The 57,671-nt window shown below is 43.3% G+C and carries 41 protein-coding genes, 1 rRNA gene and 1 pseudogene (2 of these 43 only partly in view); 27 read left to right on the top strand and 16 right to left on the bottom strand.

The features are described 5' to 3' along the window. Nucleotides 1-528 carry the 3' end of a WD40 domain-containing protein gene (locus NLZ44_RS09320; RefSeq protein WP_493752593.1) on the top strand. It extends 3,075 nt beyond the left edge of the window, so only the last 528 of its 3,603 coding nucleotides appear in the window; its start codon lies beyond the left edge, outside the window; the stop codon is at nucleotides 526-528. A gap of 46 nt (nucleotides 529-574) precedes the next feature. On the opposite strand, the gene NLZ44_RS09315 is transcribed toward NLZ44_RS09320, so the two are convergent. Continuing rightward, complete coding sequence (locus NLZ44_RS09315) at nucleotides 575-1,243, bottom strand: L-threonylcarbamoyladenylate synthase (RefSeq protein WP_493752592.1); 669 nt, start codon at nucleotides 1,241-1,243, stop codon at nucleotides 575-577. A gap of 136 nt (nucleotides 1,244-1,379) precedes the next feature. Between NLZ44_RS09315 and larC the strand changes: the two genes are divergently transcribed. Continuing rightward, nucleotides 1,380-2,621: a nickel pincer cofactor biosynthesis protein LarC gene (gene larC, locus NLZ44_RS09310; RefSeq protein WP_006621567.1), complete on the top strand. Its 1,242-nt coding sequence runs from the start codon at nucleotides 1,380-1,382 to the stop codon at nucleotides 2,619-2,621. 139 nt (nucleotides 2,622-2,760) lie between these two features. Here the strand turns inward: larC and uvrA are convergent, their stop codons facing one another. Further along, entirely contained in the window at nucleotides 2,761-5,664 is a 2,904-nt protein-coding gene (gene uvrA, locus NLZ44_RS09305) for an excinuclease ABC subunit UvrA (RefSeq protein WP_493752591.1), read from the bottom strand. Nucleotides 5,665-5,726: 62 nt separating this feature from the next. On the opposite strand from uvrA, the gene NLZ44_RS09300 reads away from it, so the two are divergent. Both NLZ44_RS09300 and mtnB read left to right on the top strand, forming a co-directional pair. Further along, on the top strand, nucleotides 5,727-6,821 hold the full coding sequence (locus NLZ44_RS09300) for a RuBisCO large subunit C-terminal-like domain-containing protein (RefSeq protein ID WP_493752590.1): 1,095 nt from the start codon (nucleotides 5,727-5,729) through the stop codon (nucleotides 6,819-6,821). A gap of 16 nt (nucleotides 6,822-6,837) precedes the next feature. Next, nucleotides 6,838-7,461: a methylthioribulose 1-phosphate dehydratase gene (gene mtnB / locus NLZ44_RS09295; protein ID WP_008057024.1), complete on the top strand. Its 624-nt coding sequence runs from the start codon at nucleotides 6,838-6,840 to the stop codon at nucleotides 7,459-7,461. On the opposite strand, the gene NLZ44_RS09290 is transcribed toward mtnB, so the two are convergent. From NLZ44_RS09290 to NLZ44_RS09280, 3 genes are all read right to left on the bottom strand, one after another. Further along, a complete protein-coding gene (locus tag NLZ44_RS09290; protein ID WP_493752589.1) occupies nucleotides 7,458-8,789 on the bottom strand; it encodes a permease in 1,332 nt (443 codons plus the stop codon). The two genes, mtnB and NLZ44_RS09290, sit on opposite strands and share 4 nt — an antisense overlap. 160 nt (nucleotides 8,790-8,949) lie before the next feature. Next, nucleotides 8,950-9,192: a thioredoxin family protein gene (locus NLZ44_RS09285; protein WP_008057027.1), complete on the bottom strand. Its 243-nt coding sequence runs from the start codon at nucleotides 9,190-9,192 to the stop codon at nucleotides 8,950-8,952. Nucleotides 9,193-9,256: 64 nt separating this feature from the next. Continuing rightward, nucleotides 9,257-9,679 (bottom strand): heavy metal-responsive transcriptional regulator, encoded by a 423-nt coding sequence (locus NLZ44_RS09280; RefSeq protein WP_008057029.1) that lies wholly within the window; start codon nucleotides 9,677-9,679, stop codon nucleotides 9,257-9,259. Between the two features lie 212 nt (nucleotides 9,680-9,891). Between NLZ44_RS09280 and NLZ44_RS09275 the strand changes: the two genes are divergently transcribed. Then, nucleotides 9,892-10,521, top strand: a complete 630-nt coding sequence (locus tag NLZ44_RS09275; RefSeq protein WP_006667872.1) for a precorrin-8X methylmutase — start codon at nucleotides 9,892-9,894, stop codon at nucleotides 10,519-10,521. Here the strand turns inward: NLZ44_RS09275 and NLZ44_RS09270 are convergent. Continuing rightward, nucleotides 10,518-11,225, bottom strand: a complete 708-nt coding sequence (locus NLZ44_RS09270) for a DUF8619 family protein (RefSeq protein ID WP_493752588.1) — start codon at nucleotides 11,223-11,225, stop codon at nucleotides 10,518-10,520. The genes NLZ44_RS09275 and NLZ44_RS09270 overlap by 4 nt on opposite strands. 102 nt (nucleotides 11,226-11,327) lie before the next feature. Beyond that, nucleotides 11,328-12,155: a 4-hydroxy-tetrahydrodipicolinate reductase gene (gene dapB / locus NLZ44_RS09265; RefSeq protein WP_006621574.1), complete on the bottom strand. Its 828-nt coding sequence runs from the start codon at nucleotides 12,153-12,155 to the stop codon at nucleotides 11,328-11,330. Between the two features lie 119 nt (nucleotides 12,156-12,274). Between dapB and NLZ44_RS09260 the strand changes: the two genes are divergently transcribed. The 5 genes from NLZ44_RS09260 to NLZ44_RS09240 all read left to right on the top strand — a co-directional run bounded on the left by NLZ44_RS09260 (nucleotide 12,275) and on the right by NLZ44_RS09240 (nucleotide 19,020). Continuing rightward, nucleotides 12,275-14,812, top strand: coding sequence for an EAL domain-containing protein (locus tag NLZ44_RS09260; protein WP_493752587.1), 2,538 nt, complete (start codon nucleotides 12,275-12,277; stop codon nucleotides 14,810-14,812). A 111-nt stretch (nucleotides 14,813-14,923) separates the two neighbouring features. Next, nucleotides 14,924-16,057: a redoxin domain-containing protein gene (locus NLZ44_RS09255; RefSeq protein ID WP_493752586.1), complete on the top strand. Its 1,134-nt coding sequence runs from the start codon at nucleotides 14,924-14,926 to the stop codon at nucleotides 16,055-16,057. Between the two features lie 66 nt (nucleotides 16,058-16,123). After that, nucleotides 16,124-16,936 carry a nuclease-related domain-containing protein gene (locus NLZ44_RS09250; RefSeq protein WP_111891671.1) on the top strand — a complete coding sequence of 271 codons (813 nt, stop codon included), beginning with the start codon at nucleotides 16,124-16,126 and terminating at the stop codon, nucleotides 16,934-16,936. Nucleotides 16,937-16,948: 12 nt separating this feature from the next. Beyond that, entirely contained in the window at nucleotides 16,949-17,923 is a 975-nt protein-coding gene (locus tag NLZ44_RS09245) for an ABC transporter ATP-binding protein (RefSeq protein WP_493752585.1), read from the top strand. Between the two features lie 65 nt (nucleotides 17,924-17,988). Continuing rightward, a complete protein-coding gene (locus NLZ44_RS09240; RefSeq protein ID WP_006621580.1) occupies nucleotides 17,989-19,020 on the top strand; it encodes an ABC transporter ATP-binding protein in 1,032 nt (343 codons plus the stop codon). Between the two features lie 2 nt (nucleotides 19,021-19,022). On the opposite strand, the gene NLZ44_RS09235 is transcribed toward NLZ44_RS09240, so the two are convergent. Next, nucleotides 19,023-19,220 (bottom strand): heavy-metal-associated domain-containing protein, encoded by a 198-nt coding sequence (locus NLZ44_RS09235; RefSeq protein WP_006667876.1) that lies wholly within the window; start codon nucleotides 19,218-19,220, stop codon nucleotides 19,023-19,025. A gap of 193 nt (nucleotides 19,221-19,413) precedes the next feature. Between NLZ44_RS09235 and NLZ44_RS09230 the strand changes: the two genes are divergently transcribed. The 3 genes and pseudogenes from NLZ44_RS09230 (at nucleotide 19,414) to NLZ44_RS09220 (ending at nucleotide 22,816) form a co-directional block, all read left to right on the top strand. Continuing rightward, nucleotides 19,414-20,091 (top strand): class I SAM-dependent methyltransferase, encoded by a 678-nt coding sequence (locus NLZ44_RS09230; protein WP_493752584.1) that lies wholly within the window; start codon nucleotides 19,414-19,416, stop codon nucleotides 20,089-20,091. Between the two features lie 7 nt (nucleotides 20,092-20,098). Further along, nucleotides 20,099-20,959 (top strand): annotated as a pseudogene (locus tag NLZ44_RS09225) (alpha/beta hydrolase fold domain-containing protein); the annotation flags it as partial. A 144-nt stretch (nucleotides 20,960-21,103) separates the two neighbouring features. Continuing rightward, entirely contained in the window at nucleotides 21,104-22,816 is a 1,713-nt protein-coding gene (locus tag NLZ44_RS09220; RefSeq protein WP_493752583.1) for a DUF262 domain-containing protein, read from the top strand. 26 nt (nucleotides 22,817-22,842) lie between these two features. On the opposite strand, the gene NLZ44_RS09215 is transcribed toward NLZ44_RS09220, so the two are convergent. The 4 genes from NLZ44_RS09215 to NLZ44_RS09200 all read right to left on the bottom strand — a co-directional run bounded on the left by NLZ44_RS09215 (nucleotide 22,843) and on the right by NLZ44_RS09200 (nucleotide 27,168). Continuing rightward, on the bottom strand, nucleotides 22,843-23,727 hold the full coding sequence (locus NLZ44_RS09215; protein ID WP_493752582.1) for a fructosamine kinase family protein: 885 nt from the start codon (nucleotides 23,725-23,727) through the stop codon (nucleotides 22,843-22,845). 110 nt (nucleotides 23,728-23,837) lie between these two features. Continuing rightward, nucleotides 23,838-24,734, bottom strand: coding sequence for an AEC family transporter (locus NLZ44_RS09210; protein ID WP_493752581.1), 897 nt, complete (start codon nucleotides 24,732-24,734; stop codon nucleotides 23,838-23,840). Nucleotides 24,735-24,927: 193 nt separating this feature from the next. Continuing rightward, nucleotides 24,928-26,199 (bottom strand): RNA-guided endonuclease IscB, encoded by a 1,272-nt coding sequence (gene iscB / locus NLZ44_RS09205; protein WP_493752580.1) that lies wholly within the window; start codon nucleotides 26,197-26,199, stop codon nucleotides 24,928-24,930. Between the two features lie 279 nt (nucleotides 26,200-26,478). After that, entirely contained in the window at nucleotides 26,479-27,168 is a 690-nt protein-coding gene (locus NLZ44_RS09200; RefSeq protein WP_493752579.1) for a SanA/YdcF family protein, read from the bottom strand. 263 nt (nucleotides 27,169-27,431) lie between these two features. Between NLZ44_RS09200 and rrf the strand changes: the two genes are divergently transcribed. Further along, a 5S ribosomal RNA gene (rrf, locus tag NLZ44_RS09195) occupies nucleotides 27,432-27,548 on the top strand. Nucleotides 27,549-27,616: 68 nt separating this feature from the next. Then, complete coding sequence (gene nadC / locus NLZ44_RS09190; protein ID WP_493752578.1) at nucleotides 27,617-28,531, top strand: carboxylating nicotinate-nucleotide diphosphorylase; 915 nt, start codon at nucleotides 27,617-27,619, stop codon at nucleotides 28,529-28,531. 2 nt (nucleotides 28,532-28,533) lie between these two features. Here the strand turns inward: nadC and NLZ44_RS09185 are convergent, their stop codons facing one another. After that, nucleotides 28,534-29,724, bottom strand: a complete 1,191-nt coding sequence (locus NLZ44_RS09185) for a class I SAM-dependent methyltransferase (protein ID WP_493752577.1) — start codon at nucleotides 29,722-29,724, stop codon at nucleotides 28,534-28,536. A gap of 198 nt (nucleotides 29,725-29,922) precedes the next feature. Between NLZ44_RS09185 and NLZ44_RS09180 the strand changes: the two genes are divergently transcribed. Next, nucleotides 29,923-31,122, top strand: coding sequence for a WecB/TagA/CpsF family glycosyltransferase (locus tag NLZ44_RS09180; protein WP_493752576.1), 1,200 nt, complete (start codon nucleotides 29,923-29,925; stop codon nucleotides 31,120-31,122). 55 nt (nucleotides 31,123-31,177) lie between these two features. On the opposite strand, the gene NLZ44_RS09175 is transcribed toward NLZ44_RS09180, so the two are convergent. Both NLZ44_RS09175 and NLZ44_RS09170 read right to left on the bottom strand, forming a co-directional pair. Further along, nucleotides 31,178-32,122 carry a glycosyltransferase family 2 protein gene (locus tag NLZ44_RS09175; protein WP_493752575.1) on the bottom strand — a complete coding sequence of 315 codons (945 nt, stop codon included), beginning with the start codon at nucleotides 32,120-32,122 and terminating at the stop codon, nucleotides 31,178-31,180. A gap of 99 nt (nucleotides 32,123-32,221) precedes the next feature. Further along, nucleotides 32,222-43,225 (bottom strand): cadherin-like domain-containing protein, encoded by an 11,004-nt coding sequence (locus tag NLZ44_RS09170; protein WP_493752574.1) that lies wholly within the window; start codon nucleotides 43,223-43,225, stop codon nucleotides 32,222-32,224. A 455-nt stretch (nucleotides 43,226-43,680) separates the two neighbouring features. Here NLZ44_RS09170 and NLZ44_RS09165 point away from each other — a divergent pair, with 455 nt between their 5' ends. Next, nucleotides 43,681-45,483, top strand: coding sequence for an ABC transporter ATP-binding protein (locus NLZ44_RS09165; protein ID WP_493752573.1), 1,803 nt, complete (start codon nucleotides 43,681-43,683; stop codon nucleotides 45,481-45,483). A gap of 17 nt (nucleotides 45,484-45,500) precedes the next feature. Further along, entirely contained in the window at nucleotides 45,501-46,733 is a 1,233-nt protein-coding gene (locus tag NLZ44_RS09160; RefSeq protein WP_006621595.1) for a glycosyltransferase family 4 protein, read from the top strand. Nucleotides 46,734-46,763: 30 nt separating this feature from the next. Here NLZ44_RS09160 and NLZ44_RS09155 read toward each other — a convergent pair whose 3' ends face one another. Beyond that, on the bottom strand, nucleotides 46,764-47,885 hold the full coding sequence (locus NLZ44_RS09155; RefSeq protein ID WP_493752572.1) for a glycosyltransferase: 1,122 nt from the start codon (nucleotides 47,883-47,885) through the stop codon (nucleotides 46,764-46,766). Nucleotides 47,886-48,203: 318 nt separating this feature from the next. On the opposite strand from NLZ44_RS09155, the gene NLZ44_RS09150 reads away from it, so the two are divergent. The 9 genes from NLZ44_RS09150 to NLZ44_RS09110 all read left to right on the top strand — a co-directional run. Beyond that, nucleotides 48,204-49,097: a class I SAM-dependent methyltransferase gene (locus NLZ44_RS09150; protein WP_008056873.1), complete on the top strand. Its 894-nt coding sequence runs from the start codon at nucleotides 48,204-48,206 to the stop codon at nucleotides 49,095-49,097. Nucleotides 49,098-49,118: 21 nt separating this feature from the next. Beyond that, entirely contained in the window at nucleotides 49,119-50,354 is a 1,236-nt protein-coding gene (locus NLZ44_RS09145; protein WP_228116467.1) for a glycosyltransferase family 4 protein, read from the top strand. A gap of 109 nt (nucleotides 50,355-50,463) precedes the next feature. Further along, nucleotides 50,464-51,420 (top strand): glycosyltransferase family 2 protein, encoded by a 957-nt coding sequence (locus NLZ44_RS09140; RefSeq protein WP_008056875.1) that lies wholly within the window; start codon nucleotides 50,464-50,466, stop codon nucleotides 51,418-51,420. A 24-nt stretch (nucleotides 51,421-51,444) separates the two neighbouring features. Next, complete coding sequence (locus tag NLZ44_RS09135; protein ID WP_111892546.1) at nucleotides 51,445-52,398, top strand: lysylphosphatidylglycerol synthase transmembrane domain-containing protein; 954 nt, start codon at nucleotides 51,445-51,447, stop codon at nucleotides 52,396-52,398. 14 nt (nucleotides 52,399-52,412) lie between these two features. Continuing rightward, on the top strand, nucleotides 52,413-53,549 hold the full coding sequence (locus tag NLZ44_RS09130) for a glycosyltransferase family 4 protein (protein WP_493752571.1): 1,137 nt from the start codon (nucleotides 52,413-52,415) through the stop codon (nucleotides 53,547-53,549). Nucleotides 53,550-53,564: 15 nt separating this feature from the next. Then, nucleotides 53,565-54,809 carry a glycosyltransferase family 4 protein gene (locus NLZ44_RS09125; protein WP_493752570.1) on the top strand — a complete coding sequence of 415 codons (1,245 nt, stop codon included), beginning with the start codon at nucleotides 53,565-53,567 and terminating at the stop codon, nucleotides 54,807-54,809. A gap of 5 nt (nucleotides 54,810-54,814) precedes the next feature. Further along, entirely contained in the window at nucleotides 54,815-55,960 is a 1,146-nt protein-coding gene (locus NLZ44_RS09120; protein WP_493752569.1) for a glycosyltransferase, read from the top strand. Nucleotides 55,961-56,027: 67 nt separating this feature from the next. Next, complete coding sequence (locus tag NLZ44_RS09115) at nucleotides 56,028-57,194, top strand: glycosyltransferase family protein (RefSeq protein ID WP_493752568.1); 1,167 nt, start codon at nucleotides 56,028-56,030, stop codon at nucleotides 57,192-57,194. A gap of 15 nt (nucleotides 57,195-57,209) precedes the next feature. Next, nucleotides 57,210-57,671, top strand: partial view of a hypothetical protein gene (locus NLZ44_RS09110; RefSeq protein ID WP_315669546.1) — the start only. 960 nt of this gene lie beyond the right edge of the window; only the first 462 of its 1,422 coding nucleotides appear in the window; its start codon is at nucleotides 57,210-57,212; its stop codon lies beyond the right edge, outside the window.

Below are 57,671 nucleotides of genomic sequence, written 5' to 3'. Positions count from 1 at the left end.
GTGGTTACAGGTAGCGAGGATACGGAAGTCAGAGTTGTATATATAGACGGGTCTGGGACGCGGTTAATTGGTAATCATCAGGGTAGTGTTTGGGGGGTGGCTTTTAGTCCCCAGGGTGATATGATTGCTTCTGCTAGTACAGATAACACGCTCAGATTATGGTTTTTAGATGGTAGAGAACCGATAGTTTTGCATCATCAGGGGACTGTTGATCAGGTGGCTTTTTCACCAGATGGTCAGATGATTGCTTCGGCTAGTTGGGATGGCACTATTCAACTTTGGACTAATGAAGGGGTGAAAATAAGAACTTTGATCCGACATCAAGGGTCGGTGCGGACTGTGGGTTTTAGTGATGATGGAAAATGGATGATTTCTGGGGGAGATGATAATCAAGTCATTATCTGGAATTTGGCTGAGATTATGAATTTAGATGAGTTGAGTTATGCTTGTTATGTCATCCAAGATTACCTGGATTATTACCCGGAATTAAAGGATGAGGAAAGAAATTTGTGCGATCGCATTAATTAAAGTTTGATGAAAGTTTAACCTAGCCCCTAAAATTGGGGCTATTTAGCTATTCTTCTGGCAGATCCCAATCAGCGATCGCCTCCCATCCTTTTCCGCGCCGCACCAAGACAGGATCATCAGCACTTAAATCAATAATTGTGGAAACTTGATAATCCAAATCAGCGCCATCATCAACAATAATATCAACCAAATTCTCCAAAGCATCAAAAAGCTGGAATTTATCATACTCTTGGGGAATTTTCCTAATTAAGGCGGAGGGTTCATCTTCTTCTTTAATATGTGCGGAAGTGGAAATGACGGGGTTTCCCAGAGATTCCAAAATGGCTAAACATACGGGATGATCAGGAACCCTAATTCCGGTAGTTTTGCGCTTAGGTGACATCACCAATTTCGGCACCAGTTTAGTGGCGGGAAGTACAAAAGTATAACTCCCCGGAATCAATCTTTTGATGGTGCGATAGGCGGCATCAGTAACTATGGCATAATCGGCAATATTAGATAAGGATGAACAGAGAAAGGTGAGAGGTTTATCATTGGAAATCTGCTTAATTTGTCGCACCTTTTGCACTGCAGATTTAACGGTGAGGTCGCAACCGATCGCATAAACGGTATCGGTAGGGTAAAGCATGACCGCCCCACGCTTGAGGGCATCCCTAATTTGTTCAATGGTGCGTTTTTGGGGATTTTGGGGATGAATTTCGTACAGAGTAGCCATATAATAAAGTCCATGAACTAGAATAATGATCGAACCATTAAAAGTTTAAAGTCAGAATGACGATCTGATCATGCCCAATTTTTGAGTAAAATAACTTTAAACTAAAATCGATATCACTCAAACCAGACGGCGGAAAATGATCAATATAGCCTACCTTCAATGTCCCACTGGAATAGCTGGGGATATGTGCCTCGCAGCGTTAGTTCATGCCGGGGTTCCCCTGGAGTATCTCACGACACAGCTAGAAAGGCTGGGAATGGCTGAAGAATATCGGCTATGGGCTGAAAAGGTAACTCGCCAGGGTCAACAAGCCACGAAGGTTCATGTAGACCTAACTAGCCACGATCATCACACTCGCCACCTACCAGACATTGAAGCCATTATCAAGGCGGCAAAACTTCCCCCAAGGGCAGAAAACATGAGTTTAGCGGTATTCCGCAAGCTGGCGGAGGCGGAAGGGGCGGTTCATGGTATTGACCCGGAAAAAGTACATTTTCACGAAGTGGGGGCGACAGATGCGATCGTGGATATTGTCGGAACCTGTTTGGGGTTGGACTGGCTAAAAATCGATCGCCTCTATTGTTCTGCTTTTCCGGTAGGTGGTGGCACATTCCGGGCAGCCCATGGAATTTTACCAGTACCTGCCCCTGCTGTTCTGAAACTCTGGGAAATGCGTAGTGTTCCAGTTTATAGCAATGGCATTGAACGAGAATTAGTTACCCCAACGGGGGCGGCGATCGCTGTAACTTTGGCTACAGAATTCGGACCGCCACCGCCGATGATTCTGAAACGGGTGGGACTGGGGGCGGGTTCGTCAAATTTTCCCATCCCTAATATTCTCCGCCTCTGGTTAGGGGAAACTGAGGATACAGATAAACCCAAGGCGGAAAGTCATGGTTTGGCGGGGACTTTCCATGATCATGATGAGGAAATGGTGGCAGTATTAGAAACTCAAATTGATGACCTTAGCCCCCAAGCGATCGCCTATGCTTCTCAGGCTTTATTATCGGCGGGGGCGGTGGATGTTTTTGTGCAACCTGTGACCATGAAAAAGTCTCGCCTCGGAATATTATTAACTGTGATTTGTCACCCGGAAGCTGTGGATACTTGCCGGAATATTCTCTTTGCCGAAACTACTACTTTAGGGATTCGTCAAAGTTGGCAATGTCGCACTATTCTTGACCGCGAATTACAGACGGTTGACACTGAATATGGTTTAGTCAGAATTAAGGTGGCTTTTTCAGGCGATCGCGTTATTAATGTACATCCTGAATATGAGGACTGCGCTACCCTCGCCCAACAGCATCAAATCCCCTGGCTAGATATTCATCAAAACGCCTTACAACATTGGCAGTTAATACAACAAAAATTATCATAAAAGAAACCCCAGAATAAAAGAAACCCGGTTTCTCTGTGTATATAAAAGAAACCGGGTCTCTATGTATATAGGAAAGAAACCCCAGAATAAAAGAAACCCGGTTTCTCTGAAGAAACCGGGTTTCTGGAACTAGGTTTTTTTAGGAAGTTGTTAACAGTTGTTTTAAATAAAATCCGGTGTAGGAATGGGGGTTATTAGCAATATCTTCGGGTGTTCCGGTGGCGACAATTTGACCACCGCGATCGCCTCCTTCTGGTCCCAAGTCCACCACCCAATCAGCACAACGAATCACATCTAAATTATGTTCAATGACCATAATAGAATTACCCTTATCAACCAACCTTTGTAAAACATTCAATAACTGATGAACATCATAAAAAGATAAACCGGTAGTTGGTTCATCAATTAAATACAGAGTTTTACCAGTAGCGCGTTTTGACAATTCGGAAGCCAATTTAACCCGTTGTGCTTCTCCCCCGGAAAGGGTAGGCGCAGGTTGTCCTAACTGAATATAACCCAAACCGACATCAACCAAAGTTTGCAGCCGAGTGGTAGCGCGGGGGATATTTTCAAAAACCTTTAAAGCCTCGTCAGCGGTCATATTCAAGACATCAGCGATAGAATAGCCCTTATATTTAACCTGGAGAGTTTCCCGGTTATATCGTGCGCCTTTACATACCTCACATTGCACATAAACATCAGGAAGAAAATTCATTTCAATCACATTTACCCCCTGTCCGCCGCAGGCTTCACAGCGTCCGCCTTTAACATTAAAAGAAAACTGTCCTGGCTTATATCCCCTAGCTTTCGCCTCAATGGTTTCTGCAAACAGTCCTCGGATAATATCAAATACTCCCGTATAGGTAGCGGGGTTAGATCGCGGAGTGCGTCCAATGGGAGATTGATCAATGACAATGACCTTATCCAAAGCATCTAATCCCTGAATTTTATCTAATTTTTTAGGAAAGGCAATTTTCCCGTAAAAATGATGTTGGAGGGCGGGATATAATAACTCATTAATTAAGGTAGATTTACCGGAACCTGAGACCCCAGTAATACAGACTAATTTACCGAGGGGTAATTCGACATCGATATTTTGCAGATTATTACAATGGGCGTTTTTGAGAAATAGCGATCGCCCATTTCCGGGACGGCGGCTGGGGGGAGTTTCAATTTTTTTGCGTCCAGAAAGATAAGCACCCGTGAGGGATTTTTGAGTAGTTAATAAAGTTTTTAAATCCCCTTGGGCGACAATTTCTCCGCCATTAACTCCCGCCCCAGGACCGATATCAACCAACCAATCAGCGGCGCGGATAGTTTCCTCGTCATGTTCGACTACAATCAAGGTATTGCCTAAATCTCGCAACTTTATCAAGGTCTTTAATAGTCTGCCATTATCCCGTTGATGTAAGCCAATACTAGGTTCATCTAAGACATATAAAACACCGGTTAAACCCGCGCCAATTTGAGTAGCCAATCGAATCCTTTGGGCTTCTCCGCCGGACAAGGTAGAAGCGGATCTAGCGAGGGTTAAATAATCCAAACCGACATCTATCAAAAACTGTAATCTTGCCTTAATTTCCCGTAAGACTAAATCCCCGATTTGGGCTTGGCGATCGCTCAATTGTAGCTGATTAATTTTATCCAAACAATCCCGAATGGAAACCTCGGTTAAATCTGCTATATTATACTGTCCCAAATAGACAGATAGCGCCTCTGGCTTCAATCGTTGACCGTGACAGACTTCGCAGGGTTGGTCAACCAAATAAGGGGCTAATTTCTGCTTTTGTGCTTCGGAACCTGTCTCCTCATATTGTCGGAGTAACATGGGAATTGCACCGAGATAGGGGCGGTAATAACTGCGATTTTCTCGGTAGCGGGAATCAGTTTCTATTAAAATGGGTTCATCACTCCCATAAAGAATAATATGCTGTTGTTCGGGTGTCAGTTTTTTCCAGGGGGTAGAAATCTCAAAATCGAAGGCTTGGGCGACACTATGAAGTAGGGATAAATAAAAGGAATTGTCCTTGTCTGACCAAGGGGCGATCGCATTATAAACAGGTTGTGAAGGGTCAGGAATAATCAATTCTGGGGAAAAAGTCCGCCAGTGTCCCAAACCATGACAAGCGGGACAAGCGCCATAGGGAGAATTAAAAGAAAATAGGCGGGGTGAAAGTTCTTCCATAACCGCCCCATGTTCAGGACAAGCAAAGTTTTCGGAAAATACCAATTGTTGCGGTTTGGGGAATTGTTCTTCTGGTGATATACTGAGGTTATCCAAAATCTGAATAATAGCAATACCTTCCCCATGGCGTAAACAAGTAGTTAGGGAATCAACTAAACGTTCCTGTAACCCCGGTTTCACAATAAGTCTATCAATGACAATTTCAAGATCATGGACATGATTTTTGTCTAAGTCTATATGGTCAGACAATTCGAGAATTTCCCCATCAATTTTGACCCGGACAAAACCTGAAGATGCTAAACTAGATAAGAGTTTGCGATGAGTGCCTTTTTTCCCTCGGACGACAGGCGCAAGAATAAGGAATTTAGTGCCTTCAGGAAGTGCCATAACTTGATCGCACATTTGGTCAATAGTTTGGGGGGCAATATGGCGATCGCATATAGGACAATGAGGGGAACCCGCCCGACCAAATAATAAACGTAAATAATCATAAATTTCGGTAACTGTTCCCACGGTAGACCGAGGGTTATGGGAGGTAGATTTTTGGTCAATAGAAATAGCGGGACTCAACCCCTCGATCGCATCAACATCAGGCTTATCTAATTGTCCTAAAAATTGTCTCGCATAGGCACTAAGGGACTCGACATAACGCCGTTGTCCTTCAGCAAAAATGGTATCAAAAGCTAGGCTAGATTTCCCAGAACCTGAAACGCCAGTAAATACAATCAGGCGATCGCGGGGAAGTTCCAGATTGAGATTTTTCAGGTTATGCTGTCTCGCCCCGATAATTCTAATAGTGTTCAGACTAGCCGGGGATATGGTAGATTGGAGATCGGAAAATTTCGCAGGTTTAGCCATTAGGTTAAGGTAGGATAATCAATAATCAGAGAAGTGATAATTTGAGGGCTAGGAACTTATCTATGGTTAGAAGTATTGAGGTAGACTATCGATTTCCCCCGGGAATAGATCCAGAACGTCAAGGGAAAGTAATCGCCATTGGACAAACAGCGGGAACTTGGGATGCACGTTTTCAGCACCGGGAAGAGGTGATGCGATCGCATTTAGGAGAGGTGATCAATATCCAAACCGATGCTCAAAAATATAGCATTGTTACCGTTGCTTTTCCAGAGGCTAACGTAGAAAACGATATCCCCAGCCTACTAACCATGATTTTTGGCAAATATTCCATGGCGGGTAGTGGAAAGGTAATTGCTGTCCGGCTGGGGGAAAATTACGGGAAACGCCCCAAACTAGGAATTACAGGAATTCGCGATCGCCTAGAAGTCCCCAACCGACCCCTAATTATGGCGATTTTCAAACCCGCCTTGGGGTTGTCCGCCGCCGACCACGCGGATATTTTGGAACAGGTGGCCTTTGCCGGATTAGACCTAATTAAAGATGATGAAATCCTCCCAGACTTGCCCACAGCGCCCACTCTCGAACGCTTAAAGGCTTGTCGGACCGTGTTAGATAGGGTGAGAAGCGAAACGGGTCGCAACGTCCTCTATGCGGTAAATATCACCGGTTCTGCGATCGCCCTGATCGAAAAAGCCAGGACCCTAGTTAAGGCGGGCGCAAATGCCCTATTATTAAATGTTTTAACCTACGGATTTTCGGTATTGGAGGCGATCGCCACTGACCCGGAAATCAATGTTCCGATTTTTGTGCATCCTGCGTTTGCTGGTAGCCTCTGTGCATCACCGGATCACGGTTTGGCTTATTCTGTGGTTTTGGGGACTCTCATGGCCCATGCGGGGGCGGATGCGGTTTTATATCCCGCCCATTATGGTAGTTTACCTTTTGACCCCACCGAAGAAGCCAAAATTCGGGATACTTTGCGATCGCGTAATGTTTTCCCAGTCCCTTCTGCTGGTATCCATGCGGGGATTATTCCCCAGGTATTAGCTGATTATGGCAATGATGTTATTCTCAATGCCGGAACTGGTATCATGGATCATCCAGACGGTCCCGCCGCTGGTGTGAAAACCTTTACAGAATTAATAGTTAATAATTGATAATTAATAATTGACAATGAATACAGACCCCCGTGAATCTTTAATGGAAGCATCTCGCCAATTTTATCAGCTAGGATGGATGGCTGGGACCGCTGGCAATTTGTCCGCTAGGGTTGAAGATGGCAGTTTTTGGATTACTGCTAGTGGTAAACAAAAGGGGAAATTGGTAGCTGATGATTTTGTGCGAGTGAGTCTCACGGGGGAATTGTTGGAAACGCCCAATCCTGAGAATAAACCCTCAGCCGAAACCAGTATCCATCAGGCGATTTATTCCTGTTTTGCTGATGCTAGAGCCTGCTATCATGTCCATTCCGTGGAAGCGAAATTAGTGACTAATTTTGTGGAAGGGGAAAAATTGCCTTTACCTCCGATTGAGATGTTAAAAGGTTTGGGGGTGTGGGAGGAAAATCCCCAGGTGTTTATGCCAGTTTTTCACAACCATTTACAGGTTCCCAAAATCGCTCAGGAAATAAGCGATCGCTTTCACCGAGAGACCCCCCAAGTCCCGGCTTTGTTAATTCGTAATCATGGAGTGACAGTCTGGGCTAATTCCGCCGCCGAAGCCGAAAATCATGTAGAATTAGCCGAATATATTTTCAGATATATTGTAGCAGCCCGTCAGGTGGGAATCAAGTTTTAAAACATGGCCATAATCCCCCCATAGATGATACCACTAATCGTAGCCATAGCGACGACCAGCGCCACAAAGACCACAGTTTTTTTGGTTCCTATAATGGTACGAATGACCAGCATATTAGGAAGGGATAAAGCCGGACCAGCTAATAATAAAGCCAAGGCGGGTCCGTCTCCCATACCATTACCAATTAATCCCTGCAAAATCGGCACTTCTGTTAAGGTAGCAAAATACATAAATGCACCAGCGATCGCCGCGAAGAAATTCGCCAAAATGGAATTACCACCCACCGCCATAGCCACCCATTCAGAAGGAATTAAGGCTTCCTCACCGGGACGACCTAATAAAGCGCCCGCAATTAATACCCCAAACAATAACAAAGGTAAAATTTGTTTAGCATAATCCCAGGAAGACTCAAACCATTCTCCCGCCTCATTTTTATCGTTACTGGTCAACCAAGATAAACCGACCACGGCAAAGCTAAAGGCAATCAAAGGGTATTGATGGAACTGTAATGATAATACCACAGTGACGGCACTAATCAACAAAACTTTCCCCAGACTGAGATTTAACCAAGCCACTAAAATAGCAGCCAAGGCGACACCAAAAAAGCCAGTAATCCACCATTTTAAGGAATAGATAACATACCACAAACCAGTATTAACATCTGGCGCACTCCAATTAGCAAAAACTAGGATACCGACCAGGACGGCAAAAAATACGGCATTTTGCCAGAGGGGACGAGTCTCTTCCGCCTCAGACAACAGAGAAGCTGCTTTGACTTTTTCGGTTTCTTCGCGGCGGAAAAGCCACTGCATTGACAAGCCGATAATCATGCTAAAGATCATGGCACAAATTGCCCTAGCTAGACCTAATTGCCATCCTAAAACTCTAGCCGTGAGAATAATGGCTAGAACGTTAATGGCGGGTCCTGAGTACAAAAAAGCCATCGCCGGACCCAAACCCGCGCCCATGCGGTAAATTCCGGCAAATAAAGGTAGTACAGTGCAGGAACAAACTGCTAAAATAGTACCGGATACAGAAGCGACACCATAAGCCAGCCAAGGGTTAGCCTTGACTCCCAGGTATTTCATTACTGAGTCTTGGCTAATAAAAACAGCGATCGCACCCGCAATAAAAAACGCCGGAATTAGGCACAATAAAACGTGCTCTTGGGCATACCAACGGACTAGATAAAGAGACTCCCAGAAGGCATTTTGTAGCCTTTCTGACTGTCTTATGGCTTCTACAGGCAGATAAAAGCACAGTAAAAATAAAGCTACAATTAAGGCGAGAGGTTGCCACTGTTCCCGCCAAAAAGTGGAAATTCTCATGATGTTTACTCCCGGCTATTTTCGCAGTTTAGATGTCTAAAATAACCTGGTGGTAGGGGTCAAATTTGCTGCGATTTTCGGCAAGGTATGGTCTAATCAAATTAGATAATCCCAACCCACCAGGTTTCTAGGGTATAGACTTAATCTCAGCGACCGATATTTAAGGTTTGAGATGAGTTTGGATCTGTTCCGGGGTGGCTACTTTCCCCTGACTGACAACCACATCATTAATCACCAAGGCGGGAGTTTTCATAACTCCTCGTTCGGCTATTTTCAGGGGTTCGGTAATATGTAAAACCTCCGCCTCGATATTGAGGGAGGCGATCGCCTCTTTAGCGTTGGCTTCTAGTTGCTGACACTTTTGGCAGCCAGTCCCTAGCACTTCAATTTTGACAGCAGTCATGATTTGAGTTCTCCTGAACTATAACTGATGCTGACTATTGTAGAGCTTATACTTAGGTATAATGTCAAGGGGTTGGCGGGTGTTTGTGGCTATAATTATCCAGGATGACACATTGTTGTTCGGAATTAGTGCGATCGAGATGAGTCTGACATTCCTGTACTATGGGCAATAATTCATCATGTAAAGCCTGTAATTTGTCAATTTTATCGCGAATTTGAGTAAGTTTACCATTCAAACGTTCATAAACAGCCTGACAAGTAAGCGATCGCTGATGTTTCAGTTCTAAAATATCCTGAATTTCCGCCAAAGTTAAGCCCAAAGACTTGCCGCGAATAATAAAGCTAATTCTCTCCAAATCATCTTGACTAAAGAGACGATAACCCGCCTCAGTCCGTTGGGGAGAAGGAATTAATCCTATCCGTTCATAAAAATAAATCGTTTGTGGATTAATTCCCAAAATCTCAGATACTTCACCCACCTTAAACATAAGTATTTGTCCCCTAGTCTAGTCAACCTAATTTCTGCCATACTTGACCAGGGCCAGATATTTCCTGAGTCAAGTTAGCCTGGAACTGCCCTAAATCCCAAATCTTTGATAAGATACCCCCATAACCGATAATAAACAGGCGCAACCAGCGCAACTGTGGTTCTGGCTAACACCGGAACCAATTATAGGACACCCAACAGCGGCGAGTCAGGATGGAATGGCATATCACCGATGCCCAAAGTTTGGGTATCATCGATCGCGAAATCGGTACTCATGTGTTTTCACCCGCAGAGTACGAAATTGTCCGGCGGGTGATTTACACCACAGCCGATTTTGAATATAAAAGCCTTGTGCGCTTTTCAGACCAAGCCCTGCAAGCCGGAGCAGCGGCCCTAGCTGCCCGTACTACAATTATAGTAGATGTACCCATGGTGCAGGTGGGTATCACTCCCCAAATTTTGTCAACCTTTGCTAATCCAGTGTACTGTTCCCTGGACACAGTGACTCGACCCCAACGGGAAAAAAGTCGCACGGCTTGGGGTATTCAAACCCTAGCGAAACGTTATCCAGAGGGAATTTTTGTGATTGGTCAGGAACAAACGGCCCTATCAGCCTTAGTAGATTTAATTGAGGCTGAGGAAATTAAACCCGCCTTAGTGATTGCTACGCCATCGGGGTTTGTGGGGGCGGATGTAGCCAAATCGCGCTTAAATGATTCTATGGTATCTCATATCCGTATAGACGGCCGCAAGGGTAGTTCAGTGGTCGCTGTAGCCATAGTTAATGGCTTGGTAGACCTAGCTTGGCAAGCCTACGGGAGAAATGAGTCAGGGGGGAGTTAATCATAGGCCTGCTGACGGGGAGAAGGACTCCGACGAGGCGATCGCGATTGGGGACGACCATAACGCGATCGCATCTCCCGGGTAATTTCCATAAACATATCCCGCCGCAAATAGGGATATGACCCCACCCAAATATTTTGGCTAGGAATATACACATCAGACACCTCATTAATACTGCTGAGGTCATCCAGGTAGGAAGTTACCAACATCACCGCCACCTGACCCCGACTCAGTCGTTTATGGTTGCGGTTAAGGGGGGCTTCAATTTTCACCACAAACCCGGTTTTATCCCCCACTTCTACATTAATCCGCCGCTCTAAGTTTTCAATGATAATTAAATCACCTTTAGAGTTAACCGATTCTTGCTCATTAGTCACCGCTTCCGAAATATAATAATCCAAAACTTTGCCCTGCCAAAATCCACAATAGGGATATTTGCGAAACTGGCGATTTCGTATACTAGCATCCCAAATGGGACCCCACAGCCAGTACAAAGCAAACATCACCAAAGGAATTAACAAAATTTGCCTGCCTTCAAATTGTACTGATAACTCCACTAAGGCGAGAATTAACGTCCCCACAGCGGACACTAACAATCTTCTGATGAATTGTGATGGCTTCCCCCAAAAGTGTTGATACTGTTCGCTAGTAGCCACAGCCGGAACCAGTTCATGGAAAGTTTGACGGGTGAGTGGAATTAGCATATAATTAGCACCATAAATGAGCAAAGCCTAATCGAAGCCAGGGCGGGTAGTAATTAATCATCCATTATCCATTATCCATGATTAATTATCGATTATCCATGATTAGAGAATTTTCTCTAATCCATAAACCAGACTTTTCAGTGATAAGACTTGACGAATTGCCAGCAAGACACCGGGCATATAGCAACCGCGATCGGTGGTATCATGGCGGAGGGTATAAATTTGACCAGCCGCCCCAAAAATTACCTCTTGGTGAGCAATCAAACCGGGTAAACGGACACTATGAATGCGGATTTGTTCATCAGCGATCGCACCTCTAGCACCGGGTAATTGTTCCGTTTCTTTAACTTGGCTTTGGTTATAGGTTTTCCCGAACTCTGCCAGCATTTGCGCGGTTTTAACCGCCGTGCCGCTAGGTGCATCAGCCTTTTGATTATGGTGTAACTCAATAATCTCTACATGGTCAAAATATTGAGAAGCAGCGATCGCCGCCTGTTGTAAAAGTACAATGCCGATGCAAAAATTAGGGACCAATAAACATCCCATGCTGGCTTTATCAGCAAATTCGGCTAAATCCTGAATTTTGGCTTCACTTAACCCAGTAGTCCCCACCACCGGACGGACACCATAGGCGATCGCCGCCCGAATATTGTCATATACTGAGTCTGGGTGGGTAAAGTCCACCATCACGGCTGGCTGCTTTTCCTGAGCCGCCATAACCAGCATTCCTTCGCGATCGTTTGTAATCGGGATCTCTAAAGGTTCAATCCCCGCGAGACTTCCAGCATCTTCATTCAGATAAGCCGGATTTTTATCAATGGCCCCCAACAGCGTCATATCCTGTGCAGCAGCCACCGCTTTGACCACTTCTCGACCCATTTTACCGCCAGCACCATTGACCACCACTGGAATTGGAAATTGACCTACCATGACTTTAAACCAGAAATATCCTTTATTAGACTATCAAACCATTTTGTGTCTATCCAGGCTAGAGCACTGCCCCATCGAAATTGGTATGATAGAATCAGGTAGTCCATTTCTGCTGATTAATGCTGCGTCACAACTCTGGTTCCCAATGGTCACCGCTATCTAAATGGCGATTGCTAGTCTTACGGATGACTCCGCCATTGTGGTTGATTATCAGCCTCACCAGCACCTTATTATTAACTGGTATTAAACTCAGGGGAGATTTGCAACCCGTAGAATTGAGGTTGTTTGACGGGTTAGTTCGCCTCCGACCCGAATTGGAACCTGATGACCGGATTTTGATTGTCGCTATTACTGAATCAGATATTGCCGCCCAAGAACAATGGCCCATGTCTGATGCCGTATTAGCCCAAGTTTTAGCTAACCTACAACAGCATCAACCCAGAGCGATCGGTTTAGATATATATCGGGATCTACCTCACCCACCCGGTAGCGCCGAACTAAGTCAACAGTTCCAGGCTCCTAATATATTTGGGATTACCAAAATTGGCAACCCCGACAATCCCACTATTCCCCCCCCTCCTCAACTACCACCCAAGCAAATTGGCTTTAATGACCTAATTCTCGACCCAGACGGAGTAGTGCGCCGCCAACTCTTATTTGCTGAATCTCAGGGAAACACCTTTTTTTCCCTGGGTTTACGATTAGCACTACATTACCTAAAATTTGAGGGTATCGAACCCCAAAATTATCAGCAAAACCCCGAATATATGGAGTTAAATAATCGGGTATTTGTGCCGTTAAGGTATCATCATGGGGGCTACTCCAATATTGACGATCGCGGTTATCAAATCCTGCTCAACTATCGGGGAGTTCAACCCGCACCCGTCGTCACCTTGAGCGAAGTTTTGGCCGCTACAGTTTACCCAGATTTAATCACTGATAAAATTGTCTTAATCGGAGCCACCGCCCCCAGTATTAAAGACGAATTTTTTACCCCCTATAGTGTCAGGGAATCAACCGCACCGAAAATGCCAGGGGTTTTTATTCATGCCAATATAGTTAGTCAGATTTTGGGGGCAGATTCTGGCAATTCTCCGGCTAATAATTTATTCTGGTTTTTGCCTCTGTGGGTAGAACTTATCTGGTTGACTCTTTGGGGAATTGGCGGCGGTTTTCTGGCTTGGCGTATCCACCATCCAGGAATGCAAGGATTGTACTTTTTCCTGGGGATATTCACGATTTTTGGCGCTACCTACGTCCTGTTTTTATTCAATGCTTGGATTCCCCTAGCCTCTCCGGTTTTAGCCCTGACTTTAGCCGCTACTGGGGTGATTGCTTATAAACAAATTCATAACTTCCTGCATGATTCCTTAACCGGATTGCCTAATCGTTCCCTATTTCTCGATCGCACTCAACAAGCGATCGCCTACTCTCAACGGAATAAATCTATCTGTGGCGTATTATTTATTAATGTTGATAATTTCCGCCTAATTAATGACAGCTTAGGAGATTTAGCCGGAGATCAACTGCTCATCCAATTGGTAGAAAGACTCAAAACCTCCGTCAGATTAGGGGATACTATAGCACGTTTAGGCGCTGATGAATTTGCCATTCTGCTGCGGAATTTAAAATCAGTAAATAATGCCACAATCGTGGCTGAACGTATCCAAAAAGCCTTACTTTCTCCCTTTATTCTCAATGGTCATGAGGTATTTAAAACCGTGAGTATTGGCATTGCTTTAGCCGATACAGCCGAAACTCGCGCCGAAGATTTACTCCGTAATGGTAATACCGCCATGCTGCGGGCTAAATCTCTCAAAAATATTCGATATCAAGTATTTGAACGCACTATGCAGGTCGGTGGTTTGGATCGCCTGCAATTAGAAACTGATCTGCGTTTAGCCGTAAGCCGTGGGGAATTTGTCATGTATTATCAACCTGTAATTTCCCTAAAAACTGGCGAAATTGTCGGCTTTGAAGCCTTAGTGCGTTGGCAGCATCCTCGTCAAGGTTTGGTGACACCAGAACGGTTTTTAAAAGTCGCTAAAGAAACCGGATTAATTATTCCTATTGGTCGCTGGGCTATGCAAGAGGCTTGTCATCAATTGGCAATTTGGCAGCAGTCCCTAAAATCAGATTGTCAGATTATTGTGGGCGTTAATTTATCAGGCAGACAGTTTATTCACCCTGATTTAGTTGACGAAATTAAGGGAATTATTCAAGATTCAGGTATTGACCCCAGTGGCTTGCGATTGGAGATTACAGAAAGCGTGATTATGGATGATGTCGAAGCTACTATTCGCCTACTTCATCAGTTGAAGAATTTGCAAATCAAGTTAAGTATTGATGATTTTGGCACCGGGTTTTCCTCCCTAGGTTATTTACCTCGTTTTCCCGTGGATGTCCTGAAAATTGACCGCTCATTTATTGCTCATATTGGGGAAGCTACCGAGGTGGAAAATTTGGCAATTGTCAGAACTATTTTGATGTTGGCACAAGCCTTAAATTTAGATGCGATCGCCGAAGGAGTAGAAACCTTTGAACAATTGGAACAATTGCGATCGCTCGGTTGTGAATATGCTCAAGGTTACTATTTCCAAAGACCTATATCTGCTGACGATGCTACACAATTCTTTACATCTCATCCCCATTGGTAAATACCTTTTCGGGAACCAATCCCTTAATCTTTACGTCAACGGATAGGTTGATTTTTTGACTACCTATTTGATTTAGGTCACAAATATCTAGGAGTTTAGTATTTTGATGTCATGGTTCATTCTGCTTCTATTCTCACCGTAGGCGATCCTGCCCCCTGGTTCAGTTTGCCCGACTCCAACGGCAAAAATATTGTTCTCCGTTCCCATGCCGGGAAACCAATTCTGTTAGTATTTTATGCAGGGGATCAGATCTCAGAATGCGAAAAAATCGCTTGTCGATTGCAGGATATTATGTCAATGTGCGATCGCTTTGATCTTCAGATTTTTAGCATCAGTCTCAACCACCCCTCAACTCGCAAAACCTTCGCCGAAAATCATCACCTTACCTATTCCTTACTCTCCGATTTAAAAGGAGAAGTTAGCACCAGATACGGAGCCTATATTTGCGACGGAAAAAATAGCAACACCATCGTTTATAACCGTGTCGCTTTCCTGCTTGATCGCAGTCTTCGCATTCTCAAAATTTACCCATTACATCCCCTCGAAGAATTTACCCAAAAATTCCTAGGAGAAATTCAAGATTTAGTCGCCCAAGAACCTCCTCGACTCATTGAAATGCAGGCTCCTGTCTTGCTAATTCCTAAAGTTTTGGATTTACGTTTCTGTCGGGAACTGATCAAGATTTGGGAAACTCAAGGTAATGATGAATCCGGGTTCATGAAAAGAGAGGGAGAAAAAACCGTCGGCTACGTTGACCCCAGTTTCAAGCGACGGCGCGATCACTTTATACAGGACGGACCTGTTAAAAATTACATCGATTCTATTATGCAGCGGCGGGTATTTCCAGAAATTCTGCAAGCCTTTCAATTCCAACTAACTCGCCGTGAATGCTACAAAATAGGCTGCTATGATAGTGAATCAGGGGGCTTTTTCCGACCCCATCGAGACAACACCACTGGGGGAACTTTCCATCGGCGATTTGCGATGACTATTAACCTTAATACTGAAGAATACGAAGGGGGTTGTTTAAGATTTCCTGAACACGCACCCCATTTGTATAAACCTGCCACAGGAGATGCTATCATATTTTCATGTTCTACCATGCACGAGGCTACTGATGTGACATCAGGGCGACGTTTTGCCTTGCTTTCTTTCTTCTATGGTGATGAAGATGCCGAAAGACGCAATGCTTACGAAAACCGGGTCAGAAATGATTACAGTCGTGTCATTAAGCTGAATGCTTAATTAAGCATCATTTGGGGGGCTAACTTAGCTCCCTATTTGATCAAGTTTAATCAGGGTGATCATTATATGAAAGTTCTAGAACAGTCCCCATCTCTGAAAGCCAAATTTAAACAAAATATTAATCGCAAAGTATCCAGCCAACGGGAGGAAGCTAGTCAGGCTTGGGGTGGTGGTTTCTTGGGGATGATAGGCGCAGGAGTATTTGAATTTAAACAAATCCGAAATCAAGTTAAGGGTAGTTTAGGGGAAAATTTAATTGCTCTGTTGCTGATGACATTTCCTGACAATTGGGTATTATTTAAAAATGCTCTGATTCCTGCTACTGCTGGCAGTTTAACAGAAATTGATTTGCTATTGATTGGGAACCGAGGTATTTTTTTAATTGAAGTGAAAACCTGGAAGGGTTCCTTGGCGGGAAATCAAGATAACTGGAAACGGCGCGAGGGTTCCCAGTGGGTTCCTGTATCTAACAGTCCTACTTCCCAAAGTCTCTATCATCAACAGACGTTTCAGCGGTGGATTTTTTCAGAAATCCCTGGCTTACCTACTGATTGTATCACTGCGCCTGTGGTTTTTCCTATAGCTAAATGGGTGGGGGCTAAAAATTGTTCTGTGCCAGTTTTAACCAGTATGACAGATTTGATATCCATGATCTGGAAATCTCCCGAATATCTGACAGATGAACAGGTTTTGAGGATTAGTAAACATATCCAAGAATATGAATTTTTACCGGTATCTAAACCGCAACCGCAACCGCAACCAGAAACGAAGCCTAAGCCTAAGCCTAAGCCTCGCAATTCTCAACCGGAACCGGAACCTAAGCCTAAACCTAAGCCTAAGCCTAAGAAGCCTAAGCCTAGGTTAAAAAAAGATATGTAAAATCAATTTTTGATGATGACCTCACCACTGCTACAAGTTAACAATTTGGAAACTCGTTTTATTACTAATGATGGGGTAGTTAAGGCTGTTAATGGCATTTCCTATCATATTAATCCTGGGGAAACTCTTGGCATTGTCGGGGAATCGGGTTCGGGGAAAAGTGCCGGGGTGTTATCAATTTTGCGGCTAATTTCTGACAATTCTGGCGGGATTACCGGGGGGGAGATTTGGTTTGAAAATCTGGATTTACTTAAATTAAATAAATCGGCATTAAGAAAAATTCGGGGTAACCATATTTCCATGATTTTTCAAGACCCGATGACGTGCTTAAATCCGGTTTTAACTATTGGTAAACAAATTACGGAGGCTATACAATTACATTGCGGCGCGACTAAATTAGAGGCAGAAAAACAGGCGATCGCACTTTTAGAAAAGGTGGGTATATCACCAGCAAAACGCCGACTTGGTAGCTATCCCCATCAATTATCTGGGGGAATGCGACAGCGAGTTATGATGGCGATCGCTTTAGCCTGTCATCCCAAATTATTAATTGCTGATGAACCGACAACGGCTTTAGATGTCACTGTCCAAGCCCAAGTTATTGAGATGATTCAACAGTTGCAAAATGAAATGGGAATGGCGGTAATTTGGATTACCCATGATTTAGCACTTTTGGCGAGATTTGCCGATCGCATTTTAGTCATGTATGCAGGTCAAATTGTGGAAGAAGCGCCGGTTAATCAACTCTATAAGCATCCTCGTCACCCCTACACAATGGGATTGTTAAAAAGCCTCCCCCGTCCTGACTGCGACATGGGAGAGACTCTCGCGGCTATCCCAGGGACTCCCCCAGATTTGATTAACTATCCTCAAGGTTGCCCGTTTGCGCCTCGATGTCAATATCCGATCGACCGTTGTTTTCAGGAAGATCCGGTTTTAGAATTAGTTGCCACCCATCATCAAGTCGCCTGTTGGGTTAAACCATGACTTGACAAAAGGATGATTTTATGCTAGTTAAAATCTATCTATTTTCTTGGAATGTTTGAGACCTGATGGTTGCCAAAACACAGCCCAGTAACCCAGAAACCGATACCCTATTAAGGGTTGATAATTTGCAGGTACACTTTCCGGTCACTGGGGGGATATTTCGACAGAAACAGGTAGGGATAATTAGGGCAGTAGATGGGTTAACATTTGCCATAAAACGGGGTGAAACTCTTAGTTTAGTTGGGGAGTCTGGCTGCGGGAAAAGCACCACAGGTAAAGCGATTTTACAGCTTCAACCTCCCACAGGTGGCCGGGTTTATTTTAATGATATTGAACTGACTAAATTAGAACCCGAAAAGTTGCGAGTTATGCGCCGCCAAATGCAGATAATTTTCCAAGACCCCTACGCCTCCCTAAATCCGCGTATGACCATTAAAAAAATCATTGGGGAACCCCTATTAATTCATGGATTAGCTAAGGGTGAATCCCTGATTCATCGAGTGGAAGAGTTATTAGAATTAGTGGGACTAAATCGGCAATTTATTAATCGTTATCCCCACGAGTTTTCGGGTGGTCAAAGACAGCGAATAGCTATAGCTAGGGCTTTAGCGGTTGACCCGGATTTTTTGGTCTGTGATGAACCGATCGCCTCTTTGGATGTTTCTATTCAAGCACAGGTAGTGAATTTAATGCGATCGCTACAAAAACGCCTAAATTTAACCTATCTATTTATCGCCCATGATTTAAGTGTAGTCCGCTACATTTCCAGTCGGGTAGCAGTCATGTATTTAGGTAAAATCGTCGAAATAGGGGAGTGCAATTCTGTCTATGATTATCCCCTTCATCCCTATACTAAAGCCTTACTTTCTGCTGTCCCTATTCCTGACCCAGAAATCGAAGCCAAACGGGAAAGAATTATCCTGAAAGGAGATGTTCCCAGCCCTTTATTACCCTCCTGTGGATGTCGATTTTATAGCCGCTGTCCTTCCGCGCATTTAGTTGGCGATCGCTGTCGGGTCGAGGAACCCCAATTGCGAGAAATTAATCCCGGACATTTTGTTTCCTGTCATCTATGGGATTCCCAAAACCCTCCATAACCCTAGGATTCTGTAGTGTGACCAGCTTTAGCGATCGCCGCCTTTAGCGCCGCCTCAGAAGCCGTTGCTTCCACAGTCACCACCTTTGTATTTAAGTCAATATTGACAGTAGCATCACTATCAACACTATGAATAGCCTTGGTTACACTGTTAGCACAAGCATCACAAACCATTGAAGAAACCGTAAGTTTTATGGTCATAACTAGCCTCGCAAAATACTCGCAAAATACCTGTATAGTATAGCATTACCCTAGGATTTTACCATTATCTTCACAGAAATATCCTCAAATCGAGGTAAATATCATAACCTGATACCCGCCGAATCACACTAATAGGCTATAATGGTAAATATCCACCCCTAATCAATGTTAAATTCTAGTCTTAGGTCACATCATGTCCCTAGTTCCTCCTAATGATATCAGACAAAAAATTCGAGAAATGGTCGCCAATTCTCAATCCCATCCTACCGCATGGTTTGAAACCCTTTATGCTGAATCCCAAGGCGACCCATCCTTGATTCCTTGGGCTACCTTAGCGACTCATCCCCAACTAGAAAAATGGCTAGAAAATCAGGCAATTGAGGATAATAATAAAACCGCTTTAGTGTTAGGTTGCGGGTTAGGAGATGATGCAGAAGCCTTAGCAGATTTTGGCTTTCAGGTGACGGCTTTTGATATTTCTCCAACAGCGATCGCTTGGTGTCGCCAAAGGTTTCCTAATTCTCAGGTAAATTATACAGTCGCGGATTTATTAGACCCCGATCCTAACTGGCTAGAAAAGTTCGATTTTGTACTCGAATCTCGGATTACTCAATCCATGCCTTTGCCAGTCAGATCCCAAGCAATTAAGGCGATCGCCAATCTGGTAGCCCCCCATGGTATTTTATTGTTAATTACCCGATTTCGTGACACCGAAGCCGCACCGGACGGCCCCCCATGGCCTTTGTCCGAGGCAGAATTATCGGCATTTAAAACCTGCGGCTTGACCGAAATCAATCGCCATAAATTTGTCGCCGAAAACCGTCCTGATGCCCAGCAATTATGTATTGAATATCGGAAAGATGTTTTTTAATCAATAAATGAACCATTCAGTTAATCCCGAAACCCAATCATTTCTCAATCATGTATCGGCAGCTAATCACCCCCCAATTAGTGCCATGGAACCCGCCGAATTGAGAAACCTTAATAAGATGTTTGTTAAAGCCAGTCACCCACCGGAAGCGATCGCCAAAGTCGAAAATCGCACCATTGCGGGTCCCGCTGGAGAATTACCAATCCGCATTTACACCCCCAAGGGAAATCAACCTTTTCCGGTTCTAGTTTATTTTCACGGTGGCGGTTATGTAATCGGTAATTTAGACATGGTAGATAGTATTTGTCGCAGCCTCGCCAATGGCGCAGAATGTGTGGTTATATCAGTAGACTATCGCCTAGCACCAGAACATCCATTTCCAGCCGCCATTGAGGATGGTTTTACCGCGACTGAGTGGGTTTTTAATCAGGCTAAAACTTGCAACTGGGATAGCGATCGCATTGCGGTGGGGGGAGAAAGTGCGGGGGGAAATTTAGCGGCGGTGGTAGCCTTAAAACGGCGAGATCAAAAACTAGCCCCCCTAGTTTATCAATTGTTAATTTATCCCATAACTCAGATAGAAATTGATAGCGAATCTCGCCGCCTATTTGCGGAAAATTACTTTCTGAGAACGGATGATATTAAGCATTTGTGCAGTTTTTATATCACCAACCCTGCCGATAAAAATAATCCATATTCTTCCCCCTGTTAGCGGAAGATTTATCAAATTTGCCTCCCGCTTTGATTATCACGGCGGAATTAGACCCCCTACGCGATGAGGGACAGGCTTATGGCGATCGCCTCCAAAAAGCCGGAGTTCCCGTGAAAATATCTTGCTATCCAGGAACCATTCATGCTTTCATTAATTTAGCCGGATTTATCAGTCAAGGACAGGAAGCACTAGCCGAATGTGCGATCGAATTAAAACAGAGATTTTCCCATAAAAGCTAATCCCATTTATTCTGCGCCAATTGACCCGAATTTAATCATCAGCCAGAGGTGATAATTAATCATGGCAACCCTAAATTTCCACACCACCAACACCACCTTCCGCCAACTTCTGGGTAATGGCTTAATCTATCATGTACCTCCCTTTCAGCGTGACTATTCCTGGGGAAATGACGAATGGGACGACCTGTGGCAAGATCTGACTGCTTTATTTGAAGAAGATAGCGAACCCGCTCATTATATGGGCTACCTCGTGCTACAATCATCTGATAGCAAACACTTCGATATTATTGATGGTCAACAACGAATGACTACCATCAGTATTATGATCCTGGCTGGTTTGTCTTATTTACAAGATTTAGTTAAGGCGGACTTGGATGCACTCAACAACAGTCGCCGCCAATACCAACTGCAAAATAGCTACATTGGTTATGTCGATCCCGTCACCCTCATTCCCCAATCAAAACTCAGACTAAATCGCCATAATGATCGTTTTTATCAAACCTACTTGGTTCCCCTCGAACCCCTCCCCCAACGAGGTCTAAAAGCCTCCGAACATCAACTACGCCAAGCCTTTATTTGGTTTAAAGAAAAAATCAGACTCCGACTGGGAAATCAATCTGATAGTGGACAAAATTTTGCGGCTTTTATTGATTCCCTAGTAGACAAACTCTTTTTTACTGTGATCACCGTTACAGATGAATTGAACGCTTTTAAGGTTTTTGAAACTCTCAACGCCAGAGGGGTGCGTCTTTCCGCCACGGATCTACTCAAAAACTATGTCTTCTCACTAATTAATAACGCAGATACTCATGAGCTAGAAATGCGTAGCCTAGAAGATAAATGGGAGAGGATTGTTGGTTTATTGGGTAGTGAGAGTTTCCCGGAATTTCTGCGTATTTTTTGGAATAGTCGCCATAGACTTGTCCGTAAATATGATCTGTTCAAAACCATTCGACGACAGGTGAAAAGCCGTAAAGATGCCTTTGGCTTAGTCCGCAGTTTGGAGCATGATGCTGGAGTGTATGCGAGTCTTGGAGACCCATATTATGCCAGTTGGAAACCCGAGGAAAAACCAGCATTAAAGCAACTATTAATGTTTCGTGTGCGTCAGCCTTTGGCAATACTTTTAGCTTGTTATCATCAATTTTTTGACAACGATAGAGATGCCTTTACCCGCATCCTGAAAGCGATCGCTGTGATTTCATTTCGCTATAATGTTATTTGCAACTTGCAGACCTATGAACAAGAACGTTTGTATAATGAGATTGCTGTGAAGGTTTCCCATGGTCACTATAAGACTGCTGAGGAAGTTTTGGCGGCGCTGGGTGTTGTGTATCCAGATGATAATCAGTTTAAGGGAGCTTTTACTGAAAAAGAACTCCGCACTACCGACACCCGCCATAAGAAAATTGTCCGCTATATTCTCTTTGAAATTGAGAAACAGCGCTCCGGGAAAGCGTTTGATTTTGAGAGTTCCACCTATAATTTAGAGCATATTCTCCCGGAAAATCCCTCGGATGCCTGGGCTTATATCGAGGAAAGTAAACAGGAACGCTTAATCTACCGCCTCGGTAATATGACCCCCCTCGAAGCGACTAAAAACTGTGAAGTTGGGAATCAGGATTATGGGACTAAGCGGGATGTTTATGCGGAGAGTGATTTTCAAATTACTAAAGCGATCGCTGAACATTATGATACCTGGGATGAACATAAAATTGAGTCTCGGCAAAAGCGATTGGCTGCCATAGCTGCTGGCATTTGGCGCATTGGGTAAATTGACAAGATCAGCGACTAAATTCTTTAACGTAAAATTTGCTGAATCATCTGATTGGCTTGGGAACCATAACCGCCACCAAATAGGTTAAAATGATTCAAAATATGGTAGAGATTGTAAAGAATTTTGCGGCGAGAATAACCGGAGTCTAAAGGGTAAACTTGATTATAACCCTGATAAAATGCGGGGGAAAATCCGCCAAATACTTCGGTCATGGCGAGATCAACTTCTCGATCGCCAAAATAGGCAGCCGGGTCAAAAATGACTGGTTCTCCATCATTGGTAACAGAGGCATTACCCCCCCATAAATCCCCATGAACTAAAGCAGGTTTAGGGTGATGACCGGACAACAATTCTGGTATTTTGTCAAGTAGGCGATCGCTATTTTCAAACGATCCTCCCCGCCGTCTCGCGAGTTTCAGTTGATAACCAATGCGATGATCTCGCCAAAATTCTCCCCAGTCAGTCGTCCAGGTATTAATTTGGGGAGTTGATCCGATAGTGTTGTTGATATCCCAACCAAATTGCTGAGATCCGGGATAGTCTCGCGGGGGAGTCCACTGGTGTAGTCGCGCCAATTGTCGCCCCATTTTCTCCATAGCCTGAGAATTGCTACGACCCCCTAGCTCTAACCATTCTAGGACGATATAAGCAGAATTGCCAGCAGTACCCCAACAAATGGGTTTAGGGACGCGAATAGTTTGGGTTTCCCACATTTGTTTAACTCCCAAGGCTTCCGCTTCAAACATGGCAACTTGAGAGGCGCTATTGAGTTTCACAAAATAGCTGCGATCGCCATTAGTAAGGCGATATCCCTGGTTAATGCAGCCGCCACCTACAGAAGTAGGGTTGTTGGCTTTAAAGGTTTGGGAGGTAGCAGTGGTTATGTGTTCGCAAATTTGATTCCACATGGTAATTTTTAGCGATCGCTTTCAGTCTATATTTTAGATCAACTGTGACTCAGCTCTGAATAACCCATTGGGATTATGGGAATTTCTGCCATGAAATCGAGGAGCATATTTTAGGCGATCGCCTTAATTCCCCATAACACCAAAGGCAGAGTTAGGAATGATAATATAGTAGAAACTACCACCACGCGAGCGGTGCGTACTTGGTCGCCGCCAAATTCATTAACCATCAGAAAAGCCGTGATAGCTGTTGGCATAGCACTCTGTAAAATTAACACCTGTAAATCTAAATCACTCAGTCTTAATAATGAACCGACACTATAGGCAATAATCGCACCACCGATTAATCTGAGAAAACTGGCTCCCACTTCATAAAGGCTAATTTTCCACTGACTTTCGGCAATTTCTAAGCCCAACAATAACAAGCCGAGGGGAATAGCCGATTCCGCCACCAAATTCAATCCATCATCAATATTAAAAGGTAATTTTATCTGAAGTGCGTAAAGTACCAAAGCCGCGATAATTGACCAAAATAGCGGTAATCTGAGGGTAAATTTTAAGGACGATTGCCAACCTCCCCCTTTGATGATAGCTGGCGCTGTGATTAAAACCACTAAATTCCAGGCGATTAAATAAACAATCGCCCTTTCTAGTCCGGCTTCTCCTAAAGCTAAGAGGGTGACAGATAACCCCATATTGCCAACATTTGATAGGGAGGTGGTGGCAATTAAACTTTTTTCCGTTGACCGAGACAGGTTTAAATAACGTGCGATCGCCAAAGCTACCAAACACAATAATATATAAGTCAAAATAAACCCTATCCCAATTCCCGCCATATTTTGGGGGGTAAGAGTGGTTCTATATAGTGTGTCAATAATCAGTATGGGAAACAGAACATACAGCAGCAAACGGGAGATGGTTTGGCGATCTATGATCAGGGTTTTCCCGGCAATAAAACCAATCAGAACAATGCACCCAACGGGGATAACAGCAGAAAATAAAGCAATCATCAAAGGTAGTAAAGGCTGCAAAAAACAGCCAGATCTGATCTGACTGCTATACTTTGGCGATAGTCTAACGCAACTTTCGACAATTGGGGAAGGTTAATGGGTGATTCACGTAAACCTCTTGGGAGCGTGGAAGCCCCGTGTCTTTAGACCGGGGAGGAAACGCGACAGGGGGACTTTAGTCCCCGTCAATCTTTCAAGCATAGGCGTAACCATCCTTCCTGTGAATGGGTTGGCAGTATTTGTGGCTGATGCCTGCCACCCGTACCGAAGCGGTGGTAATATCAAAACTACCAGACGCACGGCAGAGAACCCGTCCTAGATATGAGCCAATTTTCTTCCCCGCTGTGACCAGTGCCGTCACCATGTCGCCAGTCTGAAAGCCTTTATGAATTTGCCTCCTGGAGCGGTGACGAGTAGGGAATCCGTACTTATTCGTCCCGCACATCTGACGGGTTCCATGCCCCTTTGCTAAAATCAGCAACGGTTTTGAAGTCAGAACTTCGAGTGATTCGACTGGTCCAACACAGGCAGCATCAAGCCAGTGAGCTTTAGGTAGGTTGAGCCTCAGTCGATTGAACTTCGTTTGTCCGCCCGTTCCTGTGGTAACTGGGAGTCCTGTTGCTTTGAGAGCCTTGAACAAGGCCCATCGGGTCGAGTTAACGGCAGCCGCATCTTTAAGGGGTGATTTGGCCTGCCTGAGAAGACGACTCAGGACATCAGGCTGGCCCGATAAAAAATCCCGAATGTCCCCATTGCCTTTGGCTTGATTGCATGAGTGGCAAGCCATCGTCAGGTTAGAAACCCGGTCAGAGCCACCCTTAGACCGAGGCTGGATATGCTCAACTTCGAGTGGTACATTTTGAGCCCCACAGTAAGCACAGGTTCTGCCCCACTTTTCCAACAGGTATTCCCTGATTTCATAGCCTTGTAATTCTCCCTGCTGATACTCAACACCTGATATCTCAGGGTTTTCCATCAATTGCAGGTCGAACCGTACTAGCTCTTGGGTAATGCGGCCAACTGGGGCAAGTCTACGAAATCGGTGAACCCAGGTCATTAGAGTATCTACTCGATGCTGCAAGCTGGGAGCTAACCAACCCTTGCTCCGAGTCCTATTCAAGAACCGAGCTGGTCGATATCGGGTCTTGCGGTTTCGTCGAGAACGTCGGAGTTGACGACGAGAGAGCAATGCTTCTTTAATCTGCTGTCCTCGGTGCTGCAACTCGGCAGCAAAGATAATATGATTCCCTTGCTTTAAGGCAATTCCAGTGACTTTAGAGCCTGGGTCTAATTTGAGTTCGAGCGGTTCAGGATTAGCGTCAACCTCCTTGTTTAGAATAATGGTGAATGGGTAGCGTCGAAATACCGATGCTTTCCCCGCTTTGAGCAGTGATCGTGCTACCCCTGGCTTGCACGGTGTCAGGGGCTTGCGGTTGGTATCTAAAACGAAAATATGGTTAGACATTGTTGCGTCTGTTCTGATTGCTCGTAACGTTTGCGCTTGCGCTAACGCGCACGCTGCGCGAACGCTAATGTTCAGAGTCGGTACTTTCCAAATCGCACTGTCTTAACCCCTTAGAACTGTTTAACGATTTGGTTCTAGGGCCTGGAACTAGCACGCATTCCAGGGTAGGAACTTTAACTCTTGCTCTGAACGTAGCCAGTTAAGGCTTAAGCTGGTCAGCTACCTGAAAGCGGGGGGCACGAAGCCCCCGTGCTTCAGCCGGGGGTGCTGACTTCGTCATTAATACATTCCCTCAAAGGGTCCTAGGAAGGTGGGTTTAGGGCGAAGAATATGGACTTGGACAACAGCTTTGACAACGGCTAGAAGTTCTCGCCGGGTATAGAATCGCATGGAATCATCCCGAAATTTGCCCCAGTCCGGTGTCCCAAAACCGATCGCATCAATCCCTAAACGATTGCATATATACACCGCACGGGGTAGGTGATATTGTTGGGTGATTAGTACCGCCGTCTCGATGCCAAAAATTTCCCTGGCGCGATAACAGCTTTCGTAGGTACTAAATCCCGCATAGTCCAGGCGAATGTCGTTTGCGGGAACTCCTTGGTCGATCGCATATAGCTGCATGGCCACTACCTCATTATATTCGGGAGTGCCATTGTCTCCGGTCATTAAAATCTTTTCAACCCGTCCCAGTTTGTACAGGTCGATCGCCCCCTGAATGCGATCGGCTAACATCGGTGTAGGGGTTCCATCCGCCCAAAGTCCCGCCCCAAACACGATCGCCACCGGTTTTTCAGGAACATCAGCGATCTCAGTATAGCGGCGAGTTTGGGTGATCAAGTTAATATATAAGTTCAGCACAAATGGCGTAAGCAGCCCGCCAATAACTGATAACACCAATAATAAACGCCAGTGTAGTATTAACCATTTGGGCAACATAGTTTCAATCTGAGCGTAGCAGTTCAACATTTTACCAAAAAATTGCCGTGGCCGGGGAGCCTAGCTAATTTTTATAATTTACCCTCCCAGAGGCCTAGTTTCAGCAACATTGCCTAAATATAAACTATTCCCAGATACCTGGAAAATCCCACACAGAGAGGTTTGGCAACAAATTTGCCAAAAATTTGGTGAAAGGGGTTGACATATATCCGATAACCTACTACTATTATTAATTGTGCGAGGGAAACAAGCGAGAGCGACTTTCCAGCCACCTCGAAAGATTTTAAGTCTTTCCTGGTGTCTATGGCTCAGTGGAACCACACCGATCCATCCCGAACTCGGATGTGAAACGCTGAAACGGCGAAGATACTTGGCGGGTAGCTGCCTGGGAAAATAGCAAGATGCCAGGATTAATATAAACTATAGCTTCCTTCCAGTGATAAACGGAGGGAGGCTTTAGTTTTTAAGGAACAATAGCATGATTAAACCCAAATCAGCAATCTTACCGCCCTGGATAGTCCTAGACCCTCTGCTAAAACAGTGGTTAACTGAAGATATTGGTAGGGGCGATCGCACTACTGATGGTTTGTTGAGGGGGGAAAGTTTATGGGGAACAGCCCATTGGGAAGCGAAAGCGCCAGGAATTATGGCGGGGTTAGCAGTGGCGGCGCGGGTTTTTCAACTGTTAAGCGATCGCCTTGAGGTGACACCAACGGTGAAAGATGGCGATCGGTGCGATCGTGGACAAGTAATCCTACAATTAGAAGGACCCCTAGATGCTTTGTTGATGGGGGAAAGGGTAGCCCTAAATTTGGCGATGCGACTGAGTGGGGTAGCCACTTCCACCCGTGAATATGTGGATGCGATCGCTGATTTACCGACTCAACTGGTGGATACCCGCAAAACTACCCCAGGACTGCGACTGTTGGAAAAATATGCCGTCCAAGTCGGGGGGGCGAAAAATCATCGCATGGGACTTGATGATGCGGTTTTGATTAAAGATAATCATATTTTGGCGGCTGGGGGTATTGAAAAAGCGATCGCCCTAATTCGCGAAACTATGCCTTATCCTCTGACTATTGAGGTGGAAACCGAAACTATTGAACAGGTGAAAACGGCGGTAAATGCGGGGGCGGATATTATCATGTTAGATAATATGTCCGTAGCTATGATGCAAGAGGCGATCGAGATTATTCGCCAGTATAATAGCCGCATTCAAATTGAAGCATCGGGAAATATTACCCTACAAACTATTCGCCAAGTTGCCGAAATTGGTGTTGATTATATCTCCACTAGCGCTACTATTACCCGTTCCCCCTGGCTAGATATCAGCATGAATTTGGGACCCGGAAACTTGGGGATTAATGACCCTTCCAAGATTAGAATGATTTAACCTCAAACATCACAGCGCACTTGACAGGATGTTAAACCCAGAGCCTCTAGCATCTGGGTGATTTCCTGTTCATAAATAGGGTTCATGATAATCACCACATCTGGTTTATAGTCTACTAAAAATGCAGGGGGGACAATTTTTTGACCAGTTCCCGCTACATACATTCCCTGTTTGCGAGGGTTAATATCAACAACATATTCAATTGCTGTCTTGGCTGCTTTCATAAAGTTTAAGAATGTCACACCTTTGGAACCACTGCCCCAAATGACCACCCGCTGGCCTTGGTTAACCAGATCACCTAGTTTTTGTTCCCACTCTGATAACTTATCCTCAAACTTTTGTGAAAATTCAGCAATGCTGTTAGCTAACTGATTAACCTGTTCGGTTTCCGGTTTACTTTGACCATGGGTATCAAGACTAGGCTGCGCTTCCAGACATAAAAATTGCCCTCGGAATTCTTCGGTTATTTGTTTAACCTCAAAACCACAGGATGAGAAAGCATAGGCTAAACTGACGGGCGCAAAATAACAGCAATGTTCATAAATAATATCCCAAACTGCCAGATTATCAAAAATATCTAAGGCATTAGGAACCTCAAAGAAAATCCCGGTTTCTGGTTTATTTTCCACTATTTGTGCTAGGGATTTTAGCAGGTTTGTGGGGGTGGGTATGTGTTCTAATGTGTGGCGACAGCAGATAAAATTTCCTTGGTAATCAGCATATTTTTCCGAATATAAATCCCGAATAAACTGGAGGCGATCGCCCAATTTTTCATGGTCAGGTAAAGGCACATAAGTAGGGTCAAAACCGATGCCGCGATTGTTCCCCAATTCACACAACAGCGTCAGAAATTCCCCTTTACCACATCCGATCTCAATAATAGTCTTTTCCTGTAAATTGTAGGTATTGATTAACCTTTCAGCTAAATTATGAGCATACTGCTGAAACCGAGGCGAAAAATCCAGAGCATTTTCATAGACTTGCGTATATTCTAAACGTTGTGGGTCAAAAGCTATATTATCAATAAAACCGCAATCTTCACAGAAAGCCAGTTTCAAGTCCCCACGATTACAATTAATAGCCCCATCACGATCCGACCATAGGATATTACAAAAAACCGGAATATCCAACATTTCCCAAAATACCTGGCGATGTTCCGAACCGCATACCGGACAGATAGGTGTTTCTAACATAGTTATAGGTGCTAATATTTACCTACTAACATATCATTGTCCTGGTGATTTGCCTAGTAACGTTTCCCCAAGATACAAATCACAATGTAAGTTAATCAAACTTGACTTGCCAAACTGCTATCAAGTCGAGTATACTGGCAATAAACCTATGGCTTGATTTTTTGAACAACTTATTTATATTAAAGTTATATAAAAACTATGAGCTTACCTATTCGCCAAGTGAAAGTTGTAGGATCTTATATTACAGCTCTCCAGTTCAGAGACCAAATTGAAACTATTTTGGAGTGGGGTTCTCGGCGACAAAGCCGGGTCGTTTGTGTGGCAAATGTTCATATGCTCATGGAAGCCTATTGGAATCCTGTATTTGCTCGGATATTAGAAAATGCTGATATGGTAACTCCTGACGGAATGCCTCTAGTCTGGATGATTCGGCAAGTAGGTATTCCTCAAGACCGAGTAGCAGGAATGGATATGCTCCTGAGTTTGTGTAACTTAGCACCTTTATATAATGTCAGCGTTTTTTTCTTAGGTTCTAAACCAGAGGTGCTGGAAAAAATGCAAACCAAGATCCTCAAGGAATTTCCCCATTTAAAAGTCGCGGGGTTTAAATCTTTGCCATTTCGTCCCCTGACTCAAGCCGAAGATGACGCATTAATTAAAGAAATTAACAATAGTGGGGCGGGGTTAATATTTGTTTCTCTTGGATGTCCTAAACAAGAAAAATTTATTCATCAGCATCGAGGCAAAATTCGGGCTGTGATGATTGGAATTGGGGCGGTGTTTCCCGTTTATGCAGGTTTTCATAATCGCGCCCCAGAGTGGGTGCGAGAGTCCGGCTTAGAATGGTTTTACCGATTAGTTCAAGAACCTAATCGTTTGTTTGGTCGCTATGCTAAGACTATTCCGCCGTTTATGTTATTAGCAACTAAACAACTATTAACTGAGTATCATTGGTTAGACCGGGTTAAAAAACAATACTCGGAAATTCCTAGTAATGTATTAATTGAAGCGCCCAGGGGTTTAATTTATCGACCTGTGGGGCGTGTCTTACAAAGGGCGGGTTTACTTTCTCCAGATCAAGTACAGATGGTTTTACAAACTCAGCGAGCCGGAAAAAACCTGCGTTTTGGAGACATTTTAACTGCTCAAGGTTTACTGAAACCGGAAACCATAGAGTTTTTCACAGAGCAGTTACCTGAATTAGCTATTCACAGAGAACAGCATCCTTTAGGGTACTATTTAAAATCAGCGGCTTTATTAAATGAACATCAAATTCAGATAATTTTAGACAACCAACATAAAACCGGACTGAGGTTTGGAGAAATGGCAATTAGTAAGGGATGGGTTAAACCGGAGACTGTGGACTTATTTTTAGAGTTTATGGAACCCGATATTTAATTAATAGGTTATGGTCATCAAAGGTGTAAAGTCTTTGATGGCTTGCTCAAATAAATTAAGTATTTTGGGTTTTTGGGAAAAATACACTAGGCGCTTGGACAGCAGCTTGCATCAACTCCAAACCCAGCCTTTTCCACTTCCACGAGACCCACCTACCCATTTGACCATAGCAATATAGCTTTTCGGAAAATGTGATAGGAACCCGATTAATCACTTTGATATATTGAAATAAAAGCGTCCAATTGGTGAGTGAAAACTTTCTAGTTGTCTGAGAGTTATACCAATTCAAAAGAGCCAAACTACCAGCATCTTTGCGGATGGCTCGTGAGGTTTGGGAATGCTCCCTATAAAAGAAAAGAGGTTGAGGAATTTCATAGAACTCGCCTCTAAGTGCGAGTTCAGCAGCCAAGGGTAAGTCAGCCCATATATAATCTCCAATTAGCTGAGTTTTTCTCAGTTCATCAGTTCTCATTAAGCCAAATACCATGTGTCCTGGCATATACTTACGTTGTTGCCAAAGGTCATGATATTGTTTAAATCGCTCCGTGGGTTTTGGCGATCGCAAATTGAGAATATCAGCATGAGATTTGAGCGGATTTCCTTGCTCATCAATCCAGTATTCTTGAGGGTAACACAAAACAGCAGATGGGTAAGTATCCAAGGCTTCTACACAGCGTTCTAAAAACTCGGGAGCATATAAATCATCGTGTGCTGCCCACTTAAAATATTCAGCGGTAGACAATTCAAAAGTTCGATTATAATTTTTAGCAGCACCCAAATTTTCCTGATGGCGATAGTAACGGATACGTTTATCCCTAGCCGCATAATCTCGGCAAATTTCCTCAGTCTTATCCGTGGAAGCATTATCACAAATAATCAGTTCAAAATCATCAAAAGTCTGAGACAATAGACAATCTAAAGTTTCGCGTATAAAATTTTCCCCATTGTAGACAGGCATACCAATGCTAACGCGGGGATGATGAGGATAAGTTTGTACCATATTTTACCTGTTGCCTCTCATGTGAATAAAAGTGAATAAAAGTTGAATAAGCAGATCTCAACTCAACGGTCAATCAACCAGAAATCCTCCTTTTCGGGATTACACATAGACAAAAGAGGAACTATTTAAACTGATATTGTTCATTCCTTGCACAATACCAATCAGTTCATCAGTAACATCACCTTTATAGAAGATAGCCAACCCATTAGGTAAGCCTTGGGGACTATCTGCCAGGCGATAATCTTCTGAGCTACCGTGAAGCTGAATCACATCATTGTTAAAATCAGTAATCAAAGCATAATCTTGCCAACCGGGTTGGTCATCAATGCCATCATCATAGTAAACAGAATTACTATCACCTAAGACAAAGGTATCAAAACCGCCATTTCCTGTCAATATATCTATTTGTCCGCGTCCCGGACTGGAGGAATTGGGGTCTGTTCCATTCAGCCAATCATCGCCTTGAGTACCAACTATGGTATTAACGGGAACGCGATTTAAAGATGTAGAACTATAGTAGCCAGGAAGTCCAACAGTTCGTCTGGTTTCCAGGTTCTGAATTTCCTCTACTCCGACAGCGGGTAAAGGCTCACCCTTGAAAGATCGGAAACTGGCTGCGACATAGCTTAGAGAGGATTCATTATTAATAAAAACGGGGATATCTCCAAATTCTCCATGGAGTATATAAGCGCCCAAAACTTCAGTTTTTCCACCATTAACAGTCTCAACTAATGTCCCCTCATCCTCAGTTTTGTAGCCAAGAATCCACAAATTACCGCCATCATTCTTAATTCGGGGAGTGTGAATAGTCTCGGGATTAATTTGACGAGCCCAAACATTTTGATTAGTGAAAGACCAAGGACCGCCACTGATATCTTCAATATATAAATCCCCAGTTCCTTGACTGGTATTAAAATACTGATTAATAATCATATTGGACATAACCATAGTCCGATCGCTGTCTTGAACAAAGGTAATATTTGGAGCTTCCAAACGCTCCACAGAGACGACATCGGTAGTGCCATCAGCGACAGTAATTGTGCCACTACCTAGAATAGTAGCTTCTGTGCCAATAAAGCGCTGTAGATTATTTCTTAACTGAAGATTACCACCAATATTCCATACCCCATTAGGTAGGTAAACGGTACTAGCACCAGAATCGATCGCCGCCTGAATTGCCAGGGTATCATCAATGCCATCATTAGGCAAACCACCAAAAGCCAAAGGACTGACCCAATCAGACAAATCATCCCAAGGGACTACGGGAGTTGGCAAAACTTCCAGTTCAAAAGCCTGAGTGGGAGCATCAAATAGGGTATTAAAGCCACCACGCGCCATCCACTCAGCCACATAACCATCAGGTTGAGACAAGTTACCTCGTCCATTATCATCCTGTAGAATAGCCAGTTCATAACCAGAGGTATTGAGATTATTAACATACATCCCTTTTTGATTATGAATAGCAGGTTGAGTGGCGGCTGCACCGACCCCAGTTAAGTTAGCATCAATAATCGTAAAATCACTGGAACCATCAGGCATATTCCAAATGACGGGAACGGCATTAGTGCTTTCTAAGTCTCGCACAAACAGAGTTTGATTAAAATTCTGCCAACCATAAACATTTTGATTAACAAGTTTAACGCCTTCGAGTGTTTGAGTAGCGGTAGGATTCAAAGTCCGAATACCGACATCAAATCCGACGACTTCGACATCCTTAACCAGTAGAGGTCCATTTTCATCCGTAGCGAGATCAAGACCGATCGCACCTTGTCCATCACGGGAAACTATGCGAACATTATTGAGAGTTCCCTGGTTGTTCGCCATAAAATTAATAGCGATCGCATCTGGGTTTCCCTGACCCACATCAACAGTCAAATCCCTGATACCATTGCGGAACCGTTGAGCGGGTGGATTTCCGGTATCAATAACCGCAGTATCAAAACCCAAATTATCTTGAAGTCTAATAATAGTGCCATCACGGCTTTCCCCCTGAAGAATATTGCGCTTTTCACTGCCAGGGTATGCAATCCTTCCACTAACATCATAAACCCCATTAGGGAAGTAAATCATCCGATTTTGACCAGCATTCTCATTAATAGCCTGCTGAATAGCCGCAGTATCATCGATACCATCATTAGGAATCGCTCCATAATCCCTAACATCAACCACACCCGCATCAGCCGGGAAAACAATATTTTGAGTCGGTGTATTAGCGCTAAAATCAATAGTAAAACTACCCAAAGTGGCAGTTGGGATAAAATTACCCACCACATCACTAACAGCATTGGGTTCCATTATGACCGTATAAGTTCCGCCCTCCGAGACATCCCAAACGCCGCCAGAAGGTGCAATTTGATAGGTAGCATTCCGCGTGTTTCCATTTTCCTCACCGTAGACACGCACCAAACTAGCCAGTTGCTGAACCCCTAATGGTCCTATAACCCGGATATCGGCATCATCCAAAGTAGATTCTTGAATTTCCCAGTCATCAGAGTAGCTAACCGTGAAAGCATATCCGGTATCACTACCCAAGATAGGAGTCAAATCAGGAGCCAGTAAAGCCGCCGTTGGGGGTAACAGGTCTGGGGTATCTTCTGGAATAATAGGAGCGGCCGTATTGAAGAAGTAATCGACCTGGCTGGTAAAGGTAGGAGATGATGAACTTCCGGCATTTCCCGCAAATAACCCCACCTGTTGCACTTGTAAGGCTTGGGTAAAACTCCCGGCGGTCGTCCAAGTTGAACCATCTGGGGAATAGTTGAGAGTCCAGACATCCCCAGTGCGGTTAACTTTCAGGTGTCGCGCTTGTCCAGGTTCTACCCCCATACGAATCATAGACCGGGAACCACCGTTACGGGTTGAAGCTGCAAATAAGGCTAAACCTGAATTAGTCTTAAAGACATCAAACCTGACCCAGTTATTATCATCTTGCTCTACCAAAATCCCCTGTATTTGCTTATCTAAGGCGGGGTCGGCGGCAAATTTGATTTCTAACTCAAAATCTTCATTGGCGGCCGGCTGCATGAGTCTGGCGGCGCTACGGTTGCTATTCCACATATCAGTACCACCAGGGACTGATAGTTCTACATAAGCATCTGGTGTACCTGTTCCGGTGAGTAGGTAGGAACTGTTATTGTTGGGAGTGATAAAATTCCAGCGGGGGTCTAGGCTGTTGCTGTTAAAGTCGTCGGACTCAAAGGCTAAGTCTAACTCGGAAACTGTTAGGGAGACGGTAGCTGGGTTAGAGATAGCGCCATCATTATCCTCTACGGTATAAGTAAAGCTATCCGTACTGGTAGATGAACCGTCATGGCTATAGGTGATAGTTCCGTTAGGGTTAACGGTGATATTACCGTAGTTGGGAGAGTCAACTACGGTGACGGTATCTGGGATTAAAACACCATCGGGGTCGCTATCGTTATTGAGGACGTTAATGGTAACAGTGTTACCTATGAGGACGGTGGCGTTATCATCGTTAGCGGTGGGGGGTTGATTTTCTTGGATAGCCAGGGAGACGGTGGCTGGGTTAGAGATAGCGCCATCATCATCCTCTACGGTATAGGTGAAGCTATCCATACTGGTAGATGAACCGTCATGGCTATAGGTGATAGTTCCGTTAGGGTTAACGGTGATATTACCGTAGTCTGGTAAATCAACTACGGTGACGGTATCTGGGACTAAAACACCATCCGGGTCGCTATCGTTATTGAGGACATCAATGGTAACGGTGTTTCCGGTTTTGACGGTGGCGTTATCATCGTTAGCGGTGGGGGGTTGATTTTCCAGTTGTTCATCTTCTGGAATAACAGGCGGTTCATCTTCGGGAATCACAACCTGACCATCTTCTGGAATAATAGGAGCGGCCGTATTGAAGAAGTAATCGACCTGGCTGGTAAAGGTAGGAGATGATGAACTTCCGGCATTTCCCGCAAATAACCCTACCTGTTGCACTTGTAAGGCTTCGGTAAAACTCCCGGCGGTCGTCCAAGTTGAACCATCTGGGGAATAGTTGAGAGTCCAGACATCCCCAGTGCGGTTAACTTTCAGGTGTCGCGCTTGTCCAGGTTCTACCCCCATACGAATCATAGACCGGGAACCACCGTTACGGGTTGAAGCTGCAAATAAGGCTAAACCTGAATTAGTCTTAAAGACATCAAACCTGACCCAGTTATTATCATCTTGCTCTACCAAAATCCCCTGTATTTGCTTATCTAAGGCGGGGTCGGCGGCAAATTTGATTTCTAACTCAAAATCTTCATTGGCGGCCGGCTGCATGAGTCTGGCGGCGCTACGGTTGCTATTCCACATATCAGTACCACCAGGGACTGATAGTTCTACATAAGCATCTGGTGTACCTGTTCCGGTGAGTAGGTAGGAACTGTTATTGTTGGGAGTGATAAAATTCCAGCGGGGGTCTAGGCTGTTGCTGTTAAAGTCGTCGGACTCAAAGGCTAAGTCTAACTCGGAAACTGTTAGGGAGACGGTAGCTGGGTTAGAGATAGCGCCATCATTATCCTCTACGGTATAGGTGAAGCTATCCATACTGGTAGATGAACCGTCATGGCTATAGGTGATAGTTCCGTTAGGGTTAACGGTGATATTACCGTAGTTGGGAGAGTCAACTACGGTGACGGTATCTGGGATTAAAACACCATCGGGGTCGCTATCGTTATTGAGGACGTTAATGGTAACAGTGTTACCTATGAGGACGGTGGCGTTATCATCGTTAGCGGTGGGGGGTTGATTTTCTTGGATAGCCAGGGAGACGGTGGCTGGGTTAGAGATAGCGCCATCATCATCCTCTACGGTATAGGTGAAGCTATCCATACTGGTAGATGAACCGTCATGGCTATAGGTGATAGTTCCGTTAGGGTTAACGGTGATATTACCGTAGTCTGGTAAATCAACTACGGTGACGGTATCTGGGACTAAAACACCATCCGGGTCGCTATCGTTATTGAGGACATCAATGGTAACGGTGTTTCCGGTTTTGACGGTGGCGTTATCATCGTTAGCGGTGGGGGGTTGATTTTCCAGTTGTTCATCTTCTGGAATAACAGGCGGTTCATCTTCGGGAATCACAACCTGACCATCTTCTGGAATAATAGGAGCGGCCGTATTGAAGAAGTAATCGACCTGGCTGGTAAAGGTAGGAGATGATGAACTTCCGGCATTTCCCGCAAATAACCCTACCTGTTGCACTTGTAAGGCTTCGGTAAAACTCCCGGCGGTCGTCCAAGTTGAACCATCTGGGGAATAGTTGAGAGTCCAGACATCCCCAGTGCGGTTAACTTTCAGGTGTCGCGCTTGTCCAGGTTCTACCCCCATACGAATCATAGACCGGGAACCACCGTTACGGGTTGAAGCTGCAAATAAGGCTAAACCTGAATTAGTCTTAAAGACATCAAACCTGACCCAGTTATTATCATCTTGCTCTACCAAAATCCCCTGTATTTGCTTATCTAAGGCGGGGTCGGCGGCAAATTTGATTTCTAACTCAAAATCTTCATTGGCGGCCGGCTGCATGAGTCTGGCGGCGCTACGGTTGCTATTCCACATATCAGTACCACCAGGGACTGATAGTTCTACATAAGCATCTGGTGTACCTGTTCCGGTGAGTAGGTAGGAACTGTTATTGTTGGGAGTGATAAAATTCCAGCGGGGGTCTAGGCTGTTGCTGTTAAAGTCGTCGGACTCAAAGGCTAAGTCTAACTCGGAAACGGTTAGGGAGACGGTAGCTGGGTTAGAGATAGCGCCATCATTATCCTCTACGGTATAGGTGAAGCTATCCATACTGGTAGATGAACCGTCATGGCTATAGGTGATAGTTCCGTTAGGGTTAACGGTGATATTACCGTAGTTGGGAGAGTCAACTACGGTGACGGTATCTGGGACTAAAACACCATCCGGGTCGCTATCGTTATTGAGGACGTTAATGGTAACAGTGTTACCTATGAGGACGGTGGCGTTATCATCGTTAGCGGTGGGGGGTTGATTTTCTTGGATAGCCAGGGAGACGGTGGCTGGGTTAGAGATAGCGCCATCATCATCCTCTACGGTATAAGTAAAGCGATCGCTATTGGTAGATGAACCGTCATGGCTATAGGTGATAGTTCCGTTAGGGTTAACGGTGATATTACCGTAATCTGGTAAATCAACTACGGTGACGGTATCTGGGACTAAAACACCATCGGGGTCGCTATCGTTATTGAGGACGTTAATGGTAACAGTGTTTCCAGTGCGGACGGTAGCGTTATCATCGTTAGCGGTGGGGGGTTGATTTTCTTGGATAGTCAGGGAGACGGTGGCTGGGTTAGAGATAGCGCCATCATCATCCTCTACGGTATAAGTAAAGCGATCGCTATTGGTAGATGAACCGTCATGGCTATAGGTGATAGTTCCGTTAGGGTTAACGGTGATAGTACCGTAATCTGGTAAATCAACTACGGTGACGGTATCTGGGATTAAAACACCATCAGGGTCGCTATCGTTATTGAGGACATCAATGGTAACGGTGTTTCCAGTGCGGACGGTAGCGTTATCATCGTTAGCGGTGGGGGGTTGATTTTCTTGGATAGTCAGGAAGACGGTGGCTGGGTTAGAGATAGCGCCATCATCATCCTCTACGGTATAAGTAAAGCTATCTATACTGGTAGATGAACCGTCGTGGGTGTAGGTAATAGTTCCATTTTCATTGATGGTGACAGTACCGTGGCTAGGTTGATTAACCACTGTTAGAGTCTCTACCATCAAAGTACCGTCATTATCTCTATCATTGCTCAATACATCAATGATAACGGACTGGCTGGGTTCTACTCTGGCATTATCATCATTGGCTATGGGTGGCTGATTTCCTAGGGAGACATCTTCCGGGACAATGGGAGCCGCCATATTGAAAAAGTAATCGACCTGGGAGGTAAACATTGCTGGTGATTTGTCAGCATGACCTGCAAACAACCCCACTTCTTGGACTTGTAAATCACGGATAAAACTGCCAACTGTATTCCAATTTATACCATCTCCAGAAGATTTGAGAGTCCATAAGTTTCCTTGTCGATTTACATTCAAATATCGAGCTTGTCCAGCAGCCACGGAACCAGAAACCATCACACGGGAACTACCATTAGTCGTAGAAGCAGCGAATACTGATAAACCTGACCCGGTTTGAGATACATTAAACCTTAACCAGTTCCGCTCATCTTGCTCTACCAAAATTCCCTGCATTTGCTTGGATACAGTGGGGTCGGAAGCGAATTTAATTTCTAATTCAAAATCTTCGTTGGCGGCGGGTTGCATGAGTCGCGCCGTGGTCCGATTTTGATTCCATAGATCAGTTTGAGCGGGAACAGAAAGTTCTAAATAAGCATCACTTGTTCCGGTTCCTGTTAAAGCATAGGAGGAATTGGCTAGGGGTTTAATAAAATTCCATTCTGGCTTGAGGTTGCTGCTATTAAAATCATCGGAGTTGAAGGCTAAATCTAATTCCGAAATACCCAGAAATACAGTGGCTTCGTTGGAGGTGGCACCATGATTATCTTCGACGGTATAAGTAAAGCGATCGCCACTGGTATAGGAACCATTATGATTGTAAGTAACTACCCCATTTTGAATACTAACAGTGCCGTGATTTGGTTCAGTAACGATAGTTACAGTATTCGGCATCAAGCTACCGTCAATATCTTCATCATTACTGAGAACTCTAATATTAACACTATTTCCTTGGCTAACTCTAGTGTGATCATTATTGGCGATCGGTGCGAGGTTAGGTCGCTCTTCTCCATAGGGAACAACTGTAACATCACCAAAAGTGGCATCATAATAGTGAGCAACTAGCAGCAACGAACCATGAGACAAGGCTCTGATGTCTGATGATGATTTAAAGGATTGACGATCCCATTCTGTGGGTTCCGGTTCGCTTTCCTCCCAAACTTTAAAGCTATAAATACTACCATCATCCACAGTTTGCGATCGCATCTTGAAATTGTAGGTATTCCCCGCTTCCAGCGTGATATTTCTGCCACTATTAAAGAAGGTTGATCCCTCTAAAGACAAGCCACTGCTCATGTGATAAAAACCAATTTCCCCATGGGTGCGCCACTGAACATAAGGCTGAGTCCCACCATCAGGTTGATGTCCTTTCCATCGCATTAACAGACCGATTATCCCATTAGTATTAGTTTCATGAATCGTAATGGGAACAGTGGCTTCGTAGTCATCCCATCCAATGTCACCAATAGCAATTAAGCGGTCATAACCTGTTTCAGCGGTGCGGACTCCATCATCTGTTAAAGTCCACAGACCATCTACTACTTGTGCTACATCGTTAATTTGCTCAACTTCACTCCAGTCAATGGAATAAGTTTTCGGCCAAGCATTTCCTAATTCATGTTTAATAGTGACAGATTCGGTAGCAATATGACCCAGTGTATCAACTGCTGTAATAACAACTATATCATCCTGATCAGATGCGGGGTTGAGATCTGTGTAAGCAATTTCAACGTTAAAGTCGCCATTTCTTGATAAACGAGGATTCCTGGGTTGACCATGAACATTAAGACGAAGAGGAATTTCTGGTCCTCCATTGAGTGAGTAGCTTAGAGAAGATATACCGTCTGGGTCGAAAGCGTAACCAAGGATATTGACCCAAACTAGAGGCTTACCAATATGACCAAAACTCTGTTCTGAACCATACCAGATATCAAGAACGGTGGGATTTGGGTCTGCTGATGGTTCTTGAATGGTGATGCTAACATTCGCTGGGTTGGAGATAGCGCCATCATCATCCTCTACGGTATAAGTAAAGCTATCCGTACCGGTAGATGAACCGTCATGGCTATAGGTGATAGTTCCGTTAGGGTTAACCGTGATAGTTCCGTAGTTGGGAGAGTCAACTACCGTCACCGTATCCGGGACTAAAACACCATCCGAGTCGCTATCATTACTAAGGACGTTAATGGTAACAGTGTTTCCGGTTCTGACCGTCGCGTTATCATCGTTAGCGGTGGGGGGTTGATTTTCCTCGATAGTCAGGGAGACGGTAGCTGGGTTAGAGGTAGCGCCATCATCATCCTCTATGGTATAAGTAAAGCTATCCGTACCGGTAGATGAACCGTCATGGCTATAGGTGATAGTTCCGTTAGGGTTAACCGTGATAGTTCCGTAGTTGGGAGAGTCAACTACCGTCACCGTATCCGGGACTAAAACACCATCCGAGTCGCTATCATTACTAAGGACGTTAATGGTAACAGTGTTTCCGGTTCTGACCGTCGCGTTATCATCGTTAGCGGTGGGGGGTTGATTTTCCTCGATAGTCAGGGAGACGGTAGCTGGGTTAGAGGTAGCGCCATCATCATCCTCTACGGTATAAGTAAAGCTATCCGTACCGGTAGATGAACCGTCATGGTTATAGGTGATAGTTCCGTTAGGGTTAACCGTGATAGTTCCGTAGTTGGGAGAGTCAACTACCGTCACCGTATCCGGGACTAAAACACCATCCGAGTCGCTATCATTGCTAAGGACGTTAATGGTAACAGTGTTTCCGGTTCTGACCGTCGCGTTATCATCGTTAGCGGTGGGGGGTTGATTTTCCTCGATAGTCAGGGAGACGGTAGCTGGGTTAGAGGTAGCGCCATCATCATCCTCTACGGTATAAGTAAAGCTATCCGTACCGGTAGATGAACCGTCATGGTTATAGGTGATAGTTCCGTTAGGGTTAACGGTGATAGTACCGTAATCTGGTAAATCAACTACCGTCACCGTATCCGGGACTAAAACACCATCCGAGTCGCTATCATTGCTTAACACATCAATGACAACAGATTGTAATGGTTCTACTCTAGCCGTATCATCATTGGCTATGGGTGGCTGATTTTCAACTGGTTCTGGAGTAACAACCTGACCATCTTCTGGAATAATAGGAGCCGCTGTATTGAAAAAGTAATCCACCTGGCTGGTAAACTGAGGAGATGATGAACTTTCAGCATTAGCCGCAAATAACCCCACCTGTTGGACTTGTAAGGCTTCCGTAAAACTCCCAGCCGTAGTCCAACTCACACCATCAGCGGAATAGTTGAGAGTCCAGACATCCCCAGTGCGGTTAACTTTCAGGTGTCGCGCTTGTCCGGGTTGTACCCCCATACGAATCATGGACCGGGAACCACCGTTACGGGTTGAACCCGCAAATAAGGCTAAATCTGAATTAATTTTAAAGACATCAAACCTGAGCCAGTTATTATTATCTTGCTCTACCAAAATCCCCTGCATTTGCTTATTTAAGGCGGGGTCGGCGGCAAATTTGATTTCTAACTCAAAATCTTGATTTTGAGCTGGCTGCATGAGTCTGGCGGCGCTACGGTTGGCATTCCACATATCAGTAGCACCAGGGACTGATAGTTCTACATAAGCATCTGATGTACCTGTTCCGGTGAGTAGGTAGGAACTGTTATTGTTGGGAGTGATAAAATTCCACCAGGCGTTGAGGCTGTTGGTGTTGAAGTCGTCGGACTCAAAGGCTAAGGTGTGGCTGTAGGTTGCCATTGTGACTGGGGAAAATATGGAATTGGTATCGATAGGGTTTCCTATGTTGATCTGAAAATCCCAGTCTCCCCCTAATTGGTGATTACCTGTGGGGGTAGTTGAGGCGGTAATATTGGCTCCTGTAAGTTGATGCAGTTGTTTAAGGAAGGTTTCCCCCTTAGGTCCGGCGGCGACTTGGCAACCATAGAGGATGATAGAGCTATGGTGCAGTTTATGGTTTAAGGTTCCTAGTTGGCTGTAGTGGGGGAGGGTTTCTGAGGTTAGTTCCACATTCCCCAATTTCAGACAACCTGGTGAGCCGTGAGAGATGATGTGAATTTGTGCGATCGTATTATATTGGTGTAGGGTCTCCGCTATCTGTAGGACACCATCTCTGTTGGGGGACAAAATTATGACATCTGCCACCGCGCGAAGGCCACTAATCAACTCCCGATAATCTTTAACCCCGGAGTCAATTATTACTACCTGTTGACCAGTTTTAAGCGTTTCGGATACTCTGAACGCCGAGAATAGCCATTCCAAGGGGAAAGACTTTGAGTTAATATCGGTGGCTGTGGGGTTAATCATGGGTGAGTTGCTAGGAACCTAAAAAGCTGATGGCAAGCTGCCGGAACAATAACTCAAGTCCCAGTCTGAACTGACTGATGGGCTTAATTTCTTAGATTTTGTCATATATCCGTTAAAATACGGAGTAGTTTACAGAATCTTTACTTAAAAGTTTAAATAAGGGTGCTGATTGTAAAGCTAGGGTGAAATGTAACCAGACCTTCTGGCTTGACCCCGGAGAGTAAGTTAGCCAAGAGGTTACTGTAGTCTAGTATGATACATCAGTAGTTAGTCAGACAGTCTGAGCGACCACCGTACTGGTATAAGTAGAGTTGAGGAGACTTTACATAACATTTATTATTGCTATAGTTAGGGTAAAGTCCATATAATGGGTGGCTATCATCTGGGGTATCATGGTACTGGTCTATTTTGGTCATTAAAAATATCCAAGGCACTGGGAGTCAAATATAGCGACAATGCAGAATTTTATAAATCGGTTTTTTTTCATTCTTCCGGCTTCGCCAAAACAGTTAGTAATTTTAGTAATTTTATTTGTATTCATGTCAGTGCTGGAAGCCTTTGGGATTGGCATGATAGGACCTTTTTTGAATTTAGCTAGTCATCCCAATTTAGTCAATGAAAGTGAATTTGTAGCCTCTATATATGCTGGCTTAAATTTAACAGAAGCATCCCACGGTATAGCATTATTGGGATTGTTTATTATTGCTTTATTTACGATTAAATCTTTCTTAAACTGGCAGATTAAAACCTATGTATTTGGGTTTTGTCTGAAAGTTCGTGGGAAATTGTGTGAAAAATTAATCCAAGAATATCTGTCTGTCCCTTATACTTTCCACTTGTCGAAGGATAGTGCTGCGGTCATTCAATGTATAATTATTTATACCCAGGCTTTTGCACTAGATATTCTTATGCCTATACTGAATTCGGCTGCCAATTTAATGATTATTATAGCTTTGAGTGGATTGCTATTGATGACCAGTAAATTGGTGGTAATTGTTTTAATATTTCTGTTTTTACCTTTAATTTTAATCCTGAATGCTTTTAAAGATAAAATTAAATACTGGGGTAAGCGTGTTAGTTATGCTGATGAATCGATAATTCGTATTGTTAATCATAGTTTAGGGGGGATTAAAGAAACTAAGGTAATTGGCTGTTCTGGCTTTTTTGAAGAACAACTGAGTTATCAATCACGGGAATATATAGAGGCGGGAACTTTCTTACTTTCTTTTCAAGTTGTCCCCAGAATATTAGTTGAGGCAATTCTAATTTTATTTTTAGTGGGAATCACATCAACTATGATTCTACTGGGACAAGATATTGATGGATTGATTCCGGCATTAAGTATATTCGCTTTGTCATCAATTCGTTTACTACCAGCTATTTCTAATTTGAGTAAAGATGTGAGTAAATTGCGGAGTATGACCTATGTATTAGAAAGATTAAGTCAGGATTTACGAGAAATTGAAACTCTCAAAAACAGCGAAGGTTTCAATCGCACCGTAGTTACAGAAATCAGTCAATTAGCTGACCATAAATTCAAGAATAAGGATTTTAACGGTCAGATTATTTTTGAGAAAGTAACTTATCAATATCCCGGTTCTGAATCACCAGCAATTTCGGACGTTTCTTTGTCGATTAGGAAGGGAGAATCGATTGCTTTTATTGGTCAGTCTGGAGCCGGAAAGACTACGTTAGTTGATATCATGCTGGGGTTATTAATACCCCAAGGTGGTGATATTAAAATTGATGATATTTCTATTTATAATAATTTGCGATCGTGGCAAAATATGATTGGCTATATTCCCCAGTCTATTTTTCTAATGGCAGATACAATAGAGAGAAATATTGCTTTCGGGGTGGCTGATGATTTAATTGATCATAAACGTCTACAACAGGCTTTAGAAATGGCTCAACTTATGGATTTGGTCAAAGAACTTCCCGATGGAATAAATACCATGGTCGGGGAAAGAGGAGTGCGCCTTTCTGGGGGTCAACGCCAACGGATTGGTATTGCTCGCGCTCTTTACCATGAACGGGATATTCTGGTGTTAGATGAGGCGACTTCGGCGTTAGATAATGAGACGGAAAGTTTGGTTACTGAGTCTATTAAATCTCTGAGTGGAATTAAAACTATGATTATGATTGCTCATCGTTTGACGACTATACAACATTGCGATCGCCTTTATGTCATGGAAAAAGGCCGCATTGTTAGGTCGGGGACTTATAACGAAATTGTCCTAGGAAATATTCAATCATAACCCATGGAAATACACAGATGAAACCAGTAATTCTCAGTTCAACTGATGTCGAAGGCGGTGCGGCTAGAGCCGCGTATAGAGTACATCGAGGTTTAATTTCTATGGGGGTTGAATCTCGAATGTTGGTGCGGGGAAAATTTAGTGGCGATCGCACTGTTATTGCGGAAAAAAGTATCATCACTAAACTAGGTCCTGGTGCTAATAGTATCCCCCTGAGACGCTACCCAAAACGCGATCGCCTGCTTTTTTCTCCTCAATGGTTCCCCGATGTCATAGCTAGTAGAGTAACTAAAATTAACCCAGATGTGGTAAATTTACACTGGGTTTGTAATGGCTTTATCCAGATTGAAACTTTGGCTAAATTGAACAAACCCTTAGTGTGGACTCTTCAAGATATGTGGCCTTTAACTGGGGGTTGTCATTACAGCGAGGGATGCGATCGCTACCAAAATTCCTGCGGTCAATGTCCGCAACTGAAAAGTGGTCGCGATCGGGATTTATCTCGACAGGTTTGGAAACGGAAATTTAAAGCCTGGAAAAATCTCAACTTAACTATTGTAACTCCTAGTAGTTGGATGGCGGATTGTGTGCGTTCAAGTTCCTTATTTGGACAGCGGCGAGTAGAGGTGATTCCCTTCTGTCTGGATACCCAAATTTATCGACCTATAGAAACGAAAATCGCCCGACATTTACTGAATTTACCCCAGGATAAACAACTGGTTTTATTTGGGGCGATCGCTGCGACTGCTGACCCCAGAAAGGGTTTTAATTTGCTACTTCCGGCGCTGCAAAAGCTGAGTCAGTCAGGGTGGCAAAATCAGCTTGAATTAGTAGTTTTTGGATCTGCGGAACCGGAAAACCCAGTAGATTTAGGTTTTCCAGCTAATTATCTAGGCAGTTTCTCTGATGATATTGCTTTGGCTTTGGTCTATTCTGCCGCCGATGTGATGATTGTTCCATCCTTGCAAGAATCCTTCGGACAAACGGCCTCTGAAGCCTTAGCCTGTGGTACTCCGGTGGTGGCTTTTAATGCTACTGGACTCAAGGATATTGTTGATCACCAAGTTAATGGTTATCTGGTAAAACCCTATGAAATTGATGATTTAAGCGAGGGGATTAAATGGGTATTAAATGATAGCGATCGCCTGCAAAAACTCAAAGAAAAAGCCAGAGAAAAAGCCATACAAGTATTTCCCCTAGGAAGACAAGCCCAGCAATATTTATCACTATTCCATCAGATTATCACCTAACCTAATTGTAGGATGAATTACCACTAATAATTAGGATGAATTGCGGCAATCAAGTCCTAAAATTTTCAGATATTCTTGGGTTGCCATTTTCTGGCTAAACTGTTCTAGCCATAGGGTGTTTACAGCCGGGGTGTTACCTTCAATGGTGGCTAAAATTGCCTCTGCCATTGCTGTAGTATCGCCCACCGGAACTAGGGAACCATATCGACCCTCTGCTAAAATTTCTGCGGCCCCACTTTTACAATTAGTGGAAATTACCGGAGTGCCAACCGCCATAGCTTCAATTAAAACTGTTGGTAAACCTTCCCAGCGAGAAGATAACACAAATACTGCAGCATTTGCCATATAAGGATAGGGATTATCAGCATATCCTAATAGGGCGGCATCATCTCCTAAACCATGATCTTGAATGAGATTTTCGAGGCGATCGCCATCAGGTCCCCAACCTAAAATTCCTAGGCGCACTTGTCGCACTTGTCGCACTTTAGCAAAGGCTTTAATTAAGGTGGGAAAATCCTTTTGTGCTTCCAGCTTTCCGACTCCTAAAATTACCGGAGGTTCCCCCGGTTGAAACCAAGGATGATCTAAAGTTTCTCGGGATTTTTGTAATAGTTCCGGCGTGATAACTGGGTTATAAATATATTGAATGCGATCGCTATTTAAACCCGTACTTTTAGCTAAGTTCTCAGCCGCCCCTTGAGAAACAGCTACAATTCCATCCGCCCACGGGTAGAAATAGCGAACAAACAACGGCAGCAAAATTTTTCTAAGTTTAGTAGTATGTTGTATTGCCTCCGAAAAAGTATTATGTTCAGACACAACGACCCGGGTGGAAACTCCCCCTAGACGTTTTGCCCAAACCGCAATTTCATTAGCATAATGGAGGGCAGAAAGTAGGGACTTAGGCTGTGATTCCTGCAAATAATTTCTCAGCGCCAAAATAGTAGCCCAAACCCCAGAAGCCCCCAAATCAACTATCCTTATTTCTGGTGGTACTTTTTCCAGGTGAGGCCCCCAGGCTTTCCCTAGAACTAAATCTACTTTCAAGCCTTCTGCAATCAAACCACGACCCAGATTTAGCATGACCCTCTCCGCACCACCTCCGCCTATATAACCAAGGAAAAGTGCCACATCGGGCTGAACTACAGCCATAGTTAATAATTCCCAACAATGCTTTGATTATTCTATAATAATTAATATTGATTTGATTGTTAAATATACCCAACATAAGTTTTAATTATAAAAAACACAACTATATATTAACCATTGATAACTTTTGATAGCTGACTTCCCATGAAAACAGTGCCATAATAAACATCAAATTTTGTGATAACCGCGCCTACTATAATTCAGCCTTTCTGTATAATTTATCCGTTTTTTGAGTCTTACCCAGACCAATATAAACACCTAAATTTATGGAATTTGGTTGAATTGCACCAATTCGTACCACCTCAATTTTACCTATTAATTATGACTAAAATTAACAGCGATACAACTCAGGTTTCTACTGCCAAAACTGATGCCAGAGATAGCAGAACCTGGGAGCAAATTCGAGAACATTATGAAATTGAACAAGAACTCGCCCGCCAGTTAATGAACTCTACCAGAGAGGAACGCATTAATCAACATTTATACACTCATGTATATAATCAACTCTTCCAAAAAGTCTCGCATCATCCTCAACTTACCCGCAAATCTAGCCCCGAAATTCAAACTTGGATTGTTAACCAGCGTCTGCAATTATTAGCCCGTTTTCTTAACTCCGAAATCACCTATTTAGAAATCGGTCCTGGTGATTGTAGTTTATCCCTAGAAGTCGCTAAACGGGTAAAACGAGTTTACGCAGTTGATGTATCAACTGAAATTACTAAACTACCGAATATTCCCGATAATATGGAAATTTTTATTTCCGATGGTTGTAGTATTCCCGTACCTGAAAATACAGTTAATTTAGCCTATAGTCATCAATTAATGGAGCATTTACATCCTGATGATGCCCTAGAACAGCTTGAAAATATCTACAATACTTTAGCTGCAAATGGTAAGTATATTTGTATCACACCTAATTGGTATTCAGGTCCCCATGATGTTTCTCGCCACTTTGATCAGCAAGCTACTGGCTTTCATTTAAAAGAATATAAACTCAGTGAAATGTATGATATTTTTAAGAAAGTAGGTTTTTCTCAGATAATTTGGGTGAAGTCTAACGGCAAAATTTACTTGGAAATTCCCATCAATAGTATATCAATTAATGTGATGAAGTTGGTAGAATATTTATTAAACATTTTTCCTTATAAATTTAGACAAAAATTAGCCAACACCCCCCTGTTATTTAGAGGTATGACTATCATCGGATATCGATAAATTTAGGGGGATAAAATAACCGTGAAAAATTACCCACAAAAATTGATGCTGTTTGACCTTTCGATTCGAGGTCATCATCCCAGTTATATTCGCCATTTAATTGAATATTGGCAAATCCATAAAATCCCCAAAAATCTGGAAATTGTGGTGTCTTGCCGATTTCTGGATGAACATCAGGATGTAGTTGAATTGAGTCAAGGTGATCATCATCAAGACATCCGTTTTGTGCCAATTACCCAAGCCGAAGAAGAACATCTTAACTCCCGAAAATCTAAGTTAAAAAGACTAAGTCGCAATTTTCAAGAGTGGGAAATTTTCTGCAAGTATGCCACCAACTTGAGACCAGATCATTGTCTGATTATGTATTTTGATACCTGTCAAATTCCCCTAGCCTTTGGGGCAAAATCACCCTGCAAATTTTCGGGGATTTATTTTCGGCCGACCTTTCACTATCACCAATTAGATCATTACGATCGCACTTGGAAAAATTACCTGCAAAAGTTACGCGAAAAAATAGCCCTAAAACGCATTTTGTCTAATCCTCAACTCCAAACAGTTTTTTGCCTTGATCCTTTCGCCGTCCCCCAACTTAATCAGTTTCCTAAGTTTCCGAGTCAACCTAAAGCTGTCTACCTTCCTGATCCGGTCAAATTGGATAATTTCCAACCAATTATAATAGATGATTGGCGCAAGAGTCTCCAAATTGATTCTCAGCGGCGAGTATTTTTATTATTTGGTGCTTTAACAGCACGTAAAGGCATCTATCAGCTACTGGATAGCATTGCTAGTTTACCAGCAGATTTGTGTCAAAAACTGTGTATTCTCCTGGTTGGAGAGTCTAGCATTGCTAATTCCCTAGACAGCCAAATTACCGAAATTTGTCAAACTAAGCCAATTCAAATTATTAGATATTATCAATTTGTGCCGGAGTCAGAAGTTATGGCTTATTTTCAAATTGCCGATGTAGTTTTAGCACCGTATCAGCGCCATGTGGGGATGAGTGGTATTCTCTTATTGGCGGCGGCAGCTAACAAACCTGTACTATGTTCTAATTATGGATTAATGGGAGAAATGGTGCGACGGTATCATCTGGGATTAACTGTTGATTCTAGCCAACCCCAAGAAATTGCTAAGGGATTAATTAAGTTTTTAGAAATTTCTAATCCCCTGGAACTTTGCGATCCGCTGCCAATGCAAAATTGGGTTAAACAAAACTCAGCATCCGAGTTTTCCCGAATTATTTTTGAACAAGTATAGTTAAGATGGCTCGGCTTTATCAGTCAGGTTAAATCAATATATGGTATGGTTATTTTACTGTCATTTATATTTAATTTGAGGCATAGAAAAATAAAATTAAGCTCAAACTATGACCAAGCTAATTATTCAGATACCATGTTTTAACGAAGCAACAACCATCGGACTTACCCTATCAGAACTTCCCCGCCAAATACCGGGTATCGATTGTGTAGAATGGCTAATTATTAATGATGGTAGTGTTGATAATACTGTAGAAGTTGCTAAAGCCTGTGGTGTTGATTATGTGGTAAATTTTGACCATAATCAAGGTTTGGCTAAAGCATTTATGGCAGGAATTGAAGCATCATTAAAAGCCGGAGCCGATATTATTGTTAACACCGATGCCGATAACCAATACTGCGCCCAAGATATACCGAAACTCATCGAACCAATTTTATTAGGTTATGCCGAAGTAGTCATCGGAGCCAGACCAATTCAGAATATTCAACACTTTTCTCCTACTAAAAAGTTCCTGCAAAAACTCGGTAGTCGTGTTGTGCGACTTGCCAGTAGCACTAAGATCGCCGATGCTCCCAGTGGTTTTAGAGCTTTTAGTCGCCAAGCAGCCATGCAGCTTAATGTTTTTAATGAATATACTTATACCTTAGAAACCATTATTCAAGCAGGTCAAAAAGGTATCGCTATTACATCCGTACCTATCCGTACTAATTCCTATTTACGACCTTCCCGATTAGTTAAAAGTATTCCTTCCTATATCCAGCGGTCAATTTTTACCATTTTTAGAATTTTCATGACCTATAGACCGCTGCGATTATTCACTTTTCTAGGAAGTTTTCCCCTGAGTTTAGGACTGATATTATGTATCCGTTGGTTAGTGCTATTTGTGGGAGAACCTACCCGCGCTCGCGCTCCTAGTTTAATTTTAGCAGCTATCCTAATTTTAATTGGTTTTCAGTTGTGGATGTTCGGTTTAATTGCTGATTTAATGGCAGTCAATCGAAAAATGCTAGAAGACATTCAACTGCGCCTGCGTAGGATGGAATATGACCATCACAAAGACAACTAAATTTTAGCCAGAGGATTCTTATCTATGAAGCGATTTATTTCCATTACAGTTAGCATGATTATCCTGTCAATTATTTATTCTAAAATTGACCTGCAAGCATTAGCAGATATCTTTCTCAATTCCCATCGTTTTTGGATGCCTGTAAGTTTAGCTATGGTAATTCCTATTACTTTATTTACCGCTTGGCGACTACAACAACTTATGCCCAAAAGCACCTATCTCGGATTTTGGGAAGCTAATCGCCTGATTCTAGCTGCTAGTGTTTTAAATATGGTTTTACCCTCAAAAATGGGAGATATTGCTAAAGCGTATTTTATGCGAGAACGGGGACATTTAAGCGGTTCTCTTTCCCTTTCATTGGTGGTATTTGAGAAATCATGTGATTTACTATCTTTATTGTTATGGTGTGTATTCGGTCTATTTTTATACCCTCAAAAAGATGTGATTTTTCTGACAATGACTTTGGGTGTAACCACGGGTTTAATTATCGGAATTTTGATTTTGATTTCTCGGAATTTTGCAGATTTTTTCTTTTTAATTTTAGAGAAAATTACTCCGCAAACTATCGGAAAAAAAATCGAAAATTTGCAGGTATCTTGGGCAGCAATGCACGAACATTTTTGGAGTGATAAGCGCCAGCTTATCAAAATTAGTGCTACTTCGATTTTTATTTGGTTTTTGCATTTACTACAAATTTGGTTTTTTATCCTTGCACTTAATGCCTGGGTTCCTTTTATTACGAATCTTGCTCTCTCTCCCTTAGCTATTTTAGCTGGATTAATGCCTTTAACTTTTGCGGGGGTGGGTACGAGGGATGCAGCCTTAGTGATTTTCTATGAACCTTATTTTAATGCTACAGTGGCAGCAGGGTTAGGGTTATTATGCACTGCTCGCTACTTTCTCCCGGCTGTAGGAGGCTTGCCATTTTTAAGCCAATATTTAACTACAGTCAGAAATCTGAAACAATCTGATATATAGAAAATCGAAAAATCATGAAAAATCTCCGTGTGGCTTGGTTACTTACTTCGGCTTTTTACTACTGGCAACCTTCCCTAAGTTGCTATAGTAAACAATTCCCGGATACTACGGTTTTCACCAGTCGCTGGCATGGTTTCGCACCGGGACTAGAGGATAGTTTTCGAGTGGAAATTTTAGGCGATCGCCAAATTATTTCCATCAAAAAATCTACCAATAGCTATGGGGATAATTTTACCTATCTTCCCCTAAATATTGTTAAGCGATTACTCAAGTTTAAACCAGATTTAATTTTTTCTAACTCCTTTGGCGTGTGGACAATTTTAGCAATTTTATTTAAACCTATAGGACGTTGGCGAGTTGTCATCGCCTACGAAGGAAGTTCTCCCGGTGTAGACTATCGTAACTCCCCCCTACGTCTAGCTATTAGACGAGTTATGGTGAAAGCGGCTGATGCTTGTATTACCAACTCTCACGGTGGCAAAAACTATCTAATAGAGGTTCTAAATGCCCAAGAAAATCAAGTTTTTGTTCATCCCTATGAGGTACCTTGGGTGCAGTCTTTGGGTACTCCTAATCGGGATTTTAAATCCACATCTTCTCAACAGCTAACCTTTTTATTTGTGGGGGGAATTATTCCTCGCAAAGGCCTGAGCTATCTTTTAGAAGCCTGTGCTATACTACAACAACAGGGAGAAACCAATTATCAGTTATGGGTGGTGGGTGATGGCCATCAACGACCGGAGCTAGAAACTTTTTGTCAACAAAATCAACTCACCAATTATGTGCGTTGGTTCGGTCGGGTAGAATACCATCAATTAGCCACTTATTTCACCCAAGCTGATGTTTTTGTATTACCAACTTTGGAGGATACTTGGGGAATGGTAGTATTAGAGGCAATGGTTTTGGGGCGACCTGTTTTGTGTTCTGAATTGGCGGGAGCATCTGAATTAATTACTGATGGAGAAAACGGTTATTGTTTTCATCCCCAACAGCCGGAATATTTAGCAGAATTGATGGCCAGGTTTATTCAAAATCCCGAATTAGCTAAGTTAATGGGAATGCGATCGCAAAAATTAATGGATAATTACACCCCCCAAGCAGCAGCTAATTTTCTCAATCAGGTTACATCTTTTATATTTCCGAATTACTAGACCAAAGGAGGAGGCGTGGAACCTTTAAATATTCTCATTTCAGCCTACGCCTGTCGTCCGGGAGAAGGTTCAGAACCAGGCGTGGGTTGGAATACCATTCAGGAAGTAGCAAAATCTCATAATGTTTGGGTTCTCACCCGACAAAATAACCGCCCAACCATTGAAGCCGAACTCAAGCAAAACCCCATAATTCAACTACAGGTAATTTACTGCGAACCTCCCTCCTGGGTGCGACCACTAAATCTCAAACAAAGGCTAGTTTACCTGCACTATTATTTATGGCAAATAGCAGCTTATTTTGTTGCCAAACAACTCCAGGAAACCATCAATTTTGATGTAGTGCATCATGTCACCTATGTTCGCCACTCAACCCCCAGTTTTTTAGCACTTCTTCCTATACCTTTTTTATGGGGATCTGTAGGCGGTGGAGAATCGGCTCCAAAAGCCTTCTGGCTAGACTTCGGTTGGCGGGGGATTATGTATGAAATAATGCGAGATATAGCCCGGAATTTAGGAGAATTAGACCCCTTCGTTAAACTCACCGCGCAACGCAGTGTTTTAGCCAGGGGAACCACAGCAGAAACCACCCAGAGACTCAGAAAATTAGGGGCGAAAAATGTAGAGGTTTTATCTCAATTAGGATTATCTGATTTAGAAATAACTCAACTCAGCCAGTTGGCTGACTCTCAACCTCAAGGGGTTAAATTTATCAGTATCGGTCGTCTGTTACACTGGAAAGGGTTTCATCTCGGACTCAAAGCCTTCGCCGAAGCGAAATTGCCTCCAGATGCCGAATATTGGATCGTCGGAGATGGGGCACAAAGGAGTAGATTAGAGACTTTAGCTAAACAGTTAAAAATTGACGATCAAGTGATATTTCACAATCAATTATCTCGACCAGAAACGTTGACAAAACTATCAGAATGTGTATCATTAGTTCATCCTAGCCTACATGAATCAGGGGGGTTAGTTTGTTTGGAGGCAATGGCAGCAGGTCGCCCGGTTATTTGTTTAAATTTAGGGGGACCAGCATTAATTGTTTCTGAGGATGCCGGCTTTAAAGTTGAGCCAAATAACCCCGATCAAGTTATCAATGATTTAGCTAATGCCATGACTATTGTAGCTAATGATAAGCATCTGTGGAAACAAAAAAGCGATCGCTCTCGCGCCAGAGTTAAAAACTTGTATAGTTGGCAAAAAAAAGGGCAAGAACTAGCTAACTTATATGCAACAATCCACAATTCTAATAATTCGGTATAATTACAGTGAATATCATTATTTTTAATAGTCTACTGCTTCCTCCCTCCCAAACCTTTATCCGAGATCCCGCCGAAAAAATTGAGAAATTTACCCCTTATTATGTAGGTTGTCGGCGGGTTAAGGGGTTAGATTTACCTGAAAAACGTACTTTAGTTATTAATCAAGGAAGACCTATAGATAAAGTAGCAGAACAGCTTTTTAAAATAACTGGATTTGCGCCGGAAATTTATGGAAAAGTCCAAAAATTAAATCCGCTGCTGATTCATGCTCAATTTGGCTTGAGTGGGGCGCTAGTGTTGCCTTGGGTGGTGCGGCTAAAAATTCCGCTTATCGTCCATTATAGGGGCGCTGATGCCACGGTAAAGGAACAATCATCTCGCTATAGCTCCCTCAACCATTGGGTTTATTTTCAGCGCCTAGCAACCTTGAAACAACAGACCACATTATTTTTAACTGTTTCTAAGTTTATTGAAAAAAAACTGCTAGAACAGGGATTTCCACCCGATAAAATTAAGACCCATTATCATGGTGTTGATGTTCATCAATTTACGCCTGATTTGGCTATTCAACGGGAGCCAATTGTTTTATTTGTAGGTCGGCTAACCGAAAAAAAAGGCTGTGAATATTTAATTCAAGCTATGGCTAAAATTTCCTCGCAAATACCGGATATAAAATTAGTAATTATTGGTGATGGACCCTTGGCTAATGATTTACAAAATCTAGCAGCTAAAACTATCAAAAATTATCAATTTTTAGGTTTACAATCTCCAGAAATAGTCAAAAATTGGATGAACCGCGCCCAAATTATGGCGACTCCCAGCATCACCGGAACCCAGGGAGACTCAGAGGGTTTACCGAATGTGGTTTTAGAAGCACAGGCGATGGGTCTCCCTGTGGTCAGCACCTACCACGCAGGTATCCCAGAAGCGGTGATTGATGGAGAAACTGGCTTTCTTTGTCCAGAAAGAGATATAGATGGTTTAGCTAACTCAATACAGCAATTATTAACTAATTTGGAAATGTGGCAAAAATTTAGTCAACAAGGGCGAAAATATATGCAGTCCAATTTTAATCGCGATCGCCAAACGCGAAGATTAGAAGAAATTTATACAACCGTTTTAGCGCCGCCTGAATTAGGGAAAGGAACATAGCCAGCATAATGAGAAAGTTTACTGTATAATAACCATAGCAATTTACCGAGGTATCAACTCAATCTTAATGCGTATTTTGTCTATTCATAACAATTATCAAATTCGAGGCGGGGAAGACGAATCAACCCAAGCCGAAGCTAATTTGCTCAAAGCAAATGGTAATCAAGTTGATATTTATCAAGATAGCAATGAGCGAGTTGCCAGCCTTAATCGAGTACATTTAGCCTCTCAAACTATTTGGTCTACAGAAGCCTACAAAATAGTTAAACAAAAGTTGCGAACCCACCCCACAGATATTGTTCATGTTCAAAACTTTTTCCCCTTAATCTCTCCATCAGTATATTATGCGGCTAAATCTGAGGGAGTCCCAGTAGTTCAAACTCTCCGAAATTACCGATTAATTTGCCCTAATGGATTGTTTTTTAGAGACGATCGCATTTGTGAAGACTGCTTAGGTAAATTTGTACCCTATCCCGGAGTTATTCACGCCTGTTACCGAGAAAATCGAGCCGCCAGTGCCATAACTGCAACCATGTTAACCCTACACCGTATGGCTCGCACTTGGGTAAATCAGGTAGATATATTTATTACTCTCAGCCAATTTGCTCGCCAGAAATTTATTGAAGCCGGGTGGTCAGAAGACCGAATAATAGTTAAACCTAACTTTGTCTATCCCGATCCAGGAGTCGGCAGTGGGGAAGGGGGATATGCGCTATTTGTAGGTAGATTATCTGTAGAAAAAGGCTTAGATGTGCTGATTGATGCTTGGCAAAATCTCCGTCAACCAGTACCCTTAAAAATTGTGGGGGATGGTCCTTTAGTCCCCCGTGTCCAAGCCGCTGCTGAGAAATTACCTCACATTCAATGGTTAGGACGTAGACCCCTCCCAGAAGTGTATAAATTGATGGGAGAAGCCATGGTTTTAATTTTCCCTTCTAAATGGTATGAAACCTTTGGTAGAGTCGCTGTAGAAGCCTTTGCTAAGGGTACTCCTGTGATTGCTTCTAACTTAGGTGCGATCGCCGAATTAGTAGAAGATGGTCGCACGGGACTGCGATTTAAACCCAGCGATCCCATCAGTCTTGCCGAACAAGTTGAATCCCTAATTTCCCATCCTGAAATACTCCACCAAATGCGCCGAGAAGCCAGGGCAGAATTTGAAGCCAAATATACAGCCCAACAAAATTATGAGCAACTGCAATCAATTTACCAGTTGGTTTTGAGTAAACCCTAGTAGATTAAATGATTAATGGAAATATACCCCAATCAATCAAGATTAATTAAACCCAAAAAAGGATATATTAAACTCTCGACGCTGACTCTATTTGCCTTCAGTTCCGCGTTTTTTTCCCGCGTACTTCAGCTTTTAAAATTCCCCTCGATTGTTAACTTACTGCATCTAGCAATAGTTCCCTGGCTGTTTGCTTTTTCTCTGTGGAAAACCAAGATAAAAGACCGACAACAAATTACCATCATTAAAGAAATGGTAGTTGCCCTATTTATATTTATGGTAATTTCCGTAGCCAGTGCCTTATTAAATGCCGCTGGTTTAATTAATATTGCCGTTAATTTCTTGTTGTTATGTGAGCATTTTTTATTTATTGTTATTATTCTGACTGTCCCGATTACTTTGGACAAGTTAAACCAATTGCGTGGCTATATTGTTTTTGCATCCTTCACTAATCTAGCATTTGCCTATGTGCAACAGTAT

This window comes from Arthrospira sp. PCC 9901 (genome assembly GCF_059013425.1).
This window is presented reverse-complemented; position numbering and strand designations above follow the sequence as displayed.

Bases quoted from the DNA above. Each gene is read 5' to 3' on its own strand.
- NLZ44_RS09200 (WP_493752579.1), bottom strand. From the start codon at position 27,168: ATGTTGAACTGCTACGCTCAGATTGAAACTATGTTGCCCAAATGGTTA.
- NLZ44_RS09210 (WP_493752581.1), bottom strand. From the start codon at position 24,734: ATGATTGCTTTATTTTCTGCTGTTATCCCCGTTGGGTGCATTGTTCTG.
- NLZ44_RS09240 (WP_006621580.1), top strand. From the start codon at position 17,989: ATGGTTGCCAAAACACAGCCCAGTAACCCAGAAACCGATACCCTATTA.
- NLZ44_RS09275 (WP_006667872.1), top strand. From the start codon at position 9,892: ATGGAATGGCATATCACCGATGCCCAAAGTTTGGGTATCATCGATCGC.
- mtnB (WP_008057024.1), top strand. From the start codon at position 6,838: ATGAATACAGACCCCCGTGAATCTTTAATGGAAGCATCTCGCCAATTT.
- NLZ44_RS09280 (WP_008057029.1), bottom strand. From the start codon at position 9,679: ATGTTTAAGGTGGGTGAAGTATCTGAGATTTTGGGAATTAATCCACAA.
- NLZ44_RS09245 (WP_493752585.1), top strand. From the start codon at position 16,949: ATGATGACCTCACCACTGCTACAAGTTAACAATTTGGAAACTCGTTTT.
- dapB (WP_006621574.1), bottom strand. From the start codon at position 12,155: ATGGTAGGTCAATTTCCAATTCCAGTGGTGGTCAATGGTGCTGGCGGT.
- NLZ44_RS09215 (WP_493752582.1), bottom strand. From the start codon at position 23,727: ATGTGGAATCAAATTTGCGAACACATAACCACTGCTACCTCCCAAACC.
- NLZ44_RS09260 (WP_493752587.1), top strand. From the start codon at position 12,275: ATGCTGCGTCACAACTCTGGTTCCCAATGGTCACCGCTATCTAAATGG.
- NLZ44_RS09155 (WP_493752572.1), bottom strand. From the start codon at position 47,885: ATGGCTGTAGTTCAGCCCGATGTGGCACTTTTCCTTGGTTATATAGGC.
- NLZ44_RS09285 (WP_008057027.1), bottom strand. From the start codon at position 9,192: ATGACTGCTGTCAAAATTGAAGTGCTAGGGACTGGCTGCCAAAAGTGT.
- NLZ44_RS09150 (WP_008056873.1), top strand. From the start codon at position 48,204: ATGACTAAAATTAACAGCGATACAACTCAGGTTTCTACTGCCAAAACT.
- NLZ44_RS09185 (WP_493752577.1), bottom strand. From the start codon at position 29,724: ATGTTAGAAACACCTATCTGTCCGGTATGCGGTTCGGAACATCGCCAG.
- NLZ44_RS09130 (WP_493752571.1), top strand. From the start codon at position 52,413: ATGAAAAATCTCCGTGTGGCTTGGTTACTTACTTCGGCTTTTTACTAC.
- NLZ44_RS09160 (WP_006621595.1), top strand. From the start codon at position 45,501: ATGAAACCAGTAATTCTCAGTTCAACTGATGTCGAAGGCGGTGCGGCT.
- NLZ44_RS09300 (WP_493752590.1), top strand. From the start codon at position 5,727: ATGGTTAGAAGTATTGAGGTAGACTATCGATTTCCCCCGGGAATAGAT.
- NLZ44_RS09290 (WP_493752589.1), bottom strand. From the start codon at position 8,789: ATGAGAATTTCCACTTTTTGGCGGGAACAGTGGCAACCTCTCGCCTTA.
- NLZ44_RS09315 (WP_493752592.1), bottom strand. From the start codon at position 1,243: ATGGCTACTCTGTACGAAATTCATCCCCAAAATCCCCAAAAACGCACC.
- NLZ44_RS09175 (WP_493752575.1), bottom strand. From the start codon at position 32,122: ATGGTACAAACTTATCCTCATCATCCCCGCGTTAGCATTGGTATGCCT.
- NLZ44_RS09140 (WP_008056875.1), top strand. From the start codon at position 50,464: ATGACCAAGCTAATTATTCAGATACCATGTTTTAACGAAGCAACAACC.
- iscB (WP_493752580.1), bottom strand. From the start codon at position 26,199: ATGTCTAACCATATTTTCGTTTTAGATACCAACCGCAAGCCCCTGACA.
- NLZ44_RS09220 (WP_493752583.1), top strand. From the start codon at position 21,104: ATGGCAACCCTAAATTTCCACACCACCAACACCACCTTCCGCCAACTT.
- uvrA (WP_493752591.1), bottom strand. From the start codon at position 5,664: ATGGCTAAACCTGCGAAATTTTCCGATCTCCAATCTACCATATCCCCG.
- NLZ44_RS09270 (WP_493752588.1), bottom strand. From the start codon at position 11,225: ATGCTAATTCCACTCACCCGTCAAACTTTCCATGAACTGGTTCCGGCT.
- NLZ44_RS09115 (WP_493752568.1), top strand. From the start codon at position 56,028: ATGCGTATTTTGTCTATTCATAACAATTATCAAATTCGAGGCGGGGAA.
- NLZ44_RS09135 (WP_111892546.1), top strand. From the start codon at position 51,445: ATGAAGCGATTTATTTCCATTACAGTTAGCATGATTATCCTGTCAATT.
- NLZ44_RS09180 (WP_493752576.1), top strand. From the start codon at position 29,923: ATGAGCTTACCTATTCGCCAAGTGAAAGTTGTAGGATCTTATATTACA.
- nadC (WP_493752578.1), top strand. From the start codon at position 27,617: ATGATTAAACCCAAATCAGCAATCTTACCGCCCTGGATAGTCCTAGAC.
- NLZ44_RS09170 (WP_493752574.1), bottom strand. From the start codon at position 43,225: ATGATTAACCCCACAGCCACCGATATTAACTCAAAGTCTTTCCCCTTG.
- NLZ44_RS09255 (WP_493752586.1), top strand. From the start codon at position 14,924: ATGGTTCATTCTGCTTCTATTCTCACCGTAGGCGATCCTGCCCCCTGG.
- NLZ44_RS09230 (WP_493752584.1), top strand. From the start codon at position 19,414: ATGTCCCTAGTTCCTCCTAATGATATCAGACAAAAAATTCGAGAAATG.
- NLZ44_RS09235 (WP_006667876.1), bottom strand. From the start codon at position 19,220: ATGACCATAAAACTTACGGTTTCTTCAATGGTTTGTGATGCTTGTGCT.
- NLZ44_RS09250 (WP_111891671.1), top strand. From the start codon at position 16,124: ATGAAAGTTCTAGAACAGTCCCCATCTCTGAAAGCCAAATTTAAACAA.
- NLZ44_RS09165 (WP_493752573.1), top strand. From the start codon at position 43,681: ATGCAGAATTTTATAAATCGGTTTTTTTTCATTCTTCCGGCTTCGCCA.
- larC (WP_006621567.1), top strand. From the start codon at position 1,380: ATGATCAATATAGCCTACCTTCAATGTCCCACTGGAATAGCTGGGGAT.